This window comes from Agrobacterium sp. Azo12 (assembly GCF_029193765.2).
Taxonomy (GTDB): Bacteria; Pseudomonadota; Alphaproteobacteria; order Rhizobiales; family Rhizobiaceae; genus Agrobacterium.
Genome location: NZ_JARFYO020000003.1, coordinates 746,843 through 804,513, shown reverse-complemented (window position 1 = coordinate 804,513; position 57,671 = coordinate 746,843). Strand labels below are relative to the sequence as shown.

Here is a 57,671-nt window from a genome sequence, read left to right as displayed (position 1 = left end):
CATGGCGCTGCTTGGTCTTCCCGAAGCCAGACGCCTGTCGCCACGGCTGGTCGATTTCGATGCCAAGCTGGTGCAATTGACCAGCCGGAATTTGAGCACCTCGACATCAGAGCATAAGGCCCTACTGGATGAAATCTCGTTGCTGTCTGCCGAAATCATTTCCGCAACAGCTGAAACCCGTACGCGTTTTGGGGCAACAGCGGCCTATGCGAAGATCGTTGAAGAACGGATTTCAGAACTGCGAGAGCAACACGTCGCCGGTTTCCAGCGTTTTGGAGTATTTGTCGCGCGTCGTTTCAATCCAGCCGTCCGCACGTGTCACGCCACAGCTGTGCGGTTAGAGCAGCTTTCGCATGCAACAATGCACATGATCGATCTGTTGCAGACACGCATTCAGGTCGAAATCGAGTACCAGAACGCCGTGCAAATCCAGGCAATGGCCGACCGTACCGCAACGCAGGTCAAGATCCAGCGCGCTGTTGAAGGTTTCTCGATCATCGCCATCAGCTACTATCTGCTCAGTCTGCTAAAGACGGTCTTTGAGACACTTGAACATTCAGGTTATCACCTGAGCCCTATGGTCATGCTTGTGTCGATACCGCTCGTCATTACCGCGGTTTGCATCACCATATTACGTGTAAAACACGCTTTGAAACACGAGGCGTGACAGCACGGTAGAGCGGATGTGGGCGCGCTATATGCAAGCCAGCACATATTCGCTCAACTCAATCGGCCCCGACTTCGGCGTCTTGAGCGTAATCGATGTAAATTGCACCGATGAGCTTTCCAGAATTGTCGGTTACTGGATGCAATCCATCCTCAAAATCGCCCTTTTCCAGCCTATCTGCCAATGCGCGCAGAGCATTGGCACAGGCCTTGTCGATGGCTTTTCCCGTCGGGCCACTCAATTTCAATTCAACGTCACAGTTCAGATGCTGTGAGAAATCCGCCTCATCCCGCACTGTAGGTACCCCTATTTGCATTTTTAAAGACCGATGACCGCGTTAAGGATAACAGAAAGGACCATGTCTGGCATAGCTGGTGACTAAAAAAAGACGTCGCATCAATTTGATAGCGGCAGGCAGTGACATAACGACAGGCTGTCAATCACCGGGGAAACGTCAGCTCAGCGGCAATCGTCAGAGCCTGACGCTCTAGGCCTATCGACCATACGGATATCTCGCCCCTTGAGACGTCGACATCAAAAAACAGCAAACTATTGTAATCAGGCTGCGCATCGTGTCCCCCTCATGCAAAATTAGCAGAACGATTTCAGGCCGATCTGCGAACAGTTGTCATCCCCACTTTGGGTGAGCAATCGAACTGACGGCGGAAATAATGCGTTGCTGACGGCTTCCTTCGAGAGCCGGCAGAGCGCCACTCGCCAAAAGTTGAATTCCCTATCTCTGGCAGGGGAGTATGGTTCGCCACGTAAAACAGATGGCTGGAGGAACCATGACGCGCCTGACCGCAAAAGATTTCCCGCAAGAACTGCTCGAACTTTACGACTTCTACGCTCACGGGCGGATTACAAAACGAGAATTCCTCGACCGGGCCGGCAAATTCACCGTCGGCGGTATGACAGCCATCGCCCTTCTGGGAGCGCTCAGTCCCAATTATGCTTTGGCCCAACAGATCGCCTTCACTGATCCGGATATTGTGGCAGAGTACATCACCTACACGTCACCAAACGGTAATGGCGAAGTTCGAGGTTATCTTGTGCGCCCGGCCAAGGACGGCGTGGCGGTTACCGACCGGAGGGGCGGGATTGTTGTCGTGCACGAAAACCGCGGTTTGAACCCTTACATTGAAGATGTTGCCCGTCGCGTGGCCAAAGCGGGATTTGTGGCACTTGCTCCCGATGGACTGACTTCGGTTGGCGGCTACCCGGGCAATGACGAAAAGGGGCGTGAGCTGCAGCGACAGGTCGATCCGACCAAGCTGATGAATGACTTCTTTGCCGCCATTGAATGGATGATGGCCAGCGGCCTCACCACCGGCAAGGTTGGCATCACCGGCTTTTGTTATGGTGGTGGCGTATCCAATGCGGCGGCAGTCGCGTATCCTGAACTTGCTGCCTCCGTACCATTCTACGGACGTCAGGTTCCGGCGGCTGATGTTGCGAAGATAAAAGCACCTCTGCTGCTGCAATTTGCCCAGCATGACGATAACGTCAATGCGGGTTGGCCAGCTTATGAGGCGGCCTTGAAGGAAAATGGAAAAGTCTATGAGGCTTACATTTATCCGGACACCAATCACGGTTTCCATAATGACTCCACGCCTCGCTACGATGAAGAGGCCGCGAAACTCGCCTGGGACCGCACGATAGAGTGGTTCAAAAAATACGTTGCCTGACACGGCTATGACAGTTGCAACTGGCAAGGGCAGAGGCGTCTCTGCCCTTGCCAGCTATGCGGGCTCGCAGGCTATTCCGGATCAGCTTGCCGCTGCTTTTGCGTCATGACTGTGACGATCAACCTGCGTGGCGACGATCTTCGCCACCAAGTGGGTCAGGTTTCTTGCTTCGAAACGATCCTTCAGTCTGTCGAGACGATGCTCGATCGTTCTAGGCGACAGATTAAGCAGTTCGGCGATTTCCTTGGTGGACTGCCCTTCAATCAGCAGCTGAATAATATTGTCATCGGTGATGTCGGTCTTTGCCTCCAGCATACGGGAGATGAAGAAACGCCCCTCGATCAGGCTCAGACACCAGCCGGGTTTTCCCTCCACCTTCTGCGGCAGGATAAGGCGCTCGTAGCCAATCCGAACACCGAGAAGTTTTGTTCGCACGACATCAATGGCCGGACGTTTAGATTCGAGCGCCCGTGAATAGCTTGCGATGATCGCATCATCAATGAAGCGACGGTCGAGGTCGCGCAAGGCAGCATCGGGAAACTGCTTTTTCATTTCATTCAGCAGACCACTCTTGAAACCAAAATCCTTCACACGACGGAAGCGCCAGTCGTAGGGATCATCTGCGCTCGTTGTGATGACCGAAAGCGCCATCTTAATAGTCAGCCGGCTGAGGATACCGGCATAGAGCTCATCGACACCAGTGGTTTCGTCAGACTGCAACCACGCATCGATAAGGTCCTGAGAGAGTGAATTGAATGAACCCATGTCTGCATGTGCCGAGTATGAAATTATCGTTTTGTTTCAACGGCAATATGATTGACATTCGTTAGCAAACGATTGTTGCGCCATACGAAAAATATCCAATCATCGAGAGACCCAAATTTGCCCGTGACTCGCACGAATGAAGCAAGCACGGCTTTGCCGACACGTCGGTTTTTTTCAACTCGACCCATGCTTCTCGGTGAAGGAACACAACGCAAAAAAACAATGCTGCCATTAATGCTCTGTTGAGCATGGACAAAAGCGCCACCTTAAAAGCGAACCGACAGGGTAAAATTACCGTCCGTAATTATTCCGCCGTTTAAGAATTGGATGGAATTGTGGCGGCCGAGGGCGACCAGAACCGTCGCAGCCTGCCTCTCCCTGGAGGTTGGCAACAAATGGGATCGGCCGGTCGGCTAAGCATTCTTTCGTCTCATGAGAGGCGTCCCCATTTCCCAGCATCCGATTTTAATCAACAAACGCGACGATCGTCATGACGATTGCAACCACAAAAGCGGCAGAGATCAAGGACAACGAGACAAACATGCCGCAAGCAATCTCATGCTGACCTTTCACCGGTAAAACAGGACAACAAATGCGACTGATGACCACCATCCCTGCGGGAAGAATTGTAATGCTGTGCGGCACCGCCTTGCTGCTCGTCTCGTGCTCTGGGGAGCCGTCTGCAAGCGACATCAGCAAGGCGCTGAACGGCGCAATCGAGGAAGAACAGAACCAGATGAAAAACCTGACTGCGGGATTGAGCGCAGGACTTCCCGGCGTCGCCAACCCGGTCAGCGAGATGATGTCGATCCAGATAACAGATCTCGAGAAGATCGGCTGCAAGGAAAGTGGTGAGAAGGCCTATGTCTGCGACGTGCGTTACACCGCAAAAGGCGGCCTGTTCGGTAAAGAAGGCCGCGACATCACAACTCCGATCAGAATGGTCAAAGCCAGTGACGGATGGGCCGCATCTGCCCGCTGATGCCTTTCCTCTTTTATCACCATTGCAATCCTGAAAGATACATCATGCGATACCTCCTAGCGACGGCACTCACTGCCAGCGCGCTGATGGGCACGACCCCGGCCAGCGCCCAACAGGCGCAGAAGATTTATTATTCCGGCGCATTCAATTGCGGCCAGACCGACTACACTACCAACTGGAATATCCGCAAAGACCAGTCCGGCGACATTGCGGTTACCGTCTATTATCAGCAGCGTGGCTCCAACCACGTGAACTGGCTCGACTTGACCGAGCGCAAGACCTCCAACGGCATGCAGCTTCACGATGCCAACGGTAACCCAAGACTTGATGTAGCAGCCGACGGCGATACGATCCGGGCAATCTGGATGAAGGGCGCTCCACAATCGGATTGCTCGACTTTTGCAGTAAGCCGTTCAGACAGTCCACGGGATCGCTTCGACCAGTTGTTTGCGCTGCTCGATACCAGCAAACCGGATGAGGAGGTCGCAGCCAAGGTTGCGGATGCAACACGTTTCCCGCCAATCGTTTACGCCCTGCCGGAACTCGATCAGACGACCTATTCACAACGTTATAGCACGTCGATCTCCGAGTTCTGGACACGCTACAGAACAACACTATCAGACGAACTGACGGCGATGCCGATCTCCACGGACGCAGAGCGCAAGGTGTTGAGCGAACGGGTTGATGCTGCCCTGTCCAACACCCTGCGTTCCTCAGCTGACAACAACGGTTTTCGGGACATGGTGACGATGCTGCAAAAGACGGCCGATCGTCTGGCAGACAGTGGCGCCAGCCCGGCCACCGTTCTCGGTAACAGCGACGCGGGCCTGATGTGCCAGCGTTTTACCAACCTCAACTTTGCCTATAACTATTTCGAGTTCGACAAGCTTCAGCTCGCAACTGCCGTTCCTTTCGATTACTGGACGCGCGACATGGCAGAAAAATTCCTGGAAGATGCACCGAGTTGCAAGGCCATTCACAAGGACTATTCTCAGCGCCTGGCATCGCAGTGGGCTGAAATTCAGAAGAGCCAGCAATTCATTGAGACATTGCGCGCCGAACAGGCCCGTCTGCGTGCACTTCCTGCAACGGTCGAAACGCTGGTTGACACAAAAAACCTCCAGCCGGATCCGGAAAAAGTCCGTCTTGGTTACGGTCAGTCCAATTTGTCGGACCGTTTCTTCGGTAGCCCTCTGGATGCCCGACGTCAGGAAATTCTTTTCATTGCCATGAAGGACATTGATGATCAGGTCGCGTCCTTTACCCTGGACAAGCCGGACGCTGCCAAACAGATCGGCGACCTTTGCGATCAGCTTGGATACCTTCGTAATCTCGGTGAAGAACAGCGCACGACAGTGCGTGAAAAATGTGAGGCTGTCCGCACAACACTCGACGAAAAGCAGACAACTGCAGCCCTCGAGAAGGTAACCGTTGCGTTCGCCTCCGTGGAACCAGGAACCGAACAGGCCAAAGTAGCACGCGAACTGTGCAGCGATCTGCCTTCCAAGTTGAGCGGTAACGCGTTCTCTGCCGTCCATAGCGCTTGCCAGGTCGAGACGACGAAGCTGGCAAAGAAGGAAGATGAATTGCGTTGCACCAACGCGCTGGCCGCTTCGGGTGCATCAGAAGACTTCCTTGAAACAACAGTTGCGGTGGCCGAAACCAGTGGAACATCAAAGGCTCCACTGAAGGACCTCGTCTGCAAGGGTGCGGTGCGCGAGATCAATGTCAGCTTCTCCAGCAGCGGTATGTTGATGTGGAAAACACAGGCCATGACCGTTCGTTTCCCAAATGATGAAGAGCCATGGCAATTTGTCCTGAACGAAGATGAAAACGATGCGGACTGGGTACTCGCCGTCGAAGACAAGTCAACGATCGAGCGGCTGGAAAAGCAGCGCATGCGCATCGAGATCGTCTCGGCCTGCTTCATGGGTTCGCCAGCCTGCCACCCCTGATCCTGGAAAACCGTTGAGTGTAAAGGGGCAGGTCAACACCTGCCCTGTTTCTCTGCCCTCTGTTCTGCGAGCATATCCATGACTTTTTCGAGATTATCCGCACTTGGCCTTGTGGCTGGCATTTGCATCGCGTCGACATCACACGCCGCCGAATTCCGTTCGACCTATTCCGAAACCCTTGCCTGCCCGGTGACTGAAGAGGGGGAGGATGCCTTTATTCGGGAATGCACCGGCCCCGGGAATGTTCGGGCCGTGCTGCAATATGTCGAAGGGCTGGTTGGCGTGTTCTACCTGCCTATGGGTGGTAAGACGCCGTTGGAACGTGACGACATGTTCGAGATCAGCCCCAAGGCACGCCAACCCTATGGTGCGAAGCTTGAATGGCGCCAGCGCGTCGGTGATGCCACGCCTTGCGCAGCCGTGATCCGTGTCTTTACAAATAAGGGTGAGGTACTGGTGGTCAATGAACTCGCAACCGGCAACCGCATCGGCGTCGTGAAGGCCAACCAGCAGGCACGTGTTCTTGCTGATCGCACCTGTGGTGAAGCAAAGGCAGTGCCCACTTTCGCAGAAGCAGAAAGCACACCGGTGGTCAAACCGGTCACGTTGCCGGCAGAAAACGGCAATGTGTCAGATGCCGCGCGGTTGGGTAGGGAACGCTTCATGCAGATCTATACAGAGACTGGTATCGTCGGTGCAATCGAGGCAATCGAACAATGCTATAGTGATTTTCAGAAACAGCCGTCTGCAACAAAGCTTGCAGAATGTGGGGCAATTGATCTGACAGGCGCTGAAGCTGACGGTTCCGTCTTGAGCGGTCGGCCGGACCTGCAACAGGCTTTCCTTGCAAAGGATAAACCGGCGGCACGGCTCACCGCGGGGATGAAAACACTTGGCCTCGATGACAAGGCGCGCCAGACCTTCACTCAAGAATTCGAAACGGCCACCGGCATGCGCGTCGCTGCTCAAGCTCCAGCAAAACCGCAGAGCGGATCGGTCTTCAACTTTTCCGAATGATCGGGGCTGCGATACGCCAATACAAAAGCCATCACGACCGCTGTCGTGATGGTGGCGACCAGACGAGGTCTGTTGTAAGCATGTTGTCTTGATCTACACATACAGGAACCAACCCTAGGTGCCCTTCGTTTGCAATTCCGGGAGCGGTAGCAACTTCGTTGCCAGCTCATTACGTAAGGAAACGAGATGATGGTGAAGTCGTTGAGTAAGGGCGATAAGGTCGCCTGGAACACAAGTCAGGGTGAAACCAAGGGTAAGGTTGTCCGAAAACAGACCTCAGCAACCAAGATAAAAGATCATCCTGTCAAGGCGACACCCGAGGATCCGCAGTATATCGTGGAAAGTGAGAAATCCGGAAAGCGGGCCGCCCACAAACCCGATCAACTCCGCAAGTTGAGTTGACGCGCCCACGGGTCGAGCTTCCGCCTCCCGATCCAAACAAGTCATTGCGTATCAGCTACCAACGAGATTGATCTTCCCGTTTTCCTCGCCGTCCCAATACTGGATCACCTCGGCACTGACCTTCAAAAGTGCAAGTCCGGGCGTTGCGATACCGTCAGGAAACCAGTGATCGAGGCCATTTGTCCAATGCTCAGCAAAGTAGCTGCGATCTCTGATAATTTCAGCGACGCCGTCAATAGAGATGAATATTCCCGGTTTGCCAAGCAGACTGGGCGGCTCGCTAAAGGTCAACGTAACACTGCGGTCCCTGTTGATTTCGGAAATTTTTGACGTGTCGTCGTAGGTAAAAAACCACGAGTCCCCGTCATACTCGACGTCACCATTATTGCTCATTGGCCGCGTGGCAATTCGCCCATCCTCACGGCGTGTGCACATCATGCAGAAGTCAATTTTGCGGATATGTTTTGATAGGTTTTCCATGTTCCTCGTTGTCGTCATAATCGCTCCTCCCGCGATGGATGGCAAAGGCCACGCCCACGCGCCACTCATTCAGGATTTCTGAGAAAACCACTCATGACGGCGCAGACAGATGTAACCGTTCCACTCGTCATCCGTTCCATCGCCAAGAAGACCAGTTAATCGTGCTCAGCGGTTGCGGTGGCGGCGCCAAAGTGCAATCACACAAATTGCCTGTTGTTGCAGGCAGCAACTTGCGAAATGTCTTCATGTTCGACCCGCTGATAATTTACGCTGATGGCTCTTATGATCCTGCGACCCGGACAGGTGGCTGGGCCTTTGCCGTGTATGAAACCGGACAACTCATTCATTCGGATCACGGGAACGACGCCGGCCTGACCAACAATACATTTGAAGTGCTGGCCGTCATGAACGCGGTGATGTGGGTGCATGGCCATGCGCAGGGCCGGCAAGTCGTTCTGCGAACCGACTCCGTGCATGTTGTCGAAGGATGCCGGCACTGGCGGGCGATCTGGCGTGGCAATGGCTGGAAACGTATCAACCCAAATCAGCGGGCACGGAAAAGGCAGATAGCTGATGCATCGCTTTGGAAAGAACTGGACGGGTTTCTCCTGCGTCATCCAACCATTGAGATAGAATGGTGTAAGGCGCATTCCGGCATCGAGGGCAACGAGATGGTGGACAGAATGGCGCGGGCTGCCGGGAAGAGGTTACCACCCTAATCCGCCAACGTATCGATCGTCGCAAATCCCTGGAAACTGGATTTCTCTGAACATGACCCTGGCAGAACTCATACAAGGGTATCGCCCCCATATCGAAGACGCTTCCGTGGGCGTCCGGCGCAGTTGGGAAGAGACCTTCAAATATACGCTGAAACATTATCCGCCAGAAACCCGTCTAGAGGATTTCGATCTGGAAATATTGGCAGAAAAAATGTCCGCCGAAGGTATTCAGCCGCGTTTTGTGGATGGCTACGTCAAACGTTGGCGTGACCTGCTGCAGCAACAGAGGGAAACCCGACTACCGGGTCAGTGATATCTAAACAAGCCCTCATTGCTCAATGCCACACCACCCCGGAAGATGCCGTGCCTCGCCCGATTTCGCCAGCTTCATGGCTGTTGCCACGGCCTCATCAAAGGCACGATTGACATAATCAAGGCCGATACGGCGCCGGAGAAAATCAGCCCAGAAAAATTCCGAAAATGGAACTGCGACTTTGGCAAATCCTCCGGCCATCCGTAGATAACCGGCGAGAGATCTAAAAGGGTCGTCTTTGAGATCCTCGACCTTTTTCGGAATGTCGTCAGTGTGCCGTCGCAGGCCAGCGACATCAAATGGATAGATCAGATTTTTATGGTCCATCACCGACCAGAATTCGTCTTTGTCCAGATGCGCGAGATTGCTGACAACGCTGCTCAGGACATGTTCAACGCCTTCCTCGTGCAGGGCACGGACAAGATGATGATGATCAACAAGGAACAATCTGCCTTTGGGGCCAGCAACGACAGGAACAATATGATGGCCAAGAAAACCATCGCCCCGTGTCGGGGCTGTTTCCCGCCACTCTTTTCTTTTCAGTTCTACCTCGCGAAAGCCAACCGTGATCTGGGTCGGTCGCAATTTTGTAATCTCCGTACGGGTGAGGCGAGGTTCATAAATATGCGTCATGTCTGCTCCCTTGTTTTTTCCAAAGCAGTAACAGCATCGTCGACACTATAATTTGCACGGCGTAATAAATCCTCACCGCCACCAAGTGCCAACACGTCACGCACGGCGTCATGCATTCGGGCATAACGAATGGTGATATTGCGCTTGCGCAGGTTGGCATCGAACTCCAGCAAGGCATCAAGTGCTGTCGTATCAAGCTCAAATGTTTCTTCCAGACTGACAATGGCAGTGTTTGTGTCCGGATTTGCAAGAATTAAACGTGTGATGTCGGCAAAGATCGGCTCTGCATTGCCAAAAAACAGTGGCTGCGCCGGGCGCAAAACCATAATACCCGCCGGAGCCTCGGCATCCGGGTGCCGTTTCAGGTCTACAAAATTATGGCTACTGCCTAACCGACCCAGCACCATGATAAGGGGTGATGACAGTCGACGCAGGAATACAGCAAAGGACAGCACGATCGCCGCCAACATGCCATCCAAAACACCAAAAAACAGCACGCCCGCCGTTGCACCAAGAGCAAGGATAAGGTCGTGTTTCAAGCGCCACAACCTGATCAGCGGAGAGGGATCAAGTGCATGGAGCAGGGCGACAATGATGATTGCGGAAAGTGCCGCTTGCGGAATGTAAGCAAACCATGTGGACGCCACCAGACAGAAGATTGCCAGTCCGACGGCGGCAACCGCGGAAGCAAACCGCGTCTGCGGATTGGCGGCCTCACTGGCTGCCCCTGCGGAAAACCCCGCACCTACCGGCATTCCCTGCAAAGCGGCACTGGCAAGGTTTGCGATGCCAAGCGCTTTTAGCTCATTGTTCGCATCGACATTCTCACCATGCCTGAGCGACAATCCTCGTATTGTACCCCAGGATTCGGCAAACAGGATTAGTACCAAAGGTGGAGCAAAGCGCGCCACGTGGGAAAGTTCATCAAACGAGATCGCCGTGAAGCTGCCCCAGATCCCTGACAGATCGACTGATCCAACGATAGCAACGCCTTTGTCCTGCAGATTGAGCAGTATCGAAACGGGAATAACGAGTGCCAGTACCACAAGGCTTGCCGGCAATTGTGGAATCCGCCGCATGGCCAATAGAAAGGCCAGAGCTGCAGCCGCAACCGAAAGGCTATATGTATTCCACTGATCTGGATTGGTCATGATGCGCCAGATCGTCTCAAAAGTGCCGGCTCCTGTGGTCGACACCCCTGAAATCAACGGGAACTGTTTCAAGGTAATCAGTATGGCGAGGCCAAAAGTGAAACCGCGCAGCACCGGCCTAGAAATCACGCTGGAGAGTGCACCGAGTTTCAGCAGGCCTGCTGCCAGAAACAACAGCCCGACAAAAAACACCACCACGGCAACCAGCAGCATTTTTTGTCCAGGCTCAGGGACGAGTGCGACCAGCATGGCAGCCAGTATCGCAGCGGACGAAGAGGTCGGTGAGATGATCGCAAAGCGACTGCGCCCAAGGACCGCATAAACCAGACAGCCTGCAACAGCAGCGTAGAGTGCGTGTTGAGGAGGCACCCCGGCGATGCCGGAATAGGCAATAGCCTCGGGAAGCATGAGGCCAGCGACAGAGAGCCCTGCGAGAATATCCCGCCCTTTGTTAGTCACGTCGCACCTTGATCATCAGCGAAGTCCTTACGCTAAGACAGACCATTCCCATGTACTTTAGAGAGGAAGACTAACTTGAATTCCCAATGAAAATCCAGACCACAAAACAGGCTGCATTCCAGCAGTTAACGCAGGTTGCCACGCATGTTCAGGCGAAGGATCAAATGCTCTGAAAAATCAGAACATGCTTATATAGTTTTCAATTGTGTGGAACTGACGAGCACAGGCGCACTTAAACTGCCGATGATTACAGACGTCAGGAGACCCACGGTAAAATGCGTTAACCCAAACAGATAAAAACTATCTAAGGTAACGGTTCAGAAAGCGCCCCGAGGCGAAGGTATCGGCGTTCAAACGCCATCAGGATATCTACCGTGACCACGCGCTTCACCCAATTCAAATTGGTAGGCCCCGCGCTCATACTTATCGCCATTCTTATCATGGGGCTGGCGACCATTCCTTATTATGGAATGGAGCGCCTGGATGCAGATGTCCGGGAGCGTCAGGAAACCCTGGTAAAGAGAAACATCTCCATCTGGATCGAAGACGTTGAGTTCGCCCTGACGGCGTGGACAATCTGGGATGAATCCATCGCCAAAATCGATAACGCATTTGATTTCGAGTGGACGGACCGCAACATTGGTCGCTCACTGATTGGCACGTCGAGAACACGTTTTGCCTCCATCCTGGATGCCGATGGCAAGATGATCTATTCAAGAACGGCAGAGGAGGTGCAGGAACGACCTTTCTTTGCACGCGGTGCGGAGGCAATAGGCAAGGACGCACAAAGCCTTGTTGAAAACATTCGCGCTCGGGAAAACTCTGTCACGACAGATGGAATTCCGGCCCCGATTGCGCTCAGCAAGATTGAAGTCATCGGAACCGACGCGGTTCTGCTCACTGCCAGCCTTTTCCAACCTGATTTCAAGACGGCAATTCCGCGCGGCAAGACCGCCCCCATTCTGGTATCGGCAACGCCGATTGCTGGCAGCTTGCAGGAATTTGTCGGTACACGTTTTCTGCTTGATGATGCGGTTATCGGCCCAATGGATCTGGTCCCGTCAGGGCATGCGCGGGTTGAGATTGCTGTTGGCCTCAACGGGCAATCCGAAGTGCTTTCCTGGCATCCTCCAACGCCTGCGCGTGATCTGATGCGCCAGTCTCTGCCACTTATATCAGCCGTCATCATCGTGTTGGTCGCCGGTGGCGTCTTTGTTGCAAGGCTCTCACAACGCGCCGCAGTGTCATTGGTAACTGCAGAACAAAATATGCGGCACGCCGCAACCCATGATTTCCTGACCGGCCTTCCAAACCGCGCGATGCTGGAAAGCGAATTCAAGAGGCTCGCCGGACCGGGCGATCTGGTGGTGGCGTGCGTTGATCTCGACGGCTTCAAAGGCGTCAATGATCGTCATGGCCATGCTGCCGGTGACGAACTGTTGAAACAGGTAGCTGAGCGACTGATGGAGAACGGTCGTGAAAATGATGTTGCCTTCCGCTTGGGCGGCGATGAGTTTGTCATATTCATGCCTGCCTCGTCCCTTGAGGGTGCCGAATGGCGTTGTCGCAAATTATCTTCGCATTTGTCCGAGCCCTATATCATTCAGGGTGCAGAAGTGGTGGTCGATGCGTCTTTTGGCCTCAGCGACATTCACATCAACGTGGCCAATACGTGTGATCAGGCCCTTAAGCAGGCAGACACCGCCCTTTACGCTGCTAAAGCCAGAGGCCGTGGAACGGTCGTCACCTTCTCATCGCTGACGCAGAGTGAGACACCCCGCAGCTTGCTTGCTGCTTACGCCTAAGGTGTCACGCCGTGGGAGATCGCCTGGTCAAACGTCGTCTCGCGGCCAAGACTCCACCCATGTGACTTTGCGAACAGTTGCTTTGGCTGCGCCGTTACGATAGCCCGAATGCAAGTGCAGATCGTTTGGGACACCCATGCCGAAGATTGACGCGACATTAGCGCTGGTGGAGCGCGTTCAGGCCGTTGCTGGCACCCTGACGGCCACCGAACAGAAATTGATCTCCGAACTTTTGAAAGCCCCGCGTGAGGTGGCCATCGGCACGTCCAGCGAATTTGCCGCCCGGCTCGGTGTGCATGAGGCAACAACATCCCGTCTGGCTCGCAAACTTGGGTTTGCCTCCTACGCCGAGTTTCGCGACGAATTGCGCCGCGAATTCCTCAAGGTTGCCGATCCCGCTGAACGCATTTCCGCAACACTGACCGACGCGCGCGCGCGAGGTTTTCTGCCGCTCCTTGTTGCAAGCGAAATTGCAGCCTTGACCGGAATTGCTGATCATCTGGGCGACAGCCATGTTCTCGAAGCGGCCGAAAAACTTGATCGCCGCCGCGTCTTCATCTATGGGCAGGGCAATGCCGAAGTATTGTCCGTGCTGATGGAGCGCCGTCTGCGGCGACTTGGCATCGACAGTCACCCGCTGGCAGGCAGCCGGCGTGATCTTGCAGAGCAGATGCTGACACTCTCTCAGGATGACACTCTGCTGATCTTTGCCTTCCGCCGCCAACCACCAGATTACGAGCAACTGATGCAAGTTGCTGCCGACACCGGTGCTTCGACAGTCGTCATTTCCGGCACCATCGGCCCGTCACTAACCCCAAGCCCGGATGTGCTGCTTTCTGCCCCGCGTGCGGGCATGCCCAACAGCTTCCAAACGCTAACAGTTCCAATGGCAGTCTGTAACGCTATCATATTGGCATTGGCGGAACGGCGAGGGCCAGACGCACTCGCAGTTCTCGACCGCCTCGGCAGCCTGATTGCGCAGTTTGAAGGATAGATTTGCAAGATAACTTGCACGTCATAAAATTGTAGCAAGAAAACATTACAAACGGCGCAGACCCATTAAAGGAGTTTTCCATGCGCCGCTTCATTGTCACTGCCGTTTCATGCCTCATGGCTACCGCTACCTTCGCCGAAGACCTCGACGCCAAGACTGCCACCGACCTGCTGGCGCAGGCCAAGCAGGAAGGAAAGGTCACAGTCTACGCCTTCACCAGCCGCATTGGTCGAGTTGAAAAAGCCTTCGAGGCTGCCTATCCCGGAATCGACATGGTGACGTTCGACATGTCGTCGACCGAACAGATCGCCCGGATCAAGAGTGAAGCGCAGGCAGGTCTGCCGGGCGCCGATGTCATCTACATCTCCGATGCCCCTGTCGTTTTGACAGAATTGTTGGCCAACAATCTGGTGGTTTCCTATGTGCCGCCACGCGTCGCAGGCACTGTTGCCGATCAAAACAAATCACCACTGCTGGCGCAGCGCCTTTCCACCAAAGTGCTGATGTATAACGAAGAAGCCCATCCGAATGGTTCTCCCGTCAAAAACCTCTGGGATTTGACAAAACCGGAATGGAAAGGTCGCGTCATTATGGTCGATCCGTTGCAACGCGGTGACTACCTCGACCTGATGACCGAAATCGTCCTGAAGTCGGACGAGATGGCAAAATCCTACGAAGCCGCATTCGGTAAAGCAATTGCGCTCACCGATGGTAACGAAAATGCAGGTGAGCAGTTCATCAGCGATCTTTTTGCCAATGATCTCGTTCTTGTCGGCTCCACCGATGACGTCAACAAGGCCATCGGCGCAAAGGGGCAGGAAAAGCCACCAATCGGTTTCACCAGCTATTCTGACCGTCGCGACAATGAAGATGAAGGTTGGGCGTTGCAAGTCGCCAACGACGTCACACCGTCTAACGGCATTGTTTTTCCTGCATTTCTGGCGTTGAACCCCAAGCCGGCCAACCCGGCTGCAGCCCGCCTTGCTGTCGACTTCCTTATGGGTGACGACAGCGAAACCGGCGGCGAGGGTTTCAAGCCATTCTATGTAGCCGGTGACTGGGCGACACGTTCCGATATCACGCCCCACAAGGATGCCATCCCACTCGCAGATTTCAAGGGATGGCAAATCGCACCCGCAGAAACCGCCAAAATCCGCGCCAATGTGGCGGACTTCATTCTCGCATTGCAGTGAGCACTGTCAGGTGACGACAGGGATTGCACCTCACGAGACAAAAGCCCTCTCCCAGTCAACGGGGAGAGGGTTGTATGCCAGGAGCTGCCGCGGTCTATCGCCGTTTGGTGATGCAGGCTGGCTTGTTGAACAAGGACTAGCGGGCACACAGCAATGCCCTTGGAGTACCACATGAAATCCCTGAGCGGACCGATTGGTTCAGCACTCAATAAACGTGGCCTGACGCTTGTCATGGCACTTGTACTTGTCGGTCTGGTGGCAGCCCCACTGGTGACCATTCTGGCGCAAACCATTTACCCCTCGGCGTCCGCATGGGGCGATATCCTGGCAAGCCGACTGTCGCAGAACCTGTTCTGGCGCCCGACATTCAACACAATGGTCATTGGCCTCGGTGTGGCTGGTGGCTGTGTTCTGCTGGGTGGCTTTCTCGCCTGGCTGGTTGTGATGACTGACATTCCCGGCCGGCCGGTCATCGCATTCATGGCGACACTGCCCTTCATGATCCCTAGTTTCGCAACAGCGCTCGCCTGGGGCACCGTGTTTCGCAACGGTCGTGTTGGCGGTGGCGGCGGCTTGCTGGAAGGGTGGGGGCTCTCTGTCCCTGACTGGTTGTCATGGGGCATGACACCAACGATCATCGTATTGATCGCCCATTATTATGCACTAGCTTTTACCGTCATTGCAGCAGCGCTTGCCGCCGTTAACGGTGATCTTGTTGAAGCCGCACAAATGACCGGTGCATCACGCAAACGTATCCTGTTCGGTATTGTCCTGCCGGTCGTTACACCCGCCATTATTGCTGGCGGCTCTCTTGCCTTTGCCGGAGCCGTTTCCAATTTCGCAGCACCGGCACTGCTCGGATTGCCCGTTCGTATGCAAACACTATCGACGCGGCTATTCGGCATGATCGAAATCGGCCAGACGGAGCGCGGTTACGTGCTCGCCATATTGCTGATCGGCATTTCTGCGATCTTCCTTGGACTTGGCAACCGCATGCTGTCGGGTCGCCGCAACTTCGTTACGATTGGCGGCAAGGGTGCGGTGCCCCGCCGCACAACACTCGGCATTGCACGCATACCGCTGACGCTCATTGCCTGGATCATCTGTGTCCTCACCACCATTTTACCGATCCTGCTTCTGGTGGCAGCAAGCCTTGCGCCGTCATCGCTCGCACTGTTTTCAGAATGGACGATGCACTATTGGATTGGCGAGGCCAATCCGGCATTTGCCCGTGGCCAGCCGGGTATCTTTCATAATCCGCAGCTTATCTCGGCACTGACCACAACGCTGATTCTGGGAGCATCGGTAGCACTTGCTGCCAACATTATTGGAACACTGATCGCCGTCGCCCTGACGCAACAGAAAGTGCGGGTTCTCAGCAATGTTGTTTCCCAACTCAGCTTCCTGCCGATGCTGCTTCCCGGTATTGCTTTTGCGGCTGCCTACATAGCACTCTACGGCGCGCCGATTGGTCCCTTGCCGGCACTTTACGGCACAAAACTACTGCTGGGCTTGGCCCTGACCGCCGCCATGCTGCCTTTTGCCGTGCAGACAGGGCGGGCAACCGTGGCGCAGATTTCCGGCGATATTGACGAGGCCGCCCGTATGACCGGTGCAGGTTTCTTCCGTCGACTGGGTGCAATCACCCTACCGCTGGCGGCACGTGGTCTTGTCGCTGGCCTTTTGATCACCTTCGTCAACGTCATTGGCGATCTGGCAATCACCATTCTGCTTTACACACCGACATCACCACTGTTGGCCGTCCTGTCCTACTCCTATGCGTCGGATGGCTTCCACCAGTTCGCCAATGCTGTGACGCTGGTCATCCTCATCATATCCATGCTGGCCACCGGCGCTGCAACCCTGCTGCGCGGCCGCCGCCGCCAATCTTTCAGCTGAGGCAAAATTTTGATTTCGCTCGACAATATCTCAAAATCCTTTGGCACATCCAATGCCGTGTCCAACGTCAGTTTCTCTGTTCCCGACGGTGCATTTCTTGTGCTTCTCGGCCCATCAGGGTGCGGCAAAAGCACAATGTTGAGGATGCTTGCCGGTCTCGATCAACCAACATCAGGCAAGATGTTGTTCGGTGATACGCTTGTCGCAGACGGCGACACTGGCAACTCGTTACCGCCGGCAGAGCGCAATGCCGGTCTGGTGTTCCAATCCTACGCCCTCTGGCCGCATATGACCGTTGCCGGCAACATCGAATGGCCGCTGAAGATTGCCAAACTGGCCGGCGAACAACGGCGCACCCGTGTGCTGGAAGCCATGGAAATGCTCGGAATTGAAAAACTCGCCAACCGGTATCCCGGCGAAATTTCCGGCGGGCAGCAACAGCGCGTCGCCCTTGCACGCATGATCGCTCCCCGGCCAAAAATCATGTTATTCGACGAGCCGCTCTCCAACCTCGACGCAACATTGCGGGTGGAGATGCGCTTCGAACTTCTCAAAGTTCATGCGGCAACAGGCGCCACGGCCGTCTATGTCACGCATGATCAGGTGGAAGCAATGACAATGGCGACCCATGTGGCTGTGATGAACCACGGTCGTATCGAGCAGTTCGATGCGCCAGAGCGGCTGCTTGCAGAACCGGCCTCTGCCTTCGTTGCCGGTTTCGTCGGCACGCCACCTGCCAACCTCATTCCCATCGACGATGGCAAGTGGTTCGGCACCCTGCCGGACCCTTTGCTGCGCACCTACAGTGGCCACGCCATGGTGCGGGCAGAACAGATAGAGCTTGCTGACGAGCTGGGTCCGCGAACATTTGAAGCGGTGTTGGCAGAGGTTGTGCCGATGGCTGGACGATTTCTGATTACCGGCATCATCAACGGTAACCGTATCACCGCCATCTCCGACCGCCTATCGCGGCAATCCGGCAAATTATACTTCCGCCTTCCAACCGCTCCAGCAGCAATTTTCGATACACAAGGAACACGCATTTCATGAAACGCATACTTCTGGTCCGGCACGGCGAAAGTGAATGGAACGCCGTTCGTCGCCTGCAAGGGCAGGCCGATATCGAGCTTTCCGCGCGCGGTGAACAGCAGGCGCGTGCCTTGGCTCCCATGGTTGCCAGCTTCAACCCCGACATGGTGCTTACCTCCGACCTGAAACGCGCTGCAGATACCGCCGCCCTGCTCGGCCATGCCGACGCAATCAGGGAGCCATTGCTGCGGGAACAGAATGTCGGTGCATGGACGGGTGCGGAAATTGCCCAACTGATGTCGGAAACGCCAGACGCCTATGCCGGTTGGCGCGCAGGTACCTTCGCACCTGAGAATGGTGAGATTTGGGCTCAATTTCGCATCCGCATTGGCAATGCGATTGAGCAGGCCCTAAACACGGATGCCGAGACAGTTTTGATGGTTTGCCATGGAGGCGTGATCCGCGCTGCACTCGACAGCGCTTTGGACCTTGCTCCTAAGAGTATTATACCGGTTGGACCAGCAAGTCTGACAATTCTTGCTTTTCCAAAAGGCGAGGCAAGGCTGGAGGTTTTCAACGCCACAACCTTTGCCCCCATCCTTGACGCACCGGACTGAGATCAATCTCCGTCGACGGAGACCTGCTCACCGGTCTCAGGATGAAAACGCACTTCGATACGGCGACCGTCCTTGTTACGGCCTTCGACTTCGTAGCAGCCGTCATCGATGTCGACTTCACGCACCTCAATACCAAGAGCGGTGGCACGTTCGCGAACCTGTGCCTCACTCATCCACTTGTCGATCTGGACATTGCCGCAGTGGCGATCGTGCCGATCATCGGCGTAGGCGGTAGAGACCAATGCAGTGGTGGCAAGTGCTGCGGCGATAACGAGAGTCTTCATGGTCGATCATCCTTTCAGGGGTGGCGGGCAACCTCTGCCCGTTTGATGCCACAACACTATGCGGCGTGCCCTGAGCGATAACTGACAGGCTTTGTCAGCGAATTGTCAGTTTGAGAATGCTAATGTCGGCAGCATGTTGAACCGTATTTTCCATGTCTTGCCCGTAGCATGCATGCTGTCGCTGACCCTGGCATCCATCAATGCCACCGCAAAGGATCTTGATCGTTTGCGTGATGCGGTAAAACGCGGCGATGTGCTACCACTCTCCGTGTTGCAAGAGAAGCTGCGCATCTCCTATCCGGGCGACATCATAAAGGTGGAACTCGACGAAGATGATGGCCGCTTCATTTACGAGTTCAAAGTGTTGCAGGCCAATGGCCGGCTTTACGAGATTGAGATGGACGCTAAGGATGGCACTATTCTCGATGTTGATGACGACGATTGAGGCCAATGCGGATTCTGCTTGTTGAAGATGATCTGCGGATTGCCCGCGACGTAACCCTGCACCTTTCACGGGCGGGCTATCTCGTCGAGCACGAAAGCGATGGCGAAAGTGGCTGGTATCGGGGCGACAGCGAGGAGTTTGCCGCCGTCGTGCTTGATCTTGGTTTACCCAGCCTCGATGGCCTTTCCATCCTGAAACGCTGGCGAAGGGATGAGCGCGCGTTACCTGTTCTCATTCTGACCGCACGTGGCAATTGGGAAGAGCGGGTCGAGGGAATTGACGCCGGCGCCGACGACTATCTCGTCAAACCCTTTCATATGGCAGAACTGTTGGCCCGCCTGCGGGCCATCATGCGTCGATCCCAACATACGGCAAGCCCAATCTTGACGGCGGGGCGAATAAGGGTCGATCCCCGTAGCCGCACTGTTTCGCTAGATACCGAACCTGTCGATGTCACACCCCTCGAATATCGCTGCCTTCACTACCTGATGGCCAATCCGGAGCGACACGTCTCGCAACTGGAGTTGACCGAACAGTTATACGCGCAGGATTTTGAGCGTGACAGCAATTCGGTGGAAGTTCTGATCGGCCGACTGCGCAAGAAGTTTGGCAAGCAGGTCATCACCACCCGCCGTGGTTATGGCTACAGGATTGACAAGGCATGAAGCGACCGCTTTCCATCCGTGCTCGATTTCTAATGGTATCGCTGATTGTCGTGCCCCTGGCACTGGCATTGGCAGCCTTGTTCATGACGTCGATATTCTCAAGCAATCTGGAAGGACGGCTGGAAGACGAACTGAAAGGGCATATCAACACCATTGCCGGCTCGATACGCGTGAGCGCCGACGGTGGAATAGAACATCCACTTGGCTTGATGGATCGACGTTTCTCGCAGGCATATAGCGGGCTTTACTGGCAAATCGGCGACGCTGCACAGCCTGCGCTTTACCGCTCGGAATCCCTTTGGGACACCAGCCTTCCACGACCGGCGGATCTGCCAGACGACGGCGCCGTACATAGTTACGTTGCCAACGGGCCGGAAAACACCAGACTGATTGTGTTGGAACGTCAGATCATGGTCAGTGCGCCAAGCGGCCTGAAGCCGGTTCAGATTTCCGTGGCCGCAGACACGAAGGCACTGGATGACGCAAGCCGTGGATTTACGCTTGAAATCCTCCCTTACCTTGCCGGACTTGCGGTTTTCCTGATTGGCGCTTCGCTAGTGCAGGTAGTCTACGGTCTGAAGCCACTGGCCGACTTGACCAAAGGACTGGACCGCATCAGGGAACGCCATAGTGGGCGTCTCATTGGTACTTTGCCAGCTGAATTTGCACCTGTGGAACAAGCAGTTAATCGCCTGTTGGAAACACAGGCGCAGTCACTCAGCAAGGCGCGTGCCCGTGCCGGTGATCTTGCACATGGCCTCAAGACGCCGCTCACCGTACTTTCCAATGACGCTTTGACCTTACATGAGCGCGGCCATCAGGACCTCGCCGAGGAAATTGAACAGTTGGTGCAATTGATGCGCGGCCATGTCGAACATGAACTGGCACGCAGCCGCATCGTAACCAATGCCGACATGCGCCAGACCGATGCCAATGTCGAAACAATCATCGGGCAAATCGTCAAAACCTTGCAGCGAACACCAAAAGGCGAGGCGCTTGAATGGCAGGTCGACATTAACGCGCCGCCGGATGTGCCCGTTGACGCGCAAGACCTGCGTGAACTAATTGGGAATTTGACGGAAAACGCCGTTAAATGGGCAGCGGGTCAGGTTTCCATTACCTGGAAAAACGGCTGCTTAATCGTCGCCGATGATGGCCCGGGGGTTGACCCGGAAAAAATCCGTAGCATGACCGAGCGCGGTGTACGATTGGACAGTCAGACACCGGGGAGCGGTTTTGGCCTATCGATCGTACAGGAAATATGTGAGGTTTATGGCTTGGTTCTGTCCATCGAAAACCGACAGGGCAGCGGCCTGATGACGACGGTGCTCTTTAAAGAGATCGCGACAAACTATCCCGGTAATTAGACTCAAACACAGTCACACCCGCTACTATGGTTCAGAAAGGGCGCCTGTTTCACCCGGACGGCCATCCGGTACGTCTGCCTTCTTCCAATTTGCTCGGATATTGGAAGACCTAAAGCACAAAGAGGAGCATCGTGCTTAGAAAAATGATCCGCGTATGGTCGGCATTGTCCATGCCGACCTGATCAAGATTTTTGCTGGCTTGGCTGCGTCTAAAAGACCGGTGCCTCGCAAAACCATCGCAATGTCAGTCTTCAAGACCTGTTGCGACGACCGAAATCTTGAAGGCTCCTTCAAGTGTCGGGTCAAAGGACGCCCCCATAACCACATCGGTTTCTTCGCTTACGGCTTCACGAACCAGCGTCATGGCTTCATCGATTTCATAAAGCGTCAGGTCTCTACCGCCGGATATCGACACAAGCGCGCCGCGTGCGTGCTTCAGTGACGGCAAGCCCAACAGTGGGTTGGAGATTGCTTCAGCCGCTGCGAGCGATGCACGGTTTTCTCCACGCGCTTCGGCGGTTCCGATCAGCGCACGTCCGCCTCCCTTCATGACGTAGACCACGTCTGCAAAGTCGAGATTGACCAAGCCGTCGCGGAGAATGAGATCCGTTATGGATTTCACGCCCAAGGCGAGAACCTTGTCGGCGATTTTCAACGCACTGTCGAATGTCGTGCCGGGATTGGCGATTCTCAGCAGATTCTGGTTCGGAATAACGATCACGATATCTGCTGCAGCAAGCAGGCCATCGACACCCTGCTGTGCCGCCTTGAGGCGTTTGGTGCCTTCAAAGCTGAATGGCAGCGTCACGACGCCCACTGTCAGGATGCCTTTTTCTTTGCATGCCTGAGCAATGACCGGCGCTCCACCGGTACCGGTTCCACCGCCCATGCCAGCAGTGATAAAACACATATCGTAACCGGCAAGATGATCCATGATTTCGTCCATGGTATCGATCGTCGCCTGCCGTCCGATTGCAGGATCTGCGCCAGCACCAAGCCCACCGGTCAGTTCAGGACCAAGTTGAATAAAACGCTTGGCAGCGGTGTTTTTAAGCGCCTGCGCATCCGTGTTTGCTGCCATAAAATCAACACCATAGTCAGCCTCCGCAATCATGTTGTTGATTGCGTTGCCGCCGCCGCCGCCAACACCGATGACGGCAATTTTGGGAGCGGTAGGGGAGGTGTTCATATGCTGCATTTTATTCCTCGTTAACTAACTTTTGCGGACATCACCTATCAGATTTGCATCTGATGCACTATGTCATTTGAACTGCATTTGTTTGCGGAGACATTGTCCTACGCCTCTCGTCCCAAGCACGATCATCTATTTACTATGAGGCGCAGAGTGACCGTGAGGCTGAACCCCTTGCAATAGACGGGGAATTTCCAGTTTCTCAGCCACAGGCCTTTTACTATTCTGGTTTACGGAAAGCATGAATATGGGGCCTTGAAACCCTGACCATTTGATCAAATCGCATCAGATTTACGCCGACATCATATGTTCAATGTCGCTTCGTATCGCTGATCGGCCGCCCGAATTTCTCTCTGCAGCATTTGATTCGCTTGCGAACTTATTTGTCGAGCAGGGTGGAAAACATGTTTATCGATTCATATATCAGCAGCGTATTTACCGGCATGTTGCGTATTTCTCATTTTTTGTAGCAGGTTAAATTGGTCGGCGAAAATTCCAACGACATGAAATTTTGATTATTGCGTCGTCAATTTTTTTTGCTATTAGTGAATACGAACGTTCGTTCTTTTTAGCCAAATCCCTGACGTATGAGGGCACCAACGTGCCTTCCCAAGAGCAGGTGACATCTGAAAACGAGAATTTTGATGACGGAACTTAAAAGTGAAGTTCGATCCCGGCGAAAAGGGGCAATAACCCGCCAAATCATTCTCTTTGAAGCAGAACGATCATTCGCAAAAATGGGTTATCAGCAAACTTCGATCACCAGTATTGCTGAAACATTGAAAATGTCGGCAGCCAATATTCACAAGCATTTTCGCTCCAAGCTCGATCTTGCATACGCCGTTGTCGAACAGAGATTGCGCCCGGTGCAGGTTATTGCTGGTGTTACGCCAAAAGAAAGGCTGCGCGCTTTACCCCTGAACATTCTTGGCGATCTCTCGCATATGTCGCAGGACGAACCAGAACTGTTCTATATTTTGACAAATATTCTCTCGACCGAAAATGTATCTGACATCATGAGGAGCCGCATTCTCGACGCATGCCCGCAGGTGATAGAAGATATGGAACTGTCCGACGCTGAGAGATTTTCGGAAGCATTGGCGGATATCTTCTTGGCCGTGTGCCATCCGGCCATTGTGGCGACGACGGAATATCGCGTGCTTGTCTCCAGGGTCGACAATATTCTCAACCTGATGAAACAGGTCATGGACATAGGCGCTTCCGCCCCCTTGGCAAAAGCGTGCTGAAATAAATGCAACGGGTTGCCGATGTTATTTATCTTCGGTAACCCGGCTTATTCCTATCTGAATGACATGAAGACATAGCCCTTGGCCAATCTTTACCGACAGTGCCTACTCGTCGGGAAATGTCTCATAGATCTTTCTGATATCACTGAGCAGCGCCTCGCGGTCTTCGTCTGACCATTTGTGAAAACCGAACAATTCCATGCAGGAAAATCCGGAAAGCGCCATGTAGGCTACAAGAGCAGCGCGTGGCTTAGGTCCAGCTTTAATCGCGTTAAGATCATTTTGCTGCCATTGTCGCATAAGTTCTTGCAGACGGTCATCGCTTGAAAGCGAGGCGCTGACGGCCATGCAGACAGCACGTTCCGCTTCTTCCCAGCCTGTTGCAGCAGCTTTTATCCGACCAAAAAGTTCTGGATGTTGTGTCTCAGAGCAAGATGCCACAGACTCTTTGACAAAATCGCCATCTCTTTGAAGTTGCCGATCCACCAAGGCCTCGAGAAGGCCGCTCTTTGTTTTATGATCGTAGACGACCTGAGATTTGCTGATGCCAGCTTCTTTTGCGACAGCATCGATCGAAAGCCCAGACGAGCCCGATTTTAGAACCACCCGTTCTGCTGCATCTAGGACATCATTGGGGCAAATGCGTCTGTTTCTACTCATTGATTTTTATTTGTTTCCCTGTCACCCTCATCCTGTCTCTTATCAAAAATTTGTGACCGGGTCATCTGCCTCATAAGTCAGACTGTGTGTTTTTGGCGTTAAACGCATGAAATCTGTTGGTTGCAGGAAACACAACCCTACAGCTTGGCAGGATGTGCTCGATTTGGTGCAGACGCAGATCGGACAGCGCCGCTTTTTTCACCTGTTTGAGATGTCGAAGAATGGATTCGTTTCCGTGGAAACAAATCAACAGCAACCGAATCGGTCTGCTGCCGGTCTCTGATCGCCCGAGCATTCTCGCAAACATGTTTCATTTCTGACTTGGTATTTCGTGACGCATGACTTCGCTCAATCGAATGCCATGGCTGTGCGAATGAGGCGACGATCGGCGGCGCACTGATTCTATTTTGATTTTTCAGCACTAAGTGACGGATGCTGTTAGTCAGTGAAATATTTTTCCATTTCATCCACAATTTTTTCGAATCCCTAGAGACAGCAAAATGAAAGTAATATACAACTCAAGCTGGTTACTGCGTGGAGCTTTTCCAATCCACTGGCAACGCCCCCTCGAAAAGCGCATTGGCCTTTAGTCAAGGCTCCCCGATACTCCATCGGGGAGCAACATTAAGTGACTATTCAAATATTTCCTCACCTAATATTCTTCTTTTTCAATTGCATACTCGATTAAGTGACGATTCACGCCGAGTCGTAACTTTTGTTTCTCTTTCGCCACACACCTCCATGAAGCGGGTGAGACAAAGGCCATTCCCAGAGGAACCCAATTGCAACTATAGGTCTTTTCAGTATTTTCAGACTCAGGAAGAGGGGCAACTCACTTCTCAAATTTGCGGGTTTGGGTTCGGGAATATTTTTTCACAAATCGGGTCAAAACTCACCTTTTTCTTTGACTGGAGGTCAATATGAACATCAAGAGCCTTCTCATCGGCTCCGCTGCAGCACTCGCAGCAGTTTCTGGCGCACAGGCCGCTGACGCTATCGTCGCTGCTGAGCCAGAGCCCCTGGAATACGTTCGCGTTTGCGACGCTTTCGGCGCTGGCTACTTCTACATCCCAGGCACTGAAACCTGCCTGCGCATCGGTGGCGAAGTTCGTTTCACCGTTGGTTTCGGTGAAGACGTTGGTGCAAACAGCACCAGCGACTGGTACTCTGCTACTCGTGGCCGTATCTTCTTCGACACGAAGACCGACTCTGAGCTCGGCACCATCGGCACATACATCCGCCTGCAGGGCAACTACAGCTCCGAAGGTTCTGCTCCTTCTTCCAGCGCATCGCTTGAGCAGGGTTACATCACCATCGGTGGTTTGAAGGCTGGTAAGGCTCTCACATGGTGGGACGACATCGGCATCAACGGCGAGCTGGACGACTGGGATAACCAGACCAACTTCAACACCATCAGCTACCTGTACGACGCTGGCTCGTTCCGCATCGGTCTCGGCATCGACGATATCTCCAACGTCCACAACTATGCTGCAGCCGCTGGTAACGAATTCGGTATCCAGGCTTACGGCCAGGTTGACTTCGGTGCAGCAAACCTTGCTGTACGCGGCGCATATGACGCTGAAAACGAAGAAGGCACTGTATACGTAACTCTCGTTGCTCCAGTTGGCCCAGGCGAACTGAACATCGGCGCTGCTTGGTCTTCCGGTGCTAACGCTTACGTTAGCGGCATCAGCGATGATCCTTACCTCAAGGGTGACCAGGGTGCATACGAGTGGACTGTTTCCGGTTCGTACGCTCTGAAGGCTACTGAAAAGCTGACAGTCACTCCATCTGCTGCTTACTGGAGCACACAGGGCGGCGAAGACATCTGGGGCGTTGGCCTTCTGGCTGAATACCAGCTGGCAAAGGGTCTGAAGGTTGGCGCAACGGTTGACTACACCGACGCTGACTTTGAAGGCGACAACACTTCCGGTTGGGTTCGTCTGACCCGTTCGTTCTAATCTGACCTCAAGTCGATTGGTGAAAGCCCGGCAGCAATGCCGGGCTTTTATGTTTTTTGTGATTCAGAAGCGGGAACAGACACTTGATGGTTGGACATCAGTTCCTGACTGATAACCTGATGCCGTGCATACGAAGTTCAGCAATTCCATCGCGGTTATCCAAGCAAACACACTGTCTTGGCGGCATAAATCTCAGAGGCCGGGCGTTTTCAGGACCAAGGGGTAGGCTGGTCGGCGATCACCGAATTGAAATCACTGATCGAGGCGTAACGCGCCGCCCTGACCTTGCCGAACTTGCTGCTATCAACCACGAGGTGCTTTTGGACTGAGCGCTGCATGACCATCTGCTTGATCGGCACTTCATGGAAATGCGAGCAGGTCACCCCGTGTTGCTCGTCGAGACCACCAGCAGACAAAAACGCCTTGTTGATATTGATGCGCCGCAGCACGTCGATGCCTTCGTCGCCTGAGAACGAAGCCGCTTCCGCGTGGTAAACCCCGCCGAGCATAATCAGGCGTACATCATTGCGCCGTGCCAGTTCCTCGGCAACGTTGAGCGAGTAACAGATAACCGTTAGATGCGCATTGGCTGGAATCTGCCGCGCCAGATGTGGGGTTGTCGTACCGCAATCGATAAACACCGTATCGTAGGGTTCAATCAGCGCCGCTGCTGCGGTACAAGCTCGCGCTTTGGCGACAGCGTGGCTGTCCTTTTCCTGATCGAGCACATAATCGCTGCCGACCGCACCGTCTTGGAAAGGAAGGATATAACCACCAAGGCAACTGAGCTGATCGCTATCGGTGGCAATGTCACGGCGGATGGTTATTTCGGACACGCCAAGCCGGGACGCTGCGTCCCGAAGCCGTAACACACCCGTTTCCTGAACAAGAAGAGCCAGCGCATCCAGCCTGGCATTGCGTGCACTTACTCTGCTCACCGTATCTCCGTTGTAGTTTGTCCCAGCTGCGCTTCATATTGTGATGTTACTTTCTTAGCAATTGCCCTTCCCTGAGCTTGACAAGAGAACACCAAACATGAAACGATCGAAACATAATGATCGGATTGTAACATTATAATTCGCATTATCGGGAGAGGAAAACAACAGGTTTCTGGGTCAAACATCGATCCTTCGGTAATTGGGGCATGGGAGCCTGTCCGGAAGAGTGAGGAGGCGTCAGGCGCGCGACAAGCGATTGCCGACGTTAGAGATCGAACATTATCGGGTGATACTGCCGTAAAAGGCGTGACCCATTGTGGTTTCATAGGGAGGAGTTGTCAGTGAAAAAAATCTTCGCAACCATCGCGCTTGCTGCGTCGCTTTCTGCGTCGGCTGTTTTCGCGCAGAGCGCCGTAGATACGTCGAAGGTCAACAAGGAGTTGATCACTTCGGCAAGCGGCAAGAAATACACCATCGCAACCGTCGTCAAAGTGGACGGTATCGCCTGGTTCGACCGCATGCGCGAAGGAGTCGAGCAGTTCAAGGGCCATACTGAAAATGACGTCTGGATGGTTGGTCCAAGCCAGGCCGACGCCGCTGCACAGGTTCAGATCATCGAAAACCTGATCGCGCAGGGCGTCGACGCTATCGCTGTCGTGCCATTCTCGGTGGAAGCCGTTGAGCCGGTGCTGAAAAAGGCGCGTGATCGTGGCATTGTTGTCATCAGCCACGAAGCATCCAACATCAAGAATGTCGATTTCGATATCGAGGCTTTTGACAACAAGGCTTACGGCGCCAACCTGATGAAGGAACTCGGCAAGTCGATGGGCGGCAAGGGCAAATATGTTGCCACCGTCGGCGGTCTGACCTCCAAGTCGCAGATGGAATGGGTTGATGGTGCCATCGAGTACCAGAAGGCCAACTTCCCTGAGATGTCGCTGGTGACTGAGCGTCTGGAAACCTACGACGACGCCAACACCGACTACAACAAACTCAAGGAAGCAATGACCACCTATCCGGATATCACCGGCATTCTCGGCGCGCCAATGCCAACCTCCGCAGGTGCTGGCCGTCTGATCGCCGAAGGTGGTCTTTCGGGCAAGGTGTTCTTTGCAGGTACGGGTCTGGTTTCCGTTGCAGGTGAATATCTCAAGAACGACAACATTCAGTACATCCAGTTCTGGGATCCGGCCGTTGCTGGTTATGCCATGAACATGTTGGCTGTCGCGGTTCTTGAAAAGAAGAACGACCAGATCAAGGCCGGTCTCAATCTCGGTCTGCCAGGTTACGAAAGCCTGCTGGTTCCTGATGCCGCCAATCCACACCTGCTTTATGGCGCGGGCTGGGTCGGCGTGACCAAGGACAACATGGATCAGTACGACTTCTGATCTTAATCACGGAGGGAGGGGTAACCCTCTCTCCTCATACATCCGCGTTCCCTCAGCCTTTTACGAGGCCCTTATGACTGAAAATCTGATCGAACTGCGCCATATCGGCAAGCGGTTTGGCGGCGTGAAAGCGCTTGACGACGTGTCGCTAAGCATCCGTCCGGGCGAAATACACTGCCTTGCCGGCGAAAACGGCTCCGGTAAATCCACCGTCATCAAGATCATGTCGGGGGTATACACGCCCGAGGACGGCGAAATCCTGATCGATGGAAAGCCGGTCGGCAAACTTGATCCGGTCAAGTCCGTTCATCACGGCATCCAGGTGATCTACCAGGATTTCTCGCTGTTCGGAAACTTGACGGTCGCCGAGAACCTGTCGATCAACACCTTCTTGATGGAGGGACGTAAAACGGTTGACTGGCGGCGTATGCGTGAAATGGCACAACAAGCTCTCGACCGCCTTGGCGTGACGATTGATCTTGATGCTGACGTGGAAAGCCTGCCGACATCTGGCAAACAGATCGTGGCAATTGCCCGCGCGCTTATGGCCGATGCCCGTCTGATCATCATGGACGAACCGACCACAGCGCTGACACGCCATGAAGTCGATGCCTTGTTCAAGATCGTACGCGATATCCAGGCGCAGGGCATTGCCGTGCTGTTCGTCAGCCACAAGATGCGCGAAATGCTTGAAATCAGCGAACGTTTGACCGTTTTCCGTAACGGCAAGAAGGTGGCTGAAGGCCCAATCACCGAGTTCGACGAGCCAGCCATTACCCGTGCCATGACCGGGCAGGACATTGCCGCCCACAGTTACCAGTGGGTACCGGTCGAGGGCGCTGATGCACCGGCACTTGAAGTGCAAAATCTGACCGTTCCGGGATCGGTTGAGAATGCCGATCTGACACTGCGGCGCGGTGAAATCGTCGGCATTTCCGGCCTGATCGGCTCAGGTCGCACAGAACTTGCACTGGCGTTGTTTGGCATGCGCCCTGATTTTACCGGGTCCATGCGTGTGGAGGGCCGCGATGTCCATCCCAAGACAGTACAGGACGGCATTGCCTGTGGCATCGCCTATGTGCCCGAAGACCGCCTGACCGAAGGCCTGTTCCTCACACAGTCGATTGAGCGCAACATCATTGTGACGTCGATCGAGAAATTTGTTCGCGGGTTCTTCATCAACCGCAAGAAGGCCGACGACACGACCCGTGAAATGTTCTCGGCCATGCAGATCGTCGCACCGGGACCGCATACGCCGGTCAACCATCTGTCCGGCGGTAACGCACAACGTGTGGTTCTCGCCCGTTGGCTGCTGACAGGTGCCAAAGTGCTGATCCTCAACGGGCCGACAGTCGGTGTCGACGTCGGCTCCAAGGCGCAGATCCATAACATCATCCGTAAGCTCGCCGAAAAGGAAGGTCTGGCCGTGCTGATGATTTCCGACGACGTGCCAGAACTTGTTCAGAACTGCAACCGCGTGCTGGTTATGCACCGGGGTCGTTTCGTCGGCGAATTGTCGGGAGACACCATGACCGAGGATGCCGTGAATGACCGGCTCAAGACGTTGAATTGAGGGGCCGAAGAACATGAAATTCGTCAAAAGCACAGAATTTATTATCGCCTGCGTCCTGCTTGCAGCGATGATCATCATCGGCCTTATCAACCCGGCTTTCTGGTCGCTCGATAACATCTTCGGCCTGTTACGGTCCAATGTCGTCATCGGCATCATGGCGCTTGGCGTATTGCTGGTGATGATTTCCGGCGGCATCGACGTCTCGTTTACCGCCTTTGCCATCGCAGCGATGTATTTGACCGTGCGTGCCATGGTTTACCTCGGTTACGACGGCGTTCTCATTCCTTTTATTGCCGCGACCCTGATCGGCCTTGCACTTGGCGCATTCAACGGCTTCATCATCCATCGTTTCAAGATGATCCCGCTGATCGTGACGCTCGGTACCGGTTCCATCGTGCGCGGTCTGGTTCTCGGTCTCGTTGGCACCAGCATCGTGAATATCAACAAGATGCCGAAGGAACTGATCGGCTTTGGCAAGACCGACGTGATCTCGCTGACGTCTGCCACAGGCTCGACCTTTGGTCTGACAGCGATGTTCCTCGTCTATCTAGGCTTGGCTTTGGTCATTCACCTCATCCTCAACTACACGATGATGGGGCGCAGTGTGTATGCCTATGGCGGTTCGCCTGAGGCGGCAAAGCGTGTCGGTTTCAACACCGGTGCAACCATCTTCTTTGTCTACTGCGTTGCCGGCGCTCTGGCGGGTTTTTCGGGCCTGCTGCACTCCTCGATGATCTGGCTTGCAAACCCGCGCGATTTCGTCGGCCTCGAGCTCGATGTGATTGCCGCAGTGGTGCTGGGTGGCGCATCGATCTTTGGTGGGCGCGGCACGGTTCTCGGTACTTTGATGGGCGTCTTCATGCTCGTCATGGTCAAGAACTCACTGATCATCATGAAGGTGGATACCACCTGGCAGAAGGTCGTCGTCGGCCTGATCATCATCGTCGCCACCGCCATCACCGCATGGCGTGATCGTAAAAGCATAGCGTGAGGGGAGAGCGCATCATGAAAAATTCGTTCGACATGCGCCGGCTTCTCGGCAACGACAATAACATCCTGCAGCTTCTTGTCATAACGGTCATCGTTTTTGCGCTGATGACCTGGATGAATCCCAGCAAGTTCCTGAACTACTACAACTTTGAATCCATCAGCTACATCATGCCGGAACTGGGGATCCTCTCCATCGCCATGATGATTGCCATGCTGACGGGCGGCATTGATCTCTCCGTGGTTGGCATTGCCAATCTCGCAGGCATCATTGCCGGTGTCTATTTCCACTCCACCATGGTTCAGGCGGGACAGTCTTCCACCTCGGGCATGATATTCTACACCGGCCTTGGCATTCTGCTTGCCATGGCGGTTGGTCTGGTGGCCGGCCTGGTCAATGGCCTGCTGGTTGCCAAACTGCGCATCACCCCGATCCTGGCAACCCTTGGCACCGGTCAGGTGCTGATGGGACTGGCATTGGTCATGACTGGCGGCCCGGCCATTGTCGGTTTTCCCGACGCATGGAACTGGATCGGCAATGGCAAGATCCTTGGTATCGCCACGCCCTTCATCCTGTTCATTGTGGTCTGCCTAATTGTCGCTGTGCTGCTGACGCGCTCGACGCTTGGTATCAATCTCATGCTGATCGGCACCAACCCACGTGCGGCAGTGTTTGCCGGCATCCGCAAAGATCGGATGATGCTCTATTCCTACATGCTAACAGGTGTGCTGGCATCGTTGGCGGGTATCATTCTGTCTGGGCGCACCAATGCTGCCAAATCTGATTACGGTGCATCCTATCTCCTACAGGCCGTGTTGATCGCCGTTCTTGGCGGCACCAATCCAGCTGGCGGCAAAGGCCGTGTTCTCGGCATCGCCATTGCGCTCGTTGCCCTAATGTTGCTCTCCTCAGGCTTCCAGATGATGCGGTTCTCCAACCACCTCATCGATTTCATCTGGGGCGGTTTCCTTATTCTCGTCATCGCCATCAATGCATGGCGCAACCCCGGCAGGTGATCCCATGCAGGAGACAGAATTTAATCTTCGCAGACAGGACTTCACCGAGGTTCCGCATCTTCTGGCCAAAGCCGATGGGCTTAACGTCACGACATTCCGGTACGCCACCGGCATCGAGGCGTTACAGATCGAAAATCGTCGCGGCCGCATCGTCATCCTGCCCTTCATGGGACAGATGATCTGGAGTGTCGAATTTGATGGTGTCGATCTCACCATGGGAAGTCGATTTGCCATGCCTCGGCCAGCAGGTTCGATCGTTGAGACCTATGGTTGCTTTGCATTTCACAGCGGCATGTTGCGCAACGGCTGCCCGTCACCAGAGGACAATCACGCCCTGCATGGCGAAATGCCCTGCGCGTCCATGGACAAGGCCGGATTCGTCATCGGTCACGATGAACGCGGCGCGTTTATCCGTGTCACCGGCGAGATCGAATATGTCATGGGCTTCGGGGCCAATTATCTGGCGCGGCCAAGTGTAACACTGCATGCAGAGGATACGCTGTTCGATATCGTCATGGATATCGAAAACCTGTCATCGGCACCCATGGAACTGATGTATATGTGCCATGTGAACTTCGCGTATGCCAAGGGCGCACGTATCGTTCAGCCGGTGGCTTATACGCCGGAACAGGTGAGGGTGCGCACAGCCGTGCCCGGCCACGTTACACCCAACCCCGATTATCTGTCACTTCTGGACACGCTGGCAAAAAAACCATCCGCCATGGAAGTGCTGGATGAACCACAGCGATATGATCCCGAACAGGTGTTCTACATCAATGGCCTGCCGCAAGATGGCGATGGAAAGACGCATCTGATGATGCAGCGAAACGAGGGTGACGGCTTCGGCATCTCCTATCCACTGGCGGCCTTCCCCAAAACAGTGCGCTGGATATTGGTGAACGGAGATTCGCAAGTCGCCGCTTTTGCCTTGCCGTCGACCTGCGAACCTGAGGGTTATCTGGCGGAAAAAGCCAAAAACAACGTGCAAATCCTTTCTCCGGGCGAACGCAAGATCTTTCCAGTGCGGCTCGGTTATCTCGACCGTGCCGCCGCCGAGCAGTTCGGCGCCAGGATCGGCACTCTTTGAAACAGCATATTCAGGGAAGTTCATCATGAGCAAGAAAATCGGGGTCGTTGGCTCCAACATGGTCGACCTCATCACCTATGTGGACCGCATGCCGGGACCGGGTGAAACGTTAGAAGCACCAACATTCGAAATGGGTTGCGGCGGCAAAGGTGCTAACCAGGCGGTTGCAGCGGCTCGCCTCGGCGCCGATGTAATGATGGTGACCCGTGTCGGCGACGATGTGTTTGCCGACAACACCATTCGCAATCTCGCAAGTTTTGGTGTTGATACCCGCCATGTGGAAAAGATCGCTGGCCGCTCCAGCGGCGTTGCACCGATTTTTGTCGAGCAATCGGGCGAGAACTCGATCCTTATCGTCAAGGGCGCCAATGCGGATCTTCTGCCTGCGGAAGTCGATAAGGCAGCGTCCGATCTCAAACAATGCGGCCTCATTCTGATGCAGATGGAAGTGCCGGTTGAAACTGTCTATCACACGATAGAGCTTGCAGCCAAAAACGGTATTGAGACCATTCTCAACCCGGCCCCGGCGGCAGCCGATCTCGACCCGGAACGTATCCGTCAGGTCACCTTCCTTGTCCCGAACGAAAGCGAACTGGCGCTGCTGTCCGGTCTGCCAACCGATACCGATGATGACATTGTCACTGCTGCCCGTTCACTGATCGCACGCGGTATTCGTACCGTCATCGTAACGCTGGGTGGACGCGGCGCGCGCATGATTACCGCAACGGAAATCGTCAACATCGCCCCGGTTAAAGTCACGCCAAAAGATACTACCGGGGCAGGCGATGCCTTTATCGGTTCTTTTGCCCGGTTCTACGCAGAAAATGGCGACGTCGTTTCTTCCTTAAAAAAGGCGTCGCTTTACGCGGCCCACTCCATCACCCGTCCCGGAACACAGAAGGCCTACGCCAGCGTCGAAGAGTTCGAGGCATTTTGCCGCGAACATGCTGCCGTTAGCGCCTGATCTCAAGAATGGACAGAAAATGAGCGAAAACTTCCCACGAAACAATGGCACACCCCTAAAGCCGGAATGGTTTGAGGATGTGTCTGTCAATCGCAGCGCATCCGAGCGGCGGGCATCGACAATCACCGCGCGGCGCTCTATCAAAAAGGAATATCAGGTCGCATGGCAGATCAAGGCCATCACCTGCATCGACCTGACAACATTGTCGGGCGATGACACGGCCGGGCGCGTCCGCCGCCTTTGTGCCAAGGCGCGCCGCCCAGTCCGCGACGACATTCTGGAGGCGCTTGGTCTCGCCGATGCCGGCATCACCACCGGCGCGGTATGCGTCTACCCTACAATGGTCGCGCACGCCGTTAAGGCACTGGAAGGAACGAAAATTTCGGTTGCGTCCGTCGCAACAGGGTTTCCATCTGGTCTGACACCGCTTCCGCAGCGACTGGCGGAAATTCGTTATGCCGTCGACCAGGGCGCAAAAGAGATCGATATCGTCATTACTCGTGAATTCGTTCTGACGCAGAACTGGACTGGACTTTATGACGAGATCGCCGCGATGCGCGAAGCCTGCGGGGATGCCCATATGAAGGCCATTCTGGCAACGGGTGACCTCAACACGCTGACCAATGTTTATCGTGCCTCGATGGTAGCGATGCAGGCGGGTTCCGACTTCATCAAAACTTCGACCGGCAAAGAGGAAGTAAATGCTACGCTGCCGGTTAGCCTGACCATGGTGCGTGCTCTGCGCGACTACGGCGAACTGACAGGCCAGATGGTTGGCTTCAAACCTGCCGGCGGCTTGAAAACTGCAAAGGACGCGCTGTCCTGGCTCACCCTGATGAAAGAAGAATTGGGCAATCGCTGGCTGGAACCTGACCTGTTCCGCATCGGTGCCAGCTCGATGCTTGGCGATATCGAGCGGCAGCTCGAACATTTCGTAACCGGCCGCTACTCCAGCGCTCATCACCACGCTGCCGCATAAGGACTGAAAAAATGGTATCCATTAAGGACATTTTGCAAACCATGGAATATGGACCTTCCCCCGAGGCGAATGGCGATGTGAAGCAGTGGCTCGATAAACACGGACGCTCATTCGGTCACTACATCAACGGCCGTTTCGTAACTCCGGAAGGCCGCAAAACCATTGCCGTATCAAACCCCGCGAACGGCGAAAGCCTGGCGCAAATCGTTTGCGGCAATGAGGATGACGTCGATCTGGCGGTCAAGGCAGCCCGTGCGGCCTTCGGAAAATGGTCGAAACTATCCGGCCATGAACGTGCCCGTTATCTCTATGCCATTGCGCGTCACGTCCAGAAGCGTGAGCGTTTCCTGTCGGTTCTCGAAACCATGGACAACGGCAAGCCGGTTCGCGAAACCCGCGATATCGATATTCCTCTCGTTGCCCGTCATTTCTACCACCATGCCGGTTGGGCTGAGATGGTGGAAGACGAGTTCCGTGGCTTCTCGCCCGTTGGCGTTTGCGGTCAAGTCATTCCGTGGAATTTCCCGCTGTTGATGCTGGCATGGAAGATCGCACCAGCACTGGCCGCCGGCAATACCGTGGTGCTGAAGCCCGCTGATCTGACACCGCTAACAGCCATTGCTTTTGCAGAAATCTGCCATGAGGTTGGTCTGCCAGCAGGTGTCGTCAACATCATCCAGGGTGATGGCTCGACCGGTGCAGCCGTCTGTGGCCATGACGGCATCGACAAGGTCGCGTTTACCGGTTCAACGCAGGTTGGTCGGGTCATCAGGGAGCAGATTGCCGGTTCGGGCAAAAAACTTTCGCTGGAACTGGGCGGCAAATCACCGTTCATCGTCTTCGAAGATGCTGATCTGGATGCTGCCGTTGAAGGTGTGGTTGATGCCATCTGGTTCAACCAGGGTGAGGTGTGCTGCGCGGGTTCCCGCCTGCTGGTGCAGGAAGGTATTGCCGAGACGTTTTACGCTCGCCTGAAAAAGCGCTTGGAAACACTGCGCGTTGGTGATCCGCTCGACAAGTCGACCGATGTCGGCGCGATTGTTTCCGCTACGCAGGTAAAGCGCATCACCGATCTGGTTCGCAAGGGCGTGGATGAAGGTGGCGAACTCTGGCAAAGCAAGAACCCGTTGCCAGCAAAAGGCAATTATATCGCCCCCGGCTTCTTCACCGAAGTTGATCAGGCCGCTACCGTTTGCCAGGTGGAAATCTTTGGTCCAATTGCCGCCGCCTTCACGTTCCGTACCCCGGACGAAGCCGCAGCACTGGCCAACAACACCCGCTACGGCCTTGCCGCATCGATCTGGTCGGAAAACATCAATGTGGCGCTTGATCTGGCGGCACGCGTCAAGGCTGGTGTGGTGTGGATCAACTGCACCAACATGCTTGATGCCGGTGCTGGCTTCGGTGGGTACCGTGAAAGCGGCTTTGGCCGTGAAGGTGCGCGCGAAGGCCTTTATGAATATCTGGCTGCCGATTGGGAAAAGAGCCTCCCGGTCGCCAAGGCCCTTGAAACCTTCACCCCGTCGGCCTTGCCGTCAGGAGACAGCAAGATGGCGGTCGATGGTCTCGACCGGACCATGAAGAACTATATCGGCGGTAAACAGGCCCGTCCCGACGGTGGCTACAGCTACTCCGTGACAGGCAAGGGCAACGCGGTAATCGGCATGGCCAGCATTGGCAACCGCAAGGATATCCGCAATGCCGTGGAAGCAGCCTCCAAGGCAACAAGCTGGAGCTCCGCAACAGCCCATAACCGTGCACAGGTGCTTTATTATCTTGCCGAAAACCTTGATGCACGGCGCGGCGAATTCGTCGCGCGTATCATCGAAAGCACCGGCGTGAGCGAGAAGAAGGCAACGGAGGAGTTCGAGGCATCGCTGCGTCGTATCTCCTACTACGCTGCACAGGCCGACAAGTTTGATGGCGCGGTGCATTCGACCAAAACTCGCCATGTCACGCTTGCCATGAATGAACCATGGGGCATTGTCGGCGTCGTGTGCCCGGATGAAGCACCGCTTCTGTCTTTGGTGTCGCTGGTCCTGCCAGCGATCGCCATGGGCAACCGCGTTGTTGTCATCCCCTCATCACGACATCCACTGATTGCCGGTGATTTCTATCAGGTGCTGGACACATCGGATGTGCCGGGTGGCGTTATCAACATCGTGACCGGTGAGCGTGACGTGCTGGCAAAGACATTGGCTGAGCATGATGAGGTGGCTGCTGTCTGGTACTTCGGCTCGGACAAGGGAAGCACGATGGTTGAAAAAGCATCTGCCGGAAACCTGAAAGCAACCTGGGTCAATAACGGCCGCCAGCCCGATTGGCTGAACCGTTCCGAGGCGCAGGGGCGCGATTATCTGCGCAGGGCCATTCAGGTGAAGAACATCTGGGTGCCTTACGGCGCCTGACACGGTCCAACTGCAGGGCCAATCAAGATAAGATCAGTCACGGGGTTTACCGAACCCCGTGACATCTTTGACCAAAGCAAGCTCGCCAGACACGGCAGGATCGTATCAACGGTCTCTGATCAAGAAGCGCAACAGATTGGCGTAACCACGTGCGTCATCTATTGCACGATGGGTATGCTCGACCGACCCGAGCCATTCAGCCGGATATTTTTTGACATCGCAGTTCCAGTGCTCACGTCCGGTTTTTCCGGTAACCATCGACATGATGCAAAGTGGTGCATAGCGAAATAACCGGTCCTCCACCCAAGGCCCTTCCAACAATGGCCTGCCGGTAAACCGTGTCAGATAATAGTCAAACCACGGTCCATCGAGAGAAACCGGATGCGCTGCAAAGATCGGACGGTGTCCAAGCGACCTGATCCAATTGACGAAGCGTTTAATGACAGCATCCGGTGGCTGCGCATTTTCCGTCGCCGCCTCATATGCTTCTGGAAACCGCTTCCAGAAATCCATTACAGCCGGGTCACTCACTGCACCATCGAGGCGTTGCAGAACACCTTCAAACTCGCCAAGAATCTCACCAGTTTCGGAAACCCCGACAGATCCGAAAGAAAGCATCGAATTCAGTCCCGGTATGGGACCGTCAAATTCGCAATCCGTCACGATGTAGATGTAAGCCACAGCAAGCTCCTTGTGTCGTAACGACGATGTCGCCTAAGCGATCTAAGCATGTGAAAATTCAACTGTCATGATGGATTTTCGGCGCCGAAAGCCGATGATTTTTCACAAAGAAGAACACTCTGACCTCTCGGATATCGGGCACGACATGCAAAATCCCTGACATTGCCATCTACCGCATGGTTCATCTGATGTTAAAACAACGCAGGTCTCGACAAACCGCCCAGTTTCAGGCTGGGCAGATTACAAGCCTCTGAACGGATAATGGCGCAATGAAACTTATTGGTATTTTGGGCGGCATGTCCGCCGCGTCGACACAAACCTACTACCGCAAGCTCTGCGAAATCACGAGGCAGCGCCTTGGCGGTCTTCATTCCCCTGAACTTTTGATCCGCTCGCTTGATTTCGCGAAAATTGAGACATTACAAAGCGCTGGCAAGTGGGAAGAAGCCGGGCAGATTTTGAATGCCGAGGCCAAGGCACTGGAACGTGGCGGCGCAGATTTTATCATTCTCGCGACCAACACCATGCATAAACTTGCCGATCAGATGATGAGCGGCGTCGGCATTCCCTTGCTGCATATTGCAGATGCCACCGCTGGCCGCATTAGCGAAGCAGGTCTCCATAGACCCGGCCTCATGGCAACGGCATTCACCATGGAGCAAAGCTTCTACACGGGGCGGTTGATCGAAGCCGGGCTCGATCCGGTTCTGCCTGATGCTGATGACCGCGCAGTTGTTCATCACATCATCTATGATGAACTGTGCAAGGACATCACCACGGATGACAGCCGTTCCACATACGAGCAAATCGCCCAGCGCATCGTCGATACGGGCGCCGACTGCATGATCCTAGGCTGCACCGAAATCGGCATGTTGCTCAATCAGGATAATGTCTCCGTGGAGGTTTTCGACACCACATTGATCCATTGCGAAGCGGCAATTGATATGGCCCTTGCGAGCTGACGAAACCCTTTGACGGATCAAACGACGTCGGCTGCCAATTGGCATTCTTTGTAATGAGCCCTTAGATCCAGAACAACATCCACCAACACTCGTGCGGTCATACGGACCGCAGGAGCGGTTCGCGGCCATCTATTTCATCACCGACATTTCTCGCCATTCAACCTGCTTTTCAGTATCAGCATGTTTTTCGAATTCGAACATGTAAATTAATTTGACAACATGTTGTTACCTGCCTATGGTCGCCACAGGTTGAGGCTCGGGGAGGGCCAGACCGGGAGGCTTTAACTACCTTTCGACTGTTGGCCGTGTCACTCCGTGACACGGAATGTTTCCCCGTGTCTTGCAGCGATAATGACCAGACGCAGGAAAGAAGTGATGGCAAGAAAGCGGATCGTACATCTCGGCAACGCGTTTCTCGATACGATCGTTTATCTGCCTTCGTTGCCCACGCAGCCAACGAAAATCCGGGCATTGGACGTTCGAAAAACAGGCGGCGGCATAGCGGCAACTGCGGCCTATACAACAGCCTCACTGGGTGCTGACACTGTCTATCTCGGCCGCCTTGGTCGCGATGAAACAGGTGACCAGATCCTTGCTCGTCTGGCACAGATAGGCGTGGATACAGGCTCCGTGCGCAGAGTGGAAGGCGGGATTAGTCCAATAGGTACGATCCTTGTCTCCCCCGATGGTGACCGCATGGCGTTCGGTTTTATCGGTCGCGATCTGGGAGACGATGCCGACTGGTTGCCACTTGAAAGACTTGATGGTGTTGATGGCGTTCTTGCCGACTATAGCTGGTGGGAAGGTGCCGCCACCATTTTCAGGGCAGCGCGTGAGCGTGGGATCGTTACTGTTCTTGATGCCGATGTCGGCGACATGAATGCGGTCAACCAACTGCTTCAACTCCCTGACCACATTGTCTTTTCCGCCGCCTGTCTCGCACGGTTGACCGGTAGAGATGATGTCGAAAATGGCCTTCGAGATGCGCGTTCGCTTTGCCGTGGTGTCGTGGCCGTCACCGACGGGGAGCGGGGTTTCTTCTGGCTGGATGGTCAGGAAATACGCAACGTGCCAGCCTTTCCGGTGGTGGCGGTCGATACCAATGGTGCCGGTGACATATTCCATGGCGCCTACACGCTTGGCTTGGCCGAAGGAATGGATGTTGAGCAGGCCGCGCGCTTTGCAGGCGCATCAGCTGCATTGAAATGTGCTCGAGGCAGTGGCTGGGAAAGTATCCCGGACCGCGCAGCCGTCGAGCTTTTGTTGAACGGGAGCAATGCATGAACATCACACCAGGTAAACTCTGGGGCCTTCGCCGCCTCGCAGACGACAATGGTCGTTTCAAGATGCTGGCAATGGACCAGACAGGTCCGATCGTCAATCCGATCAAGGCCGCTCGCAAACTTGACCATGCACCTTATGAGGACGTTTCTGCCGTCAAACGGCTGCTCGGCAAATATCTGGCTCCCAAGGCCTCTGCGGTTCTGATTGATCCGCCACTGGGTTATGCCTCGGCTGTTGACGGTATTTCACCTCGCAAGGGCCTGTTGGTTGCGACGGAATGGGCGACTTGGGAAGTAACCCCGACCGGTCGCAAGTCGGAAAACATCCCGGGTTGGGACCCATCCGTCATTCGCAAGGTCGGCGGCGATGGCGTGAAGGTCAACCTCTGGTTCCGTGAGGATGTCAGCGCGGATGTGAAGGCACACCAGCTTGCCTATCTCGATAGCGTCAAGAAGGATTGCCGCGACAACGACATTCCCTTCATTCTTGAATTCCTGGTTTACCCGTTCCCGGATGAAACCCCGGAAGCATTCGCCGCCAGACGCGTTGAACTGGTGTTGAAGTCGCTTGCCGACAAGGAAATCATGAACCCTGATGGCGTTGATGTTTACAAGCTCGAACCGCCAACCGAAACAACCGACGTTCCCGATCCTGATGGCAAGGATGCCGCCATGATCCAGGCCCGGTTTGACAAGATGGCAGCAGGGATCGGTCGTCCATGGGTGCTGCTGAGCGCCGGGTCGACACCGGAAGACTTCTTGCGACTGTTGACCTACGCCTATCGTGCAGGTGCCAATGGTTATCTGGCTGGCCGCGCAATATGGTCACAGGCGTTCTCACATTTTCCTGACCTGCCGGTAATGGAAAAGGCGCTTGCCAATGAAGCACCGGGCTTCATGGACCGTCTAAACAGCCTGACCGACCAGATGGCAACGCCTTGGCAGGATCATGCCAGCACCAGCGGCACGATCACGATGGAACCGGCCGGGGAAGCCTTCGCCCCGCAATACTCACAGTTCATCCGTTCGGCCTCGGCCGTTCACTCCTGAACCTTGCAGCAAAGAGAACAAGCGTGAACTATCTCGATTTCTCAGGTGTCCTGTCGCGTAGCGACCTTCTGATAAAGGGGGTCCTGCTGACAGCGCAGATTTCCCTCATCGCGATGTCGTTTGCGCTTGTCATCGCTATTGTCGCGGCGGTTCTGACGTTAAGCCCGAACCGCCTCATCAGACTACCAGTGCTTGGCTACGTCGAGGCAATTCGCAATACGCCCTTCATTGTGCAGGTCTTCCTGATTTATTTTGGACTGCCGGCGCTCGGGCTTCGTTTATCACCGATGGCAGCGGCAATTCTTGCCATGTCGATCTATGGTGGCGCCTATTGCAGCGAGATCGTACGTGCTGGCATCCAGGGCATTCCAAAGGGCCAGATCGAAGCGGGACGTGCGCTTGGCATGTCGCCGTATCTGATTTTTCGCCACATCAGCATGAAGCCGGCAATTGCCGCCGTTTTTCCGTCGCTAGTTGCGCAGTTCATTCTGCTTCTCCTGTCCTCCAGCGTGGTTTCGGCCATTTCAGTGCCCGAACTAACTGGAACCGGCAACGACATTCAGGGCCTGACAATGCGCAATATGGAGATCTACATGGTTATCGCTGTCATTTACGTGGCACTTGTCGCGGCCCTTAAGGGATCGATGACAATCCTTGAGCGCGTGCTCTTTCCCTTCAAGTTTTTGGGACGCTGAGCCATGTTCCAGCAATATAGTCTCACACATGTACAGTTCATGATCGAAGGCCTCGGCTGGACTGTGTTTCTTGCAGCAGTTGCCCTTGTCGGTGGTTCAATCGCAGGCGCAGTTCTGACGTTGATGCGCGTGTCGTCAAACAGCTTCATCAGCCGTGCGGCGCAATTCTATATCTTTGTGATGCAAGGTACGCCGCTGCTGGTGACACTGTTCATCGCGTATTTCGGCGCCGCCTATCTGGGGCTTGCGACCAACCCGCTGATGGCCATCGCCGTTGCGTTCTCTTTTTATGCCGCTGCGTTTCTGGGTGATATCTGGCGTGGCGCCATTCAATCGGTGCCAGCAGGTCAACGCGAAGGGGCTCACGCTCTTGGTCTCAGCCGTACCCATTCGATGTATTACATTATCGTGCCGCAGGCGATCCGCATTGCGACGCCACCAACCGTCGGTTTCTTTGTCCAGCTGATCAAGAACACCTCGCTGACATCGATTGTGGGTTTTACCGAACTGACCCGCACGGCCCAGATCGTCAGCAATGCCACCTTCAAGCCACTCGAGGTCTATCTGACAGCCGCGCTGTTGTATTTCCTCGTCTGCTTTCCGCTTTCCCTATTCAGTCGTCGCCTCGAGCGCCGGCTTGCCACCTGACAATCAACTTTCAACGGAGGAGGACCGTAATGAAAAAGACATTCAGAAATATTGTAATAGGCGCAACTGCGCTGGTGCTCGCGTCGTCTGCGGCTATGGCCCAGCAGGCAGGCAACACACTGGATACCATCATCCAGCGCGGCAAAATCATTGTCGGCATTTCGCTGTCGACGCCACCCTATGGCATGACCGATCAATCGATGAAGCCTTCAGGCTTCGACGTGGCAATTGCCAATCTGATTGCCAAAGATCTGGGCGTGGAGCTTGAGGTCGTCGACCAGGTATCGCAGGCGCGTATTCCAAACCTGACCACCGGCAAGGTCGATATTGTGATCTCTTCCCTCGGCATCACCTCTGAACGCGCAAAGGCGATCATGTACACCAATGCCATCTATGTGGATGAACAGATGGTGATCGCCCCTGCCAGTTCCGACTTCAAGACGCTTGAAGACCTTGTTGGCAAACGCGTAGGCGTGACACGCTCAACCACCAACGACACGATCCTTACTGAAAAGGCCGTCGAAGGCACCAACATCCAGCGCTTCGATGATGATGCCGCCACCAATCAGGCCCTGTTTTCCGGCCAGGTCGATGCCATTGTGTCAGGTGTTGCGGCCGCAAACGCCATCAATGCACAGACTGATCAGTTCCAGCGCAAATTCGCCGTTCGCCAGTCGCCAATGGGCATTGGCGTACGCCGCGGTGACTTTGATCTGCACCAGTGGCTGAACACCGAGATCATGTTGCTGTGGAACTCCGGTGCAATCCAGGCTGCACAGAAGGAGTGGCTTGGCATCATCAACGAAAATGTTCCGCGCTTCTAATTCTTGCAGGACGGCGGCGGGCACAAAGGCCGCCGTCCATCTCACATTTCCATCTGAAAGGTCCGACCGATGTCGCGCATCACACTTCGCCAACTTCTCGATCACGCCGCCGAATTTCAATATGGCGTCCCCGCCTTCAGCGTAACCTGCATGGAGCAGATGCTGGCGGTGATGAATGCAGCCGATGCGGTCGATTCTCCCGTGATCCTTCAGGTCGGAACAAAGGCACGCAGCTATGCGACCGACGTGATGATCGACCATCTGTTCGCGGCCATCGAAAAACTCTATCCGCATATTCCAATCGTTGTGCACCAAGACCACGGAAACAGCGAAGCGACCTGTGCCACCGCGCTCCAAATTGGCTTCAGCTCGGTGATGATGGATGGCTCGCTGGAAGCCGATGCCAAGACACCGTCAGATTATGATTACAATGTTCGCGTTACCTCGACAGTGTCGTCGATGGCCCATTGGATGGGTGCTTCGGTTGAGGGGGAGATTGGTGTTCTGGGCAAACTGGAATCGCGCAGTGATGAACGCCTGCTGACGGATCCCGATCAGGCTGTCGAATTCGTGAAGGCAACAAAGGTCGATGCACTGGCAATTGCCATGGGCACCTCGCATGGCGCCTATAAATTTGACCGCAAACCCGATGGAGATGTGCTGGCCATGGACCGGCTCGAAGAAATCCACCGCCGTTTGCCCGACACACATCTCGTCATGCACGGCTCGTCGTCTGTCCCGCAGGAATTGCAGGACATCATGAACAAGTACGGCGCCGACATCAAACAGACCTGGGGCGTGCCGATTGAAGAAATCCAGCGCGGCATCAAACACGGTGTGCGCAAAGTCAATATCGACACCGACAACCGCATGGCACTGGTTGGCCAGATCCGCCGCGTCATGCATGAAGATCCCAAGGAATTCGACATTCGCAATATGATGAAGCCGGGAATGGATGCCATCAGCAAGCTCTGCCGTCAGCGCCTTGAGGAGTTTGGAACCGCTGGCAATGCAAGCCGCATCAAGGTTATCCCGATGGCGGATATGGCCCGCCGTTACGCATCCGGATCGCTTGATCCGAAGATTGCCTGATAAGCCTGGAGAGCAAGACATGACCGGAAGCGAGATCGTTGTGGAAGCGCGCCAGATGTCGAAATATTTCGGTGCCTTTCAGGCACTGAACGGCATCGAGACAACAATTCGCAAGGGCGAAACGATCGTCATTTGCGGACCATCAGGCTCGGGAAAGTCGACCTTTATCCGCTGCCTGAACGGGCTGGAACACCATCAGTCCGGCAAGTTGAAAGTGTGTGGCATAGAACTGACCAACAAGCGCGAAAGTGTGGATGCGGTGCGGCGACGCACGGGTATGGTGTTTCAGAACTTCAACCTTTTCCCGCATATGACTGTGCTGGAAAATTGCATGATTGCGCCGATGAAGGTCAAAGGCATTGCTCGGGAAGAGGCACGCGCAACGGCTGAACGTTTTCTGGCCCGTGTGAGGATACCAGAGCAGGCAAACAAATACCCGGTGCAGCTATCCGGCGGCCAGCAGCAACGTGTTGCCATTGCACGGGCATTGTCGATGAGCCCGGAACTGATGTTGTTCGATGAGCCAACCTCAGCACTGGATCCTGAAATGGTGCGTGAAGTGCTCGACACCATGGTCGAGCTGGCCAATGAAGGATCGACCATGATCTGCGTGACACACGAGATGCATTTCGCGCGTCAAGTGGCAGACCGCATCATCTTCATGGATCGCGGCGCAATCGTTGAATCCGCCGCGCCGGAAGAGTTCTTCGGTCAACCGCGTACTGAACGTGCCCGCGATTTTCTTGCACAGATGTTGCACTGACGGAAGCTTGGTGCAGGCACTCTAGCGCCTGCGTATTGGCGCAGAAATCGGCCGGTAATCCGGCCGTTTTTTATTCGCTGTCTTCACCGAGCTCGTTTGTCGGCTCCAGATGGCTGGCATCAAGCAGCGCTGACCGTGCCTGCAACAGATGGTATTTCATGTAGCTGCCGGCTGCATCGGCATCTTCAGCTGCAATAGCGTTAAAGATGCGGGTGTGTTCTTCGATGATACGCCGACGGCGTGCCGTTGAACGTTCACGGGCAAGTTCAAGACCGATATTCATCGTTTCAGTGACAGGCATTCGCAAGTCCTCGAGCAATGCCGGGAAATATTCATTACCTGCAGCATGGGCTATGGCGTTGTGAAACGCGATATCCTGTTCCTGTCCCAGCTCATTGGCCTCGATGGCCTTGCTGAGATCATCGATGGTCTGGCGTATCGTGCCGAGATCGGCACGACTGCGGCGCATCGCGGCAAGGCGTGCGGCCTCCGTTTCCAACACAATACGTGGCTCGAAAGCCCGCAGGAAACCTGAAAGGCTGGCCGCATCAGCCAGTTCCGTCAGCCGTGTCGAGGGGCGGGTGGACACGAAGGTTCCGATGCCACGGCGTGATTGAATCAGGCCATCAGTGCTGAGGCGCAACAGGGCCTCGCGGACGACGGGGCGTGAAACGTCGAAAGCAAGCGAGAACTCGGCCTCGGACGGTAATTTGTCACCAGGTGCGAACTTGCCGGAGGTGATGCCTGAGAGAATGGCACCGTAAACCGTATCGGCCAGGCGCTCCTTGCGAGCGGGTGTCAGATCGATCTGTGCCATGTCGAGACGTTGGAACTCCGGAAAATTGGCGATGGCGATTCAACTCGAGGGTCTATTCTATCGCGGCTCGCGGCAAGAGGGAAGCAGCGCATTGCCGTTCGCTTGACATATTGTCAATTAAATTTACAAGTTGATTTTCACATCGTTCTTCCCACCCAATCAAAATCCGGACAATGATTATGAGTGCTTTCGACACAATCAGGCGTGTTACCGATCGTATCCTGGAGCGCTCACGCGACACGCGTTCCGCCTATGAGGCAACCGTAGCCGAAGCACTTTCAGAAAACGGCCCACGCCGACAGGGCATGCCCTGCGCCAACATTGCGCATGTGGGCGCCGCCTGCTGTCCCGGCGACAAGCAGGCTATTTTGGGCACAATTGCGCCCAATCTCGGTATCGTCACCGCTTATAATGACATGGTTTCCGCGCATCAGCCGTTTGAGGATTTTCCGACAATCATTCGGACCGCTGCCGCCAAGCTCGGCGCAGTTGCTCAGGTTGCCGGTGGCGTCCCAGCCATGTGTGACGGCATCACGCAGGGGCGCGACGGCATGGAGCTTTCGCTGTTTTCGCGCGACGTCATCGCTATGTCGACTGCGATTGCTCTCAGCCATGATGCCTTTGATGCTGGACTTTACCTTGGCACTTGCGACAAGATCGTGCCCGGCCTATTCATGGGTGCAGTGGCTTTCGGTCATCTGCCTGCGATTTTTGTGCCGTCCGGGCCGATGACAACAGGCCTTTCCAACGAAGAAAAAGTCAAAGTTCGGCAGTTATACGCAGAAGGCAAGGTCAAACGTGACGCCCTGCTGGAATCCGAGACACGTTCCTATCATGCCAAAGGCACCTGTACCTTTTACGGGACCGCCAATTCCAACCAGATGCTGATGGAGATCATGGGCTTGCATTTGCCGGGCTCAACCTTCGTCAATCCGGACACACCACTTCGTGATGCCCTGACGCGGGCGGCCGTCAAACGTGCCGTTGATATTTCGCTGCTGGGCAAGGAGCCGACACCAATTGCCGGTATTGTCACTGCCAAGTCTGTGGTCAACGGCATTGTCGGGCTTCTGGCAACCGGTGGTTCGACCAACCACACCATGCACATGGTGGCCATGGCCCGGGCCGCGGGGATCATTGTAACTTGGGACGATTTTTCAGAATTGTCCGATGCGGTGCCGCTGATCGCCCGTGTCTACCCAAATGGTCCGGCCGATGTAAACCAGTTCCATGCAGCAGGCGGCATGCGGGCGTTGATTGATACGTTGCTCGTTCATCGCCTCGTCCATGCCGACGTTCGCACTGTAGTGGGTGACTGTCTTGAGGACTACATCGCAGAGCCAAAACTGATTGAGGACGAGGTCGTCTGGCAGGTACCGGCACAACCAGTGGTCAATCCCGCAGTAATCAAGACGGCCGATAAACCCTTCCAGGCAAATGGTGGCCTGAAGGTTCTGACAGGCAATATCGGTCGCGCAATCATCAAAATTTCGTCCCTCAAGAAAGACCAGTTTATCATTGAAGCGCCAGCCCGGATTTTTGAGCGGCAGCAGGACCTGATCACGGCCTTTGAGCGCGGTGAACTGAATCGCGACTTCGTCGCCATTCTGCGTTTCCAGGGACCGAAAGCCAGTGGCATGCCGGAACTTCACAAACTGAGTTCCGCACTCGGCGTGTTGCAGGATCGCGGCTTCAAGGTGGCACTTGTTACCGACGGTCGTATGTCAGGCGCCTCAGGTAAGATCCCCGCTGCCATCCATATCACACCTGAAGCTGTAGAAGGCGGAATGATCGCGCGCATCGACGAAGGTGATATTGTTGTGCTCGATGCCATTGCAGGCACACTTTCAGTACGTGTTGACGAGGATCAATTGGCACAAAGAAAAGCTGCATCCAGCACGGCGACCACGCGTGGCACGGGTCGGGAACTGTTTCTGCATGCCCGCGAACGGGTTTCTGGCGCGGAGGCGGGAGCAAGCTTTGTCGTATAGGGCGTCACCCTATACGACGGGCCTGCTTGGGGGTTAGGTCGCTAGGCGTTTGGAGCTCAGGACCGTTTTTTGATTGTGCTGTAGATGATGTTTCGGTTGGCGCCGAACCACACTTTGCTGTCTACGGTGCTCGGATCAGCACTGGCATTGGTAACGCGCCACATATCGGCTTCCGAACGCTGGAGAAGCTCCCAGTTCATGTAGGATTCCATGTAACCGTCATCGGCCATTTCATCGGAGAAATTGGCGTAGAGGAACATGCCGCCCGGCTTCAGCATGTCCATGCAAACCTGGGTGAGGCGGATCGCAACCTTGTCGGTCAGATAATCGTACAAACCTGCGGCATAGATGAAATCAAAGGTTCCGATCTTATGTTTTTTGGCGAGCAGGCCACGAACCGAGCCGTCGATTGGTTCGATGCACGTGCCATGGAACTGGCTTGAAATCGATGCGATGCTGAGCGGGTCCTGATCAAGGGCAACCCAACGCTTGATGCTACCGTTCTTAAGCGCCTGAGAATTTTCTGCTTCACGAAGATGGCCTGCAGCAACGGTCAGAATTTCCGTCTCCGGTCCCTTCTCGGCTGCAACCATATCAACATATTCGGTCAGAATGTCGCGGCGCTCGCGAACGGCAACCGGTCCCGGAGCGTTGCGGGTATATTCAAAAATGTTAAGGCCGAGAGGCGTGGATTTTGCCACCTCATGTGCCACTGCCTCATGACCGTAGATGAAGTCGATAAGGCTGGCATCGCCAGAGTATCCGCGTGGTTTTTCAAACGACCAACGGGTGAATGGGCACTGCTGCATGATTTTTGCGGATGGGTGCGCCTGAATGATCGGAATAAGTCCCTGCCACACGGCCGGACCATATTTCCACCGCAAATCATGCATCTGGGCAATCAGCCATTTTGTCGCTTCGGCGAGGTCGTTACCGGCGCTGAATCGCTGATTTGCGAGGTTCATGATCAGCACGAACTCCGCCTCTGCCGTTGCCAGAAGATCGGCCTCGGCGGTTTTGTCAGATTGGTGGCGATGGTTAGTGACCGACTGGGGAGTGATAAGACTTTCACCGTCAAGGGAGAACAAAGGCTGAGCCACGCGAACCTCACTGCTGAATAAAGGGTTAAAGAAAAAGATAAAATCTTCAGCATTTTCCGTGCACGTCAAGTTCGCGGAGGTCATGTTTTTCAACAACCCCCACCTTTCCCGTTTGTGAGAAGTTTAGAAAAAGTTAATAACCTCAGGATATATGAGAGTTGGTGCACTCTCGGTTGAGAGTGGCATGGGAGCTTGCGCAGGGTGAATCATCGTTGACTTCCGGCTCTGGCCGGATGGCGGCTAGAATCAATGCGCTGGATGTTGGGTGAATAGGGCATGATGCACTTGTTAGCCGAGACCACCGTGCCCGCGATGCGGCCGGCGCTTTCCCCTGAGCAGATGCGTAGCCTCTATCAGCAGGAAAGTGAACTCAACCGAAAAGACGTGACGCGTCACGGTCTTTGGATCGCTGTTGCCGCTTATATCGCTTACTCTGCGACCGATTACCTGTTCCTGCGCGATGTCGCGCTCTACACCATTGCGGGTCGCGTTGCCGTGGGCATCGTTGCGTTGTGCGTTCTCGAAATTCTGCTGCACTTCAAAGCACGTGCCGATATCATCGATCTTATTGCCGCAGTCTCCGTGCTTTCAGGTTATGTTGTGTGGCTAGCTACGGCACAAATGACCAGCCATGTGAATGCCTTTTCCTATTACATGGTGTTTGGCGCCATCTTCATGATGAGCTTCAACCTGTTTTTCAGCTTCCGGTTTCCACTGGCATTCGCGGCTTCGGCGACGAACCTGACAATCTTCGTCGGTTTTCTCTACGCCTTTGAGCCGATGGGATTGCTTTACAAGCTGATCCTCGGTGCATTCTGTATTTCCTGCTTCATTTTTACATCCTACGTGAACCTGCAGCTCAACAGAGAGCGTTACAAGGTTTTCCTCAACGCCTATGAGGCGCGGCTGCAGCAATCAGCAGCCGACGAACGGGGCAAGGCTTTGCTGCACTTGTCCATCACCGATTCGCTGACCGGCCTTGAAAATCGACGTGCGATCGACCAGCGACTGCGTGACTACTGGAACAATTGGCGAGAGCACGGCAAGAGTTTTGCTGTCCTGCTCATCGATGTCGACTTCTTCAAACGTTACAATGACTGCTACGGTCACCAGGAAGGTGACCGTTGCCTGATTGCGGTGTCGCAGCGACTGAAAACCGTTGCATCACTGCATGGCGCCATCATTGGCCGATATGGCGGCGAGGAGTTCATTGTCATTGCACCGACCGACACACCCAAACGCGCCGCCGATCTGGCGGAAGCGATTTGTATCGCCGTCCGTGTCATGGCGTATCCGCATGAAGCAAGACGCGACGGAACACCCTTCGTCACCGTCAGCGTGGGTGTGTCGCACACACGCGGTAATGCAGTCCAAGTAGACAGGGTCATTCACGAGGCCGACCGTGCGCTCTATGCAGCAAAGGCAAGTGGCCGCAACTGCGTCAAACTATTCGATACCAAGGACCCCTGGGCGAGCGACGATAGTGAAAACATTGCAGCGATCCTTAAAATCGCCGTTCAACAGCGCCTTGTTACTCTGGTTTATCAACCGATCCGCGACGTCAAGACAGGCGAATTGAGTGGGGCTGAAGCCTTGATGAGATTAAGGATGCTGGACGGAACGCCCGTTCTGCCAAGCACCTTCATTCCGATCGCCGAGCGAACAGGGGCGATTGTCGATCTCGGTCGCTGGGCGATCCGAACGGTTTGCAGCGATCTGTTGGCGACCAATCTTGTGCCCGTTGCCAGTGTTAACGTGTCGCCAATCGAGTTGAAGATGCCCGGTTTTGCGACCTATGTCGCAGCTACACTGTCAGAATTTGGCCTGATGGGTGCGCGGCTTGCCTTCGAAATCACCGAAGGCGTTGAGCTGGAAATGGATCAGGAGGTGGTTCGCTGCATCAGTGACCTCAGAAAACTTGGCGCTCAAATCTGGCTTGATGATTTCGGCACTGGTTTTGCCGGTCTGTCCTGGCTTCGCCTGATCGAATTCGACACCGTGAAGATCGACCGCTCCTTCCTGCATGATTGCGACACAGAGCGCGGTCGGATGATGCTGCGTGATATCATCAGCCTGCTGCGCAACCGTGGCCTGCGAATTCTTGTCGAGGGTGCAGAAACCGAAGCCCATGAGCTGTTGATGCGGCAATACGGAATAGACCAGATCCAAGGTTTCCACGTTGGACGCCCTGTACCCGTCAGCCAATTCGAAACCTATGAAGTGGTGCGTCGGTCAACGCCTGCGGGAAACTCCCTCATCCAGGGATAAGAGTGCTAAACTCCGCGCTCCATAGATTCCCAAGGGGCGTCATGAACCAGACGCCCAACATCCTGTGAAAGACGTTTTAGTTACCAGCGCGGCACGCGTCTTTCGTAACCGGGATCGAACAACTGCATATAGGCAGTGTCGTTGCGTTCCTTCATCTCAGTCTGTTCGTAGAGTGCAGCAAGATCGGCGAGTTTCTGCCGGTCAAGTGACACACCAAGACCCGGGCCTTGCGGCACATTGAGCTTGCCATCGCGGAACGTGAAGGGTGAACCTTCAATCACATCGACGCCAGTCCATGGGAAATGTGTATCGCAGTCATAGCTAAGGTTGGGTGTCGCTGCGGCAACATGGGTCATTGCAGCCAGCGTGATACCGAGATGCGAGTTGGAGTGCATGGATACACCGAGGCCCAATGTCTCACAGATCTTGCCAAGATGTGTCGAGGCACGCAGACCGCCCCAATAGTGATGGTCGGACAGGACGATCTGGACAGCTTTTTTGCGAAAGGCTTCGGCGATCTGGTCAAACTCAAGAACGATCATATTGGTGGCCAGCGGAATCGATGTTGCTGCGGCCACCTCCGCCATCTGGTCCATACCAATGACGGGATCTTCAAGATACTCCAGAACCCCTTCCAGTTTGCGTGCCATGTAAATGGCCGTGTCTACGGTCCAGCCGCCATTGGGATCAATCCGCAAGGGATGATCTGGAAAGGCTTCGCGAAGCTTCAGCATCGTCTCGATTTCGAGATCGGGATGCAACACCCCCCCTTTGAGTTTCAGGGACTGAAAGCCGTATTTGTCCACCATCCGGCGGGCTTCCCCAACCATCTGGTCTGGCGTCAGCACTTCCCCCCATTCGTCCGGTTCTTGACCGATATGAGCGGCAAACTTGAAAAACAGATAGGCGCTGAAGGGAACCGTGTCACGAACCGCCCCACCAAGCAGGTCACAAAGCGGCCGTCCAAGCAGCTTGCCCTGAATATCAAGACATGGAACTTCAAATGCCGAGGCAACAACGTCCGTCAGCTTGTGATCGGCAACGGCGGTTTTCGCGTTGATGCCTCCACCACCGGGCAAGGCAGCAATCACTCTTGCCTTCAACTCGTGAAGGTGAAACGGGTCAAGCCCGATCAATGACGGAGCCGCCCGTCTTAAACCGTCCAGGGCTTTGATACTGCCATAGCTTTCTCCCAAACCAACCGTACCGTCATCACAGATGACTTCGATGATGGTTCTCAACGCATGGGGCTGGTGCACACCCTTGCAATTCAGCAAGGGTTTGTCGGGGATGGCAACCGGCGTTAATTTGATGTCAGCGATACGCATAAGAACTCCTATCGCCACCAGGTGCGCGCTGCCGTCAACGCGTCATCCAGAGGTGGCAGTTCGGGATGCCAGTGGCGCTCCCATTCGAGACTGAGAGGGATGTGTCGTTTACTCGACCTGACAAGCGACATAAGATTCGCCATGGGGAAATCACCGTGGCCGGGAAGCACGTAATGGCGAAGGCCATCGCTTCCCATCTTGCTGTCCTTGACATGCAAATGGACGACATTGTCGGCGATATCAGGCCACAGGCTGTTGAGAGCAGAACCCTTGGCCCAGGTGTGATGGGTGTCCCATAACATCAAGGCGTTTGGCACGTGTTTGACGAAGGTCTTCAGTTGCGCAGCATCTGCCAGAGCATCATGGGTTTCGATCATCAGATCGACATTCAGCCCGCGCGATTGCCGGTCGGCTTGCCATTGATCAAGCAAGTCAGTTGCGCGTCTCATCCCGTCGGCAGCTAACTGTTTGCCGCCGTCAAAGATTCTGAGATGTGCCACGCCTGCCGCTTCCGCCCATGCAACAAAGGGTTCCACGGCCGACAGGTCACCGCTTTCAAGCAATCGGATCGATGTATTGAGTGCCACGACCTTGAGGTCGCGTTGTTGAAGAAAGGCCGCAAACCGCGAAGGGCTGCCAAACTCCGTATGCAATGCCGAAATCACGTCCACCGCGCCTGAAAGCGCGCGCAATTCCACGGAAGATATACCGTGCCGTCCCGCCAGGTCAGCGGTTTCATGCAGGCTGAGTTCAGAACATCCAAGCGTCGAAAAACAGTATTCAACAGCGCTCATGCCATACGCTCCATGTCCTGTTTGCGGACGGGGTAGAGCGGTGGAAGGCCGGCAACAAATCGCTCGATTTCAGTAATTGCGACATCAGAAAGGGCACGCAGTTCGTTGCCCAGCGCACCGGCGATGTGTGGCGTCAGAACGACATTCGGCAAGTCGTAGAATGGGCTGTCGACCGGCAAGGGTTCCGGTTCCGGCGTATCGATCAGAATACGCAGGCGGCCGGATTGTGCCTCCGATAACAATGCCGCGTGATCGACCAGCCAACCCCGTGCCGTATTGATGAACACCGCATGGTCGGCCATCAGCGCGAGCTCTTGAGCGCCAATCATATGGTGGGTCTGCGGCAGGATCGGCGCATGCAGCGAAACAATGTCAGACCATGCGAGAAGCGCGTGCAACTCCATTTTTGTCGCACCAAGTGCAACTGCCTCATCCTCAGACAAGAACGGATCATAGACGGCAATTTCAAAACTGCCTCGTGTCAGCATATCGATGACCTGCCGTCCGATACGAGACGCGCCAACAATGCCGACTTTGCGGGAATAGCTGCCAAGCCAAGGCAGGTTCATGCCACGTCGGCTGCCAAAACCTCCGGTGCCGCGCTCAGCCCGGTGTTCATCCCGCAGGCGAAACACATCCTTGCCGCACATGATAATCGCCGCATAGGTAAACTCGGCCACCGGTGTGGCCATCACGGATGCGGCTGTTGTTACCAGAATATCTGAGTTGTCCCAAAACTCGGCAGGCGCGACCAGGCGCACCGATGATGCCGCATAAGCCAGCATCTTGAGGTTGGGTGCCCGGGCAAGGCGTTCTTTTGTCAACGACGGTGTACCCCAGGCCGCCAGCAGAATGTCGGCATCAGCCAGAGCTTCGCGACCCTTACCGGTGTCAAAATCCGTATAGGGAAATCCATCAATGATATCTGTCACTGCATTCAGTCGCGCCCATTCGTGCGCGCTGAAAAACCCGTCGGGAAGCTCGCTGCGCATGGCTATCAACAGCTTCGGTTTCTTATCATGTCTGCTCATGCGCGCACCGGACTTGAAACAGGCCGCATATCAATGCGCGCAATATCGATGTTGATCGGCTTTGAGCCACCCTGCATCAGAACATCGAGATAAAGCTCGGGAGGTGCGTTGCCCGGCCGGAGTTTTAATGGAGGCGTCCGCAATGCACCTTTCCAATGGGTATCGGGAAAAGGGAAAACTGTACCGTCTTCTGCGCGAAAGGGGTTTAACGCACTGGCCTGTTGCCCGTCTTCGGCAACATCCTTCAAGCGTAGTGTTACTCCGAGAATTCCGGGATGAGTCGGCACGTCGATATCGCAGATCGCCTCAATCCAGCTGCCGGTTCCCGGATGTTCAATCTGCCCGCCAAGACGGTGGCTTTGGTCACCTTTATCGCTGAGTGTCTTCGCCGATAATTCGGTGACCAAATTGCCCGCTGGATTGTCGACAGCATCGAAGCGATCATCTTTCGGCAGAAGACGGTCTGGCGCACGCGGTAACATGGCTTCGAGATACCCTGCCAGCAGCTTACCGACAGCAAAGGCACCGCGTACTGAAAAATGCGTTCCATCGTCAGAATAACCGGAATAGGGCTCTCCGAATTCATTATCCGGATCAACCCATGCCGCGTTCCAGTCAAACACATGGCAATTGGCGTGGTTGGCGGCGAATTCAGCACTCTGGCGATTGATCCAGTGCGCCTTAGCCCTTTCGGAACCATGGGCTGGCCACTTGCCCACACCACGCGCCAGAATGGGCAGCAGAATGACCGTCTTGCCCGCCGCCAGCAAAGCCAACGCAATACGTGCTCTGGTATCTGCAATCGTCTGGCGCGTTTCCACCATCATGTCGTTGGTGCCGGCGTCAAGCAGGATAAGGTCGAAATCCGATCGCAGCAATAACGACAACCGCCGTTCGATCTCGATTGCCTTCTGCCCTGACACCCCAAAATTGAGCCCGCTAAAAAACCGGCTGACGCCAGGTCGATTGCTCGGTTCCCAACCGGGCGGCACCGATGGATCGTGATGGACAGGACAACGAAGCCTGCCGTGAGACAGAACCTCGGCCCAACTCATCCAGCCGCGTGCCGATGTCGCGAGCATCCCGGCATCGCCAATGTGGTTTTGCTGGACGAGCGACGTGCCAAGAATGGCAACGCGGCTCGCCCTTGGTAACGATACGGACATGGTTTTACCAGGCTATCAGGAGAACAGGACGCCGCCATTGATGTCGTAGCAAGCGCCGGTGATGTAGGCCGCATCGTCAGACGCGAGGAAGGCTACCAGACCGGCAACATCCTCACTCGATCCTTCGCGCTTCAACGACGTGGCACCGGCCACCCGCTCACGCACTTCCGGTTTGGTGAAAGTGTCGTGGAAGGTGGTCGAGATCATGCCCGGGCAAACCGCATTGACGCGAATGTTAGGACCAACTTCCTTGGCAAGGCCGCGCGTGAAAGTCATCACTGCACCCTTGGATGTCGCGTAGGCCAAAGCGCCTGGACCACCGCCGTCGCGGCCGGCCTGCGACGAGAAGGTAACGATGGCGCCGCCTTTTGCCATCTTCGGCACGGCTGCCTTGGTGATCAGGAAAAGCGAGGTCAGGTTGACGTCGAGTACCTGATGCCAGAAGGCTTCGTCCATCTCGGCCAGAGACTTCCGGGCAATCAGGCCGCCTGCCACGTGCACCAGACCGTGGATCTCTCCGAACTTGTCGGCTGCCGCAGAGATTGCGCCTTCGACATCAGTGGCCTTGGTAAGGTCGGCCTTGACGGCCAGCGCCTTGCCGCCGAGCTTTTTAATTTCGGAAACGGCTGATGCTGCACCTTCCGCTGCGCCGTTATAGGTCAGCACCACATTGGCACCTTCCTGAGCAAACCGGATAGCGCATGCGCGGCCAATATCGCGACCTGCACCAGCGACGATGACAGTTTTGTTTTTGAAACGTTGCATTTGAAAACCTCGTATTGATTAGAACTGCTTGGGAAGAGAGAGTTTGAAGCGCTCGTCATCGACATCGCTGAAGTAGATGTCTGTCGAAAAACCCTGATCATCGATGAAATTGAAAATCCGCTTCGGTTCGCTCAGGCTGTAAGGCACCAGAAGGGTGACCAGACGGTGTCGTGTTGCGGCCGGTACGGTCGCGCTAACGTGGTGATGGATTTCGAGCCCTTCGAATTCCTTCGGATCGATACCGGGAAACCCTTCAACAGCCGAAATCTGCGGCATGCCGGCCGATGAATAGACAAATTGGCCATAAAAGCCGGCTTTCTTGCCGGTGTAACGGAAACTGGAACGACCGGTCTGCGGCGCGCCGATCGTGTGGCAAAGCCATTGCAATTCCTGCCGCTCGGCGCACTCCACCTCATCGACAAACACGAAATAGCTGTTGTTGACGAAATGGATTTCACGCTCTGCCTTGCGAACCAGCGGGTT

The 57,671-nt window shown here is 54.9% G+C and carries 55 protein-coding genes and 1 pseudogene (2 of these 56 running past the window's edge); 37 read left to right on the top strand and 19 right to left on the bottom strand.

The genetic code is table 11. The annotated features are described in order from the left end of the window. On the top strand, positions 1-667 hold the 3' portion of the coding sequence (locus PYL13_RS25730; protein ID WP_275642782.1) for a DUF3422 domain-containing protein. 539 nt of this gene lie to the left of the window's left edge; the window shows 667 of its 1,206 coding nt (coding positions 540-1,206); its start codon lies off the left edge, out of view; it ends in the stop codon at positions 665-667. 58 nt (positions 668-725) lie between these two features. Here the strand turns inward: PYL13_RS25730 and PYL13_RS25725 are convergent, their stop codons facing one another. After that, positions 726-908: a hypothetical protein gene (locus tag PYL13_RS25725; protein WP_275642781.1), complete on the bottom strand. Its 183-nt coding sequence runs from the start codon at positions 906-908 to the stop codon at positions 726-728. 547 nt (positions 909-1,455) lie between these two features. On the opposite strand from PYL13_RS25725, the gene yghX reads away from it, so the two are divergent. Continuing rightward, a complete protein-coding gene (gene yghX / locus PYL13_RS25720) occupies positions 1,456-2,355 on the top strand; it encodes a YghX family hydrolase (RefSeq protein ID WP_275642780.1) in 900 nt (299 codons plus the stop codon). An 81-nt stretch (positions 2,356-2,436) separates the two neighbouring features. Here yghX and PYL13_RS25715 read toward each other — a convergent pair whose 3' ends face one another. Next, positions 2,437-3,120 carry a helix-turn-helix domain-containing protein gene (locus tag PYL13_RS25715; RefSeq protein ID WP_275642779.1) on the bottom strand — a complete coding sequence of 228 codons (684 nt, stop codon included), beginning with the start codon at positions 3,118-3,120 and terminating at the stop codon, positions 2,437-2,439. A 592-nt stretch (positions 3,121-3,712) separates the two neighbouring features. On the opposite strand from PYL13_RS25715, the gene PYL13_RS25710 reads away from it, so the two are divergent. The 4 genes from PYL13_RS25710 (at position 3,713) to PYL13_RS25695 (ending at position 7,476) form a co-directional block, all read left to right on the top strand. Then, positions 3,713-4,102 carry a hypothetical protein gene (locus PYL13_RS25710; RefSeq protein WP_275642778.1) on the top strand — a complete coding sequence of 130 codons (390 nt, stop codon included), beginning with the start codon at positions 3,713-3,715 and terminating at the stop codon, positions 4,100-4,102. Between the two features lie 44 nt (positions 4,103-4,146). After that, on the top strand, positions 4,147-6,057 hold the full coding sequence (locus PYL13_RS25705) for a hypothetical protein (RefSeq protein WP_275642777.1): 1,911 nt from the start codon (positions 4,147-4,149) through the stop codon (positions 6,055-6,057). Positions 6,058-6,135: 78 nt separating this feature from the next. Next, positions 6,136-7,074, top strand: a complete 939-nt coding sequence (locus PYL13_RS25700) for a hypothetical protein (protein ID WP_275642776.1) — start codon at positions 6,136-6,138, stop codon at positions 7,072-7,074. 189 nt (positions 7,075-7,263) lie between these two features. Continuing rightward, entirely contained in the window at positions 7,264-7,476 is a 213-nt protein-coding gene (locus PYL13_RS25695) for a DUF2945 domain-containing protein (RefSeq protein ID WP_275643071.1), read from the top strand. A gap of 51 nt (positions 7,477-7,527) precedes the next feature. Here PYL13_RS25695 and PYL13_RS25690 read toward each other — a convergent pair whose 3' ends face one another. After that, entirely contained in the window at positions 7,528-7,974 is a 447-nt protein-coding gene (locus PYL13_RS25690) for a pyridoxamine 5'-phosphate oxidase family protein (RefSeq protein ID WP_275643070.1), read from the bottom strand. A gap of 20 nt (positions 7,975-7,994) precedes the next feature. On the opposite strand from PYL13_RS25690, the gene PYL13_RS25685 reads away from it, so the two are divergent. Both PYL13_RS25685 and PYL13_RS25680 read left to right on the top strand, forming a co-directional pair. Next, positions 7,995-8,675, top strand: a complete 681-nt coding sequence (locus PYL13_RS25685) for a ribonuclease H (protein ID WP_368077707.1) — start codon at positions 7,995-7,997, stop codon at positions 8,673-8,675. Between the two features lie 52 nt (positions 8,676-8,727). Further along, the gene (locus PYL13_RS25680; protein ID WP_275642775.1) at positions 8,728-8,988 is read left to right on the top strand and encodes a hypothetical protein; all 261 of its coding nucleotides are present in this window, start codon (positions 8,728-8,730) and stop codon (positions 8,986-8,988) included. Positions 8,989-9,003: 15 nt separating this feature from the next. Here the strand turns inward: PYL13_RS25680 and PYL13_RS25675 are convergent, their stop codons facing one another. Continuing rightward, complete coding sequence (locus PYL13_RS25675) at positions 9,004-9,621, bottom strand: ParB-like protein (RefSeq protein ID WP_275642774.1); 618 nt, start codon at positions 9,619-9,621, stop codon at positions 9,004-9,006. Beyond that, positions 9,618-11,231, bottom strand: coding sequence for a SulP family inorganic anion transporter (locus PYL13_RS25670; RefSeq protein ID WP_275642773.1), 1,614 nt, complete (start codon positions 11,229-11,231; stop codon positions 9,618-9,620). Before PYL13_RS25670 ends, PYL13_RS25675 begins: the two co-directional genes overlap by 4 nt. 374 nt (positions 11,232-11,605) lie before the next feature. Here PYL13_RS25670 and PYL13_RS25665 point away from each other — a divergent pair, with 374 nt between their 5' ends. The 6 genes from PYL13_RS25665 (at position 11,606) to PYL13_RS25640 (ending at position 18,768) form a co-directional block, all read left to right on the top strand. Further along, positions 11,606-13,036, top strand: a complete 1,431-nt coding sequence (locus tag PYL13_RS25665; protein WP_275642772.1) for a sensor domain-containing diguanylate cyclase — start codon at positions 11,606-11,608, stop codon at positions 13,034-13,036. A 136-nt stretch (positions 13,037-13,172) separates the two neighbouring features. After that, positions 13,173-14,030, top strand: a complete 858-nt coding sequence (locus tag PYL13_RS25660) for a MurR/RpiR family transcriptional regulator (RefSeq protein ID WP_275642771.1) — start codon at positions 13,173-13,175, stop codon at positions 14,028-14,030. Between the two features lie 116 nt (positions 14,031-14,146). Continuing rightward, entirely contained in the window at positions 14,147-15,223 is a 1,077-nt protein-coding gene (locus tag PYL13_RS25655) for an ABC transporter substrate-binding protein (protein WP_441296705.1), read from the top strand. Between the two features lie 171 nt (positions 15,224-15,394). After that, the gene (locus tag PYL13_RS25650; RefSeq protein ID WP_441296695.1) at positions 15,395-17,122 is read left to right on the top strand and encodes an ABC transporter permease; all 1,728 of its coding nucleotides are present in this window, start codon (positions 15,395-15,397) and stop codon (positions 17,120-17,122) included. A 9-nt stretch (positions 17,123-17,131) separates the two neighbouring features. Continuing rightward, positions 17,132-18,172 carry an ABC transporter ATP-binding protein gene (locus PYL13_RS25645; protein WP_275642769.1) on the top strand — a complete coding sequence of 347 codons (1,041 nt, stop codon included), beginning with the start codon at positions 17,132-17,134 and terminating at the stop codon, positions 18,170-18,172. Then, the gene (locus tag PYL13_RS25640) at positions 18,169-18,768 is read left to right on the top strand and encodes a histidine phosphatase family protein (protein ID WP_275642768.1); all 600 of its coding nucleotides are present in this window, start codon (positions 18,169-18,171) and stop codon (positions 18,766-18,768) included. Before PYL13_RS25645 ends, PYL13_RS25640 begins: the two co-directional genes overlap by 4 nt. Positions 18,769-18,770: 2 nt before the next feature. Here PYL13_RS25640 and PYL13_RS25635 read toward each other — a convergent pair whose 3' ends face one another. Beyond that, positions 18,771-19,052, bottom strand: coding sequence for a PepSY domain-containing protein (locus PYL13_RS25635; protein WP_250983875.1), 282 nt, complete (start codon positions 19,050-19,052; stop codon positions 18,771-18,773). A 133-nt stretch (positions 19,053-19,185) separates the two neighbouring features. On the opposite strand from PYL13_RS25635, the gene PYL13_RS25630 reads away from it, so the two are divergent. The 3 genes from PYL13_RS25630 to PYL13_RS25620 are packed head-to-tail and all read left to right on the top strand — an operon-like array spanning position 19,186 to position 21,529. Next, positions 19,186-19,497 carry a PepSY domain-containing protein gene (locus tag PYL13_RS25630; protein ID WP_275642767.1) on the top strand — a complete coding sequence of 104 codons (312 nt, stop codon included), beginning with the start codon at positions 19,186-19,188 and terminating at the stop codon, positions 19,495-19,497. Positions 19,498-19,502: 5 nt separating this feature from the next. Beyond that, positions 19,503-20,162, top strand: coding sequence for a response regulator transcription factor (locus PYL13_RS25625; protein WP_275642766.1), 660 nt, complete (start codon positions 19,503-19,505; stop codon positions 20,160-20,162). Beyond that, complete coding sequence (locus tag PYL13_RS25620) at positions 20,159-21,529, top strand: sensor histidine kinase (protein ID WP_275642765.1); 1,371 nt, start codon at positions 20,159-20,161, stop codon at positions 21,527-21,529. Before PYL13_RS25625 ends, PYL13_RS25620 begins: the two co-directional genes overlap by 4 nt. A gap of 244 nt (positions 21,530-21,773) precedes the next feature. Here PYL13_RS25620 and ftsZ read toward each other — a convergent pair whose 3' ends face one another. Continuing rightward, entirely contained in the window at positions 21,774-22,727 is a 954-nt protein-coding gene (gene ftsZ, locus PYL13_RS25615) for a cell division protein FtsZ (protein ID WP_192490707.1), read from the bottom strand. Positions 22,728-23,365: 638 nt separating this feature from the next. On the opposite strand from ftsZ, the gene PYL13_RS25610 reads away from it, so the two are divergent. Beyond that, positions 23,366-23,968 (top strand): TetR/AcrR family transcriptional regulator, encoded by a 603-nt coding sequence (locus PYL13_RS25610; protein ID WP_192490708.1) that lies wholly within the window; start codon positions 23,366-23,368, stop codon positions 23,966-23,968. Between the two features lie 105 nt (positions 23,969-24,073). Here the strand turns inward: PYL13_RS25610 and PYL13_RS25605 are convergent, their stop codons facing one another. Beyond that, on the bottom strand, positions 24,074-24,454 hold the full coding sequence (locus tag PYL13_RS25605; protein WP_275643067.1) for a hypothetical protein: 381 nt from the start codon (positions 24,452-24,454) through the stop codon (positions 24,074-24,076). A gap of 12 nt (positions 24,455-24,466) precedes the next feature. After that, positions 24,467-24,628: pseudogene (locus tag PYL13_RS25600) on the bottom strand (TetR/AcrR family transcriptional regulator); the annotation flags it as partial. 920 nt (positions 24,629-25,548) lie between these two features. Here PYL13_RS25600 and PYL13_RS25595 point away from each other — a divergent pair. After that, a complete protein-coding gene (locus PYL13_RS25595) occupies positions 25,549-26,589 on the top strand; it encodes a porin (protein WP_250983880.1) in 1,041 nt (346 codons plus the stop codon). Between the two features lie 209 nt (positions 26,590-26,798). Here the strand turns inward: PYL13_RS25595 and PYL13_RS25590 are convergent, their stop codons facing one another. Further along, entirely contained in the window at positions 26,799-27,527 is a 729-nt protein-coding gene (locus PYL13_RS25590) for a DeoR/GlpR family DNA-binding transcription regulator (RefSeq protein ID WP_275642764.1), read from the bottom strand. A gap of 341 nt (positions 27,528-27,868) precedes the next feature. Between PYL13_RS25590 and PYL13_RS25585 the strand changes: the two genes are divergently transcribed. From PYL13_RS25585 to PYL13_RS25550, 8 genes are all read left to right on the top strand, one after another. Beyond that, on the top strand, positions 27,869-28,915 hold the full coding sequence (locus PYL13_RS25585; protein ID WP_275642763.1) for an autoinducer 2 ABC transporter substrate-binding protein: 1,047 nt from the start codon (positions 27,869-27,871) through the stop codon (positions 28,913-28,915). 73 nt (positions 28,916-28,988) lie between these two features. Next, a complete protein-coding gene (locus PYL13_RS25580) occupies positions 28,989-30,488 on the top strand; it encodes a sugar ABC transporter ATP-binding protein (protein ID WP_275642762.1) in 1,500 nt (499 codons plus the stop codon). A 13-nt stretch (positions 30,489-30,501) separates the two neighbouring features. Further along, positions 30,502-31,479 carry an ABC transporter permease gene (locus PYL13_RS25575; protein WP_192490714.1) on the top strand — a complete coding sequence of 326 codons (978 nt, stop codon included), beginning with the start codon at positions 30,502-30,504 and terminating at the stop codon, positions 31,477-31,479. 14 nt (positions 31,480-31,493) lie between these two features. Further along, entirely contained in the window at positions 31,494-32,492 is a 999-nt protein-coding gene (locus PYL13_RS25570; RefSeq protein ID WP_275642761.1) for an ABC transporter permease, read from the top strand. Between the two features lie 4 nt (positions 32,493-32,496). After that, the gene (locus tag PYL13_RS25565) at positions 32,497-33,579 is read left to right on the top strand and encodes an aldose 1-epimerase family protein (RefSeq protein ID WP_275642760.1); all 1,083 of its coding nucleotides are present in this window, start codon (positions 32,497-32,499) and stop codon (positions 33,577-33,579) included. 25 nt (positions 33,580-33,604) lie between these two features. Then, the gene (gene rbsK / locus PYL13_RS25560) at positions 33,605-34,543 is read left to right on the top strand and encodes a ribokinase (protein ID WP_275642759.1); all 939 of its coding nucleotides are present in this window, start codon (positions 33,605-33,607) and stop codon (positions 34,541-34,543) included. A 19-nt stretch (positions 34,544-34,562) separates the two neighbouring features. Continuing rightward, positions 34,563-35,522: a deoxyribose-phosphate aldolase gene (gene deoC / locus PYL13_RS25555; RefSeq protein ID WP_259148336.1), complete on the top strand. Its 960-nt coding sequence runs from the start codon at positions 34,563-34,565 to the stop codon at positions 35,520-35,522. An 11-nt stretch (positions 35,523-35,533) separates the two neighbouring features. Further along, on the top strand, positions 35,534-37,930 hold the full coding sequence (locus PYL13_RS25550) for an aldehyde dehydrogenase family protein (protein WP_275642758.1): 2,397 nt from the start codon (positions 35,534-35,536) through the stop codon (positions 37,928-37,930). Positions 37,931-38,035: 105 nt separating this feature from the next. On the opposite strand, the gene PYL13_RS25545 is transcribed toward PYL13_RS25550, so the two are convergent. Next, positions 38,036-38,611: a DNA polymerase III subunit epsilon gene (locus tag PYL13_RS25545; RefSeq protein WP_275642757.1), complete on the bottom strand. Its 576-nt coding sequence runs from the start codon at positions 38,609-38,611 to the stop codon at positions 38,036-38,038. A 269-nt stretch (positions 38,612-38,880) separates the two neighbouring features. Between PYL13_RS25545 and PYL13_RS25540 the strand changes: the two genes are divergently transcribed. The 8 genes from PYL13_RS25540 (at position 38,881) to PYL13_RS25505 (ending at position 45,928) form a co-directional block, all read left to right on the top strand. After that, positions 38,881-39,573 carry an aspartate/glutamate racemase family protein gene (locus tag PYL13_RS25540; protein WP_275642756.1) on the top strand — a complete coding sequence of 231 codons (693 nt, stop codon included), beginning with the start codon at positions 38,881-38,883 and terminating at the stop codon, positions 39,571-39,573. Between the two features lie 375 nt (positions 39,574-39,948). Continuing rightward, complete coding sequence (locus tag PYL13_RS25535; protein ID WP_275642755.1) at positions 39,949-40,857, top strand: PfkB family carbohydrate kinase; 909 nt, start codon at positions 39,949-39,951, stop codon at positions 40,855-40,857. Further along, positions 40,854-41,906 (top strand): tagatose 1,6-diphosphate aldolase, encoded by a 1,053-nt coding sequence (locus PYL13_RS25530; RefSeq protein ID WP_275642754.1) that lies wholly within the window; start codon positions 40,854-40,856, stop codon positions 41,904-41,906. Before PYL13_RS25535 ends, PYL13_RS25530 begins: the two co-directional genes overlap by 4 nt. Positions 41,907-41,929: 23 nt before the next feature. Then, positions 41,930-42,601: an amino acid ABC transporter permease gene (locus PYL13_RS25525; protein WP_275642753.1), complete on the top strand. Its 672-nt coding sequence runs from the start codon at positions 41,930-41,932 to the stop codon at positions 42,599-42,601. A gap of 3 nt (positions 42,602-42,604) precedes the next feature. Further along, positions 42,605-43,249: an amino acid ABC transporter permease gene (locus PYL13_RS25520; RefSeq protein WP_275642752.1), complete on the top strand. Its 645-nt coding sequence runs from the start codon at positions 42,605-42,607 to the stop codon at positions 43,247-43,249. Positions 43,250-43,278: 29 nt separating this feature from the next. Beyond that, positions 43,279-44,073, top strand: coding sequence for a transporter substrate-binding domain-containing protein (locus tag PYL13_RS25515; RefSeq protein WP_275642751.1), 795 nt, complete (start codon positions 43,279-43,281; stop codon positions 44,071-44,073). Between the two features lie 69 nt (positions 44,074-44,142). Then, a complete protein-coding gene (gene fba / locus PYL13_RS25510) occupies positions 44,143-45,165 on the top strand; it encodes a class II fructose-bisphosphate aldolase (RefSeq protein WP_275642750.1) in 1,023 nt (340 codons plus the stop codon). A gap of 19 nt (positions 45,166-45,184) precedes the next feature. Continuing rightward, positions 45,185-45,928, top strand: a complete 744-nt coding sequence (locus PYL13_RS25505) for an amino acid ABC transporter ATP-binding protein (protein ID WP_275642749.1) — start codon at positions 45,185-45,187, stop codon at positions 45,926-45,928. Between the two features lie 70 nt (positions 45,929-45,998). On the opposite strand, the gene PYL13_RS25500 is transcribed toward PYL13_RS25505, so the two are convergent. Further along, a complete protein-coding gene (locus tag PYL13_RS25500) occupies positions 45,999-46,745 on the bottom strand; it encodes a FadR/GntR family transcriptional regulator (protein WP_275642748.1) in 747 nt (248 codons plus the stop codon). 179 nt (positions 46,746-46,924) lie between these two features. On the opposite strand from PYL13_RS25500, the gene edd reads away from it, so the two are divergent. After that, positions 46,925-48,736, top strand: coding sequence for a phosphogluconate dehydratase (gene edd / locus PYL13_RS25495; RefSeq protein WP_275642747.1), 1,812 nt, complete (start codon positions 46,925-46,927; stop codon positions 48,734-48,736). 56 nt (positions 48,737-48,792) lie between these two features. On the opposite strand, the gene PYL13_RS25490 is transcribed toward edd, so the two are convergent. Next, positions 48,793-49,836 (bottom strand): class I SAM-dependent methyltransferase, encoded by a 1,044-nt coding sequence (locus PYL13_RS25490; protein WP_275642746.1) that lies wholly within the window; start codon positions 49,834-49,836, stop codon positions 48,793-48,795. A gap of 276 nt (positions 49,837-50,112) precedes the next feature. On the opposite strand from PYL13_RS25490, the gene PYL13_RS25485 reads away from it, so the two are divergent. Beyond that, positions 50,113-52,104, top strand: coding sequence for a putative bifunctional diguanylate cyclase/phosphodiesterase (locus tag PYL13_RS25485; RefSeq protein ID WP_409515602.1), 1,992 nt, complete (start codon positions 50,113-50,115; stop codon positions 52,102-52,104). Between the two features lie 80 nt (positions 52,105-52,184). On the opposite strand, the gene PYL13_RS25480 is transcribed toward PYL13_RS25485, so the two are convergent. The 6 genes in view from PYL13_RS25480 to PYL13_RS25455 are tightly spaced (at most 18 nt apart) and all read right to left on the bottom strand, a layout consistent with a single transcriptional unit that may run on beyond the window. After that, complete coding sequence (locus tag PYL13_RS25480; protein ID WP_275642745.1) at positions 52,185-53,432, bottom strand: glucarate dehydratase family protein; 1,248 nt, start codon at positions 53,430-53,432, stop codon at positions 52,185-52,187. 8 nt (positions 53,433-53,440) lie between these two features. Then, on the bottom strand, positions 53,441-54,226 hold the full coding sequence (locus tag PYL13_RS25475; RefSeq protein ID WP_275642744.1) for a sugar phosphate isomerase/epimerase family protein: 786 nt from the start codon (positions 54,224-54,226) through the stop codon (positions 53,441-53,443). Further along, positions 54,223-55,257 (bottom strand): hydroxyacid dehydrogenase, encoded by a 1,035-nt coding sequence (locus tag PYL13_RS25470; RefSeq protein ID WP_275642743.1) that lies wholly within the window; start codon positions 55,255-55,257, stop codon positions 54,223-54,225. The genes PYL13_RS25475 and PYL13_RS25470 overlap by 4 nt, the downstream gene beginning before the upstream one ends. After that, positions 55,254-56,423 carry an SGNH/GDSL hydrolase family protein gene (locus PYL13_RS25465; RefSeq protein ID WP_275642742.1) on the bottom strand — a complete coding sequence of 390 codons (1,170 nt, stop codon included), beginning with the start codon at positions 56,421-56,423 and terminating at the stop codon, positions 55,254-55,256. Before PYL13_RS25465 ends, PYL13_RS25470 begins: the two co-directional genes overlap by 4 nt. Positions 56,424-56,438: 15 nt before the next feature. Beyond that, positions 56,439-57,188: an SDR family NAD(P)-dependent oxidoreductase gene (locus tag PYL13_RS25460; RefSeq protein ID WP_275642741.1), complete on the bottom strand. Its 750-nt coding sequence runs from the start codon at positions 57,186-57,188 to the stop codon at positions 56,439-56,441. A gap of 18 nt (positions 57,189-57,206) precedes the next feature. Then, positions 57,207-57,671, bottom strand: partial view of an alginate lyase gene (locus PYL13_RS25455; protein ID WP_275642740.1) — the 3' portion only. Its footprint extends 1,866 nt past the window's final position; 465 of the gene's 2,331 nt are visible here — the last part of the coding sequence; the start codon falls outside the window, past its right edge — the gene reads right to left on this strand; the stop codon is at positions 57,207-57,209.

Bases quoted from the DNA above. Each gene is read 5' to 3' on its own strand.
- PYL13_RS25595 (WP_250983880.1), top strand. From the start codon at position 25,549: ATGAACATCAAGAGCCTTCTCATCGGCTCCGCTGCAGCACTCGCAGCA.
- PYL13_RS25465 (WP_275642742.1), bottom strand. From the start codon at position 56,423: ATGTCCGTATCGTTACCAAGGGCGAGCCGCGTTGCCATTCTTGGCACG.
- PYL13_RS25695 (WP_275643071.1), top strand. From the start codon at position 7,264: ATGGTGAAGTCGTTGAGTAAGGGCGATAAGGTCGCCTGGAACACAAGT.
- PYL13_RS25620 (WP_275642765.1), top strand. From the start codon at position 20,159: ATGAAGCGACCGCTTTCCATCCGTGCTCGATTTCTAATGGTATCGCTG.
- PYL13_RS25550 (WP_275642758.1), top strand. From the start codon at position 35,534: ATGGTATCCATTAAGGACATTTTGCAAACCATGGAATATGGACCTTCC.
- PYL13_RS25640 (WP_275642768.1), top strand. From the start codon at position 18,169: ATGAAACGCATACTTCTGGTCCGGCACGGCGAAAGTGAATGGAACGCC.
- PYL13_RS25610 (WP_192490708.1), top strand. From the start codon at position 23,366: ATGACGGAACTTAAAAGTGAAGTTCGATCCCGGCGAAAAGGGGCAATA.
- PYL13_RS25565 (WP_275642760.1), top strand. From the start codon at position 32,497: ATGCAGGAGACAGAATTTAATCTTCGCAGACAGGACTTCACCGAGGTT.
- edd (WP_275642747.1), top strand. From the start codon at position 46,925: ATGAGTGCTTTCGACACAATCAGGCGTGTTACCGATCGTATCCTGGAG.
- PYL13_RS25650 (WP_441296695.1), top strand. From the start codon at position 15,395: ATGAAATCCCTGAGCGGACCGATTGGTTCAGCACTCAATAAACGTGGC.
- PYL13_RS25480 (WP_275642745.1), bottom strand. From the start codon at position 53,432: ATGCGTATCGCTGACATCAAATTAACGCCGGTTGCCATCCCCGACAAA.
- fba (WP_275642750.1), top strand. From the start codon at position 44,143: ATGTCGCGCATCACACTTCGCCAACTTCTCGATCACGCCGCCGAATTT.
- PYL13_RS25680 (WP_275642775.1), top strand. From the start codon at position 8,728: ATGACCCTGGCAGAACTCATACAAGGGTATCGCCCCCATATCGAAGAC.
- PYL13_RS25580 (WP_275642762.1), top strand. From the start codon at position 28,989: ATGACTGAAAATCTGATCGAACTGCGCCATATCGGCAAGCGGTTTGGC.
- PYL13_RS25685 (WP_368077707.1), top strand. From the start codon at position 7,995: ATGGCAAAGGCCACGCCCACGCGCCACTCATTCAGGATTTCTGAGAAA.
- PYL13_RS25470 (WP_275642743.1), bottom strand. From the start codon at position 55,257: ATGAGCAGACATGATAAGAAACCGAAGCTGTTGATAGCCATGCGCAGC.
- PYL13_RS25625 (WP_275642766.1), top strand. From the start codon at position 19,503: ATGCGGATTCTGCTTGTTGAAGATGATCTGCGGATTGCCCGCGACGTA.
- PYL13_RS25630 (WP_275642767.1), top strand. From the start codon at position 19,186: ATGTTGAACCGTATTTTCCATGTCTTGCCCGTAGCATGCATGCTGTCG.
- PYL13_RS25530 (WP_275642754.1), top strand. From the start codon at position 40,854: ATGAACATCACACCAGGTAAACTCTGGGGCCTTCGCCGCCTCGCAGAC.
- PYL13_RS25715 (WP_275642779.1), bottom strand. From the start codon at position 3,120: ATGGGTTCATTCAATTCACTCTCTCAGGACCTTATCGATGCGTGGTTG.
- PYL13_RS25690 (WP_275643070.1), bottom strand. From the start codon at position 7,974: ATGACGACAACGAGGAACATGGAAAACCTATCAAAACATATCCGCAAA.
- PYL13_RS25575 (WP_192490714.1), top strand. From the start codon at position 30,502: ATGAAATTCGTCAAAAGCACAGAATTTATTATCGCCTGCGTCCTGCTT.
- PYL13_RS25500 (WP_275642748.1), bottom strand. From the start codon at position 46,745: ATGGCACAGATCGATCTGACACCCGCTCGCAAGGAGCGCCTGGCCGAT.
- PYL13_RS25675 (WP_275642774.1), bottom strand. From the start codon at position 9,621: ATGACGCATATTTATGAACCTCGCCTCACCCGTACGGAGATTACAAAA.
- PYL13_RS25505 (WP_275642749.1), top strand. From the start codon at position 45,185: ATGACCGGAAGCGAGATCGTTGTGGAAGCGCGCCAGATGTCGAAATAT.
- ftsZ (WP_192490707.1), bottom strand. From the start codon at position 22,727: ATGCAGCATATGAACACCTCCCCTACCGCTCCCAAAATTGCCGTCATC.
- PYL13_RS25485 (WP_409515602.1), top strand. From the start codon at position 50,113: ATGATGCACTTGTTAGCCGAGACCACCGTGCCCGCGATGCGGCCGGCG.
- PYL13_RS25710 (WP_275642778.1), top strand. From the start codon at position 3,713: ATGCGACTGATGACCACCATCCCTGCGGGAAGAATTGTAATGCTGTGC.
- PYL13_RS25535 (WP_275642755.1), top strand. From the start codon at position 39,949: ATGGCAAGAAAGCGGATCGTACATCTCGGCAACGCGTTTCTCGATACG.
- PYL13_RS25635 (WP_250983875.1), bottom strand. From the start codon at position 19,052: ATGAAGACTCTCGTTATCGCCGCAGCACTTGCCACCACTGCATTGGTC.
- PYL13_RS25475 (WP_275642744.1), bottom strand. From the start codon at position 54,226: ATGAGCGCTGTTGAATACTGTTTTTCGACGCTTGGATGTTCTGAACTC.
- PYL13_RS25540 (WP_275642756.1), top strand. From the start codon at position 38,881: ATGAAACTTATTGGTATTTTGGGCGGCATGTCCGCCGCGTCGACACAA.
- PYL13_RS25655 (WP_441296705.1), top strand. From the start codon at position 14,147: ATGGCTACCGCTACCTTCGCCGAAGACCTCGACGCCAAGACTGCCACC.
- PYL13_RS25570 (WP_275642761.1), top strand. From the start codon at position 31,494: ATGAAAAATTCGTTCGACATGCGCCGGCTTCTCGGCAACGACAATAAC.
- PYL13_RS25660 (WP_275642771.1), top strand. From the start codon at position 13,173: ATGCCGAAGATTGACGCGACATTAGCGCTGGTGGAGCGCGTTCAGGCC.
- PYL13_RS25460 (WP_275642741.1), bottom strand. From the start codon at position 57,188: ATGCAACGTTTCAAAAACAAAACTGTCATCGTCGCTGGTGCAGGTCGC.
- PYL13_RS25520 (WP_275642752.1), top strand. From the start codon at position 42,605: ATGTTCCAGCAATATAGTCTCACACATGTACAGTTCATGATCGAAGGC.
- PYL13_RS25700 (WP_275642776.1), top strand. From the start codon at position 6,136: ATGACTTTTTCGAGATTATCCGCACTTGGCCTTGTGGCTGGCATTTGC.
- yghX (WP_275642780.1), top strand. From the start codon at position 1,456: ATGACGCGCCTGACCGCAAAAGATTTCCCGCAAGAACTGCTCGAACTT.
- PYL13_RS25705 (WP_275642777.1), top strand. From the start codon at position 4,147: ATGCGATACCTCCTAGCGACGGCACTCACTGCCAGCGCGCTGATGGGC.
- PYL13_RS25515 (WP_275642751.1), top strand. From the start codon at position 43,279: ATGAAAAAGACATTCAGAAATATTGTAATAGGCGCAACTGCGCTGGTG.
- deoC (WP_259148336.1), top strand. From the start codon at position 34,563: ATGAGCGAAAACTTCCCACGAAACAATGGCACACCCCTAAAGCCGGAA.
- rbsK (WP_275642759.1), top strand. From the start codon at position 33,605: ATGAGCAAGAAAATCGGGGTCGTTGGCTCCAACATGGTCGACCTCATC.